This is a genomic window from Mycobacterium shunyiense (assembly GCF_058270075.1).
This window is the reverse complement of record NZ_JBZDPU010000018.1, coordinates 113,438-171,108: the sequence shown is the minus strand read 5'-3', so window position 1 is coordinate 171,108 and position 57,671 is coordinate 113,438. Positions and strand designations below refer to the sequence as shown.

At 67.5% G+C, this 57,671-nt stretch carries 42 protein-coding genes and 3 pseudogenes (2 of these 45 running past the window's edge); 15 read left to right on the top strand and 30 right to left on the bottom strand.

Annotation, left to right across the window (positions count from 1 at the left end):
- The 3 genes in view from AC4ELH_RS23760 to AC4ELH_RS23750 are tightly spaced (at most 4 nt apart) and all read left to right on the top strand, a layout consistent with a single transcriptional unit that may run on beyond the window.
- Positions 1 to 590 carry the 3' portion of an alcohol dehydrogenase catalytic domain-containing protein gene (locus AC4ELH_RS23760; RefSeq protein ID WP_055115391.1) on the top strand. Its footprint begins 427 nt before the window's first position, so only the last 590 of its 1,017 coding nucleotides appear in the window; the start codon falls outside the window, past its left edge; its stop codon occupies positions 588 to 590.
- Positions 587 to 1,087, top strand: a complete 501-nt coding sequence (locus AC4ELH_RS23755; protein ID WP_081286226.1) for a DUF302 domain-containing protein — start codon at positions 587 to 589, stop codon at positions 1,085 to 1,087. The genes AC4ELH_RS23760 and AC4ELH_RS23755 overlap by 4 nt, the downstream gene beginning before the upstream one ends.
- A 4-nt stretch (positions 1,088 to 1,091) precedes the next feature.
- Complete coding sequence (locus tag AC4ELH_RS23750; RefSeq protein ID WP_055115393.1) at positions 1,092 to 2,093, top strand: zinc-binding alcohol dehydrogenase family protein; 1,002 nt, start codon at positions 1,092 to 1,094, stop codon at positions 2,091 to 2,093.
- Here the strand turns inward: AC4ELH_RS23750 and AC4ELH_RS23745 are convergent.
- Positions 2,080 to 2,661: a TIGR03086 family metal-binding protein gene (locus tag AC4ELH_RS23745; protein WP_498887043.1), complete on the bottom strand. Its 582-nt coding sequence runs from the start codon at positions 2,659 to 2,661 to the stop codon at positions 2,080 to 2,082. The genes AC4ELH_RS23750 and AC4ELH_RS23745 overlap by 14 nt on opposite strands.
- 212 nt (positions 2,662 to 2,873) lie before the next feature.
- Between AC4ELH_RS23745 and AC4ELH_RS23740 the strand changes: the two genes are divergently transcribed.
- Positions 2,874 to 3,911 (top strand): alcohol dehydrogenase, encoded by a 1,038-nt coding sequence (locus AC4ELH_RS23740; protein WP_055115397.1) that lies wholly within the window; start codon positions 2,874 to 2,876, stop codon positions 3,909 to 3,911.
- Here the strand turns inward: AC4ELH_RS23740 and AC4ELH_RS23735 are convergent.
- Positions 3,904 to 5,307 carry an FAD-dependent oxidoreductase gene (locus tag AC4ELH_RS23735; RefSeq protein ID WP_055115399.1) on the bottom strand — a complete coding sequence of 468 codons (1,404 nt, stop codon included), beginning with the start codon at positions 5,305 to 5,307 and terminating at the stop codon, positions 3,904 to 3,906. The two genes, AC4ELH_RS23740 and AC4ELH_RS23735, sit on opposite strands and share 8 nt — an antisense overlap.
- A gap of 120 nt (positions 5,308 to 5,427) precedes the next feature.
- Complete coding sequence (locus AC4ELH_RS23730; RefSeq protein WP_498887040.1) at positions 5,428 to 6,813, bottom strand: glycine--tRNA ligase; 1,386 nt, start codon at positions 6,811 to 6,813, stop codon at positions 5,428 to 5,430.
- A 97-nt stretch (positions 6,814 to 6,910) separates the two neighbouring features.
- Between AC4ELH_RS23730 and AC4ELH_RS23725 the strand changes: the two genes are divergently transcribed.
- Together AC4ELH_RS23725 and AC4ELH_RS23720 are read left to right on the top strand one after the other, a co-directional pair.
- The gene (locus AC4ELH_RS23725) at positions 6,911 to 7,279 is read left to right on the top strand and encodes an ArsR/SmtB family transcription factor (RefSeq protein WP_064877901.1); all 369 of its coding nucleotides are present in this window, start codon (positions 6,911 to 6,913) and stop codon (positions 7,277 to 7,279) included.
- Positions 7,276 to 7,674 carry a Fur family transcriptional regulator gene (locus AC4ELH_RS23720; RefSeq protein WP_064877899.1) on the top strand — a complete coding sequence of 133 codons (399 nt, stop codon included), beginning with the start codon at positions 7,276 to 7,278 and terminating at the stop codon, positions 7,672 to 7,674. The genes AC4ELH_RS23725 and AC4ELH_RS23720 overlap by 4 nt, the downstream gene beginning before the upstream one ends.
- A 34-nt stretch (positions 7,675 to 7,708) precedes the next feature.
- Here the strand turns inward: AC4ELH_RS23720 and AC4ELH_RS23715 are convergent, their stop codons facing one another.
- From AC4ELH_RS23715 to recO, 4 genes are read right to left on the bottom strand one after another with little or no spacing between them, the layout of a single operon-like run.
- Positions 7,709 to 8,113, bottom strand: a complete 405-nt coding sequence (locus AC4ELH_RS23715; protein ID WP_498887038.1) for an NUDIX hydrolase — start codon at positions 8,111 to 8,113, stop codon at positions 7,709 to 7,711.
- Entirely contained in the window at positions 8,110 to 8,556 is a 447-nt protein-coding gene (locus AC4ELH_RS23710; protein ID WP_491841337.1) for a hypothetical protein, read from the bottom strand. Before AC4ELH_RS23710 ends, AC4ELH_RS23715 begins: the two co-directional genes overlap by 4 nt.
- Position 8,557: 1 nt before the next feature.
- Positions 8,558 to 9,448, bottom strand: coding sequence for a decaprenyl diphosphate synthase (locus AC4ELH_RS23705; protein WP_491841336.1), 891 nt, complete (start codon positions 9,446 to 9,448; stop codon positions 8,558 to 8,560).
- Complete coding sequence (gene recO / locus AC4ELH_RS23700) at positions 9,387 to 10,238, bottom strand: DNA repair protein RecO (protein ID WP_491841335.1); 852 nt, start codon at positions 10,236 to 10,238, stop codon at positions 9,387 to 9,389. The genes AC4ELH_RS23705 and recO overlap by 62 nt, the downstream gene beginning before the upstream one ends.
- Positions 10,239 to 10,301: 63 nt before the next feature.
- On the opposite strand from recO, the gene AC4ELH_RS23695 reads away from it, so the two are divergent.
- On the top strand, positions 10,302 to 11,801 hold the full coding sequence (locus AC4ELH_RS23695) for an amidase (protein ID WP_491841334.1): 1,500 nt from the start codon (positions 10,302 to 10,304) through the stop codon (positions 11,799 to 11,801).
- 16 nt (positions 11,802 to 11,817) lie between these two features.
- Here AC4ELH_RS23695 and era read toward each other — a convergent pair whose 3' ends face one another.
- The 11 genes and pseudogenes from era to hrcA all read right to left on the bottom strand — a co-directional run bounded on the left by era (position 11,818) and on the right by hrcA (position 20,881).
- Positions 11,818 to 12,717 (bottom strand): GTPase Era, encoded by a 900-nt coding sequence (gene era, locus AC4ELH_RS23690; RefSeq protein WP_491841333.1) that lies wholly within the window; start codon positions 12,715 to 12,717, stop codon positions 11,818 to 11,820.
- Entirely contained in the window at positions 12,714 to 13,031 is a 318-nt protein-coding gene (locus AC4ELH_RS23685; RefSeq protein WP_491841332.1) for a cytidine deaminase-like protein, read from the bottom strand. The genes era and AC4ELH_RS23685 overlap by 4 nt, the downstream gene beginning before the upstream one ends.
- Positions 13,024 to 14,316 carry a hemolysin family protein gene (locus AC4ELH_RS23680; protein ID WP_491841331.1) on the bottom strand — a complete coding sequence of 431 codons (1,293 nt, stop codon included), beginning with the start codon at positions 14,314 to 14,316 and terminating at the stop codon, positions 13,024 to 13,026. The genes AC4ELH_RS23685 and AC4ELH_RS23680 overlap by 8 nt, the downstream gene beginning before the upstream one ends.
- A complete protein-coding gene (gene ybeY, locus AC4ELH_RS23675; RefSeq protein WP_055115434.1) occupies positions 14,313 to 14,849 on the bottom strand; it encodes an rRNA maturation RNase YbeY in 537 nt (178 codons plus the stop codon). Before ybeY ends, AC4ELH_RS23680 begins: the two co-directional genes overlap by 4 nt.
- Positions 14,846 to 15,187: pseudogene (locus AC4ELH_RS23670) on the bottom strand (PhoH family protein); the annotation flags it as partial. The pseudogene AC4ELH_RS23670 and the gene ybeY, both read right to left, overlap by 4 nt.
- Before the next feature lie 255 nt (positions 15,188 to 15,442).
- Positions 15,443 to 15,910: pseudogene (locus tag AC4ELH_RS23665) on the bottom strand (LAGLIDADG family homing endonuclease); the annotation flags it as partial.
- Positions 15,911 to 16,261: 351 nt separating this feature from the next.
- Positions 16,262 to 16,972 (bottom strand): annotated as a pseudogene (locus AC4ELH_RS23660) (PhoH family protein); the annotation flags it as partial.
- 164 nt (positions 16,973 to 17,136) lie between these two features.
- Entirely contained in the window at positions 17,137 to 17,859 is a 723-nt protein-coding gene (locus AC4ELH_RS23655; RefSeq protein WP_498887033.1) for a hypothetical protein, read from the bottom strand.
- A gap of 38 nt (positions 17,860 to 17,897) precedes the next feature.
- On the bottom strand, positions 17,898 to 18,647 hold the full coding sequence (locus tag AC4ELH_RS23650; protein ID WP_498887031.1) for a 16S rRNA (uracil(1498)-N(3))-methyltransferase: 750 nt from the start codon (positions 18,645 to 18,647) through the stop codon (positions 17,898 to 17,900).
- 16 nt (positions 18,648 to 18,663) lie between these two features.
- Positions 18,664 to 19,806, bottom strand: a complete 1,143-nt coding sequence (dnaJ, locus tag AC4ELH_RS23645) for a molecular chaperone DnaJ (RefSeq protein WP_498887029.1) — start codon at positions 19,804 to 19,806, stop codon at positions 18,664 to 18,666.
- A 43-nt stretch (positions 19,807 to 19,849) separates the two neighbouring features.
- Positions 19,850 to 20,881: a heat-inducible transcriptional repressor HrcA gene (hrcA, locus tag AC4ELH_RS23640; protein ID WP_491841326.1), complete on the bottom strand. Its 1,032-nt coding sequence runs from the start codon at positions 20,879 to 20,881 to the stop codon at positions 19,850 to 19,852.
- A 206-nt stretch (positions 20,882 to 21,087) separates the two neighbouring features.
- On the opposite strand from hrcA, the gene AC4ELH_RS23635 reads away from it, so the two are divergent.
- Complete coding sequence (locus AC4ELH_RS23635) at positions 21,088 to 21,402, top strand: type II toxin-antitoxin system VapB family antitoxin (RefSeq protein WP_003879636.1); 315 nt, start codon at positions 21,088 to 21,090, stop codon at positions 21,400 to 21,402.
- Positions 21,403 to 21,415: 13 nt separating this feature from the next.
- On the opposite strand, the gene AC4ELH_RS23630 is transcribed toward AC4ELH_RS23635, so the two are convergent.
- From AC4ELH_RS23630 to AC4ELH_RS23590, 9 genes are all read right to left on the bottom strand, one after another.
- Positions 21,416 to 21,628 (bottom strand): MbtH family protein, encoded by a 213-nt coding sequence (locus tag AC4ELH_RS23630; protein WP_498887027.1) that lies wholly within the window; start codon positions 21,626 to 21,628, stop codon positions 21,416 to 21,418.
- Complete coding sequence (gene mbtG, locus AC4ELH_RS23625; protein WP_498887025.1) at positions 21,606 to 22,961, bottom strand: NADPH-dependent L-lysine N(6)-monooxygenase MbtG; 1,356 nt, start codon at positions 22,959 to 22,961, stop codon at positions 21,606 to 21,608. The genes AC4ELH_RS23630 and mbtG overlap by 23 nt, the downstream gene beginning before the upstream one ends.
- Positions 22,958 to 27,382, bottom strand: coding sequence for an amino acid adenylation domain-containing protein (locus tag AC4ELH_RS23620; protein ID WP_498887023.1), 4,425 nt, complete (start codon positions 27,380 to 27,382; stop codon positions 22,958 to 22,960). Before AC4ELH_RS23620 ends, mbtG begins: the two co-directional genes overlap by 4 nt.
- Positions 27,379 to 32,832, bottom strand: coding sequence for an amino acid adenylation domain-containing protein (locus AC4ELH_RS23615; RefSeq protein ID WP_498887064.1), 5,454 nt, complete (start codon positions 32,830 to 32,832; stop codon positions 27,379 to 27,381). Before AC4ELH_RS23615 ends, AC4ELH_RS23620 begins: the two co-directional genes overlap by 4 nt.
- A gap of 1 nt (position 32,833) precedes the next feature.
- On the bottom strand, positions 32,834 to 35,839 hold the full coding sequence (mbtD, locus tag AC4ELH_RS23610) for a mycobactin polyketide synthase MbtD (protein WP_498887022.1): 3,006 nt from the start codon (positions 35,837 to 35,839) through the stop codon (positions 32,834 to 32,836).
- Complete coding sequence (locus tag AC4ELH_RS23605; RefSeq protein WP_463791394.1) at positions 35,836 to 37,173, bottom strand: beta-ketoacyl [acyl carrier protein] synthase domain-containing protein; 1,338 nt, start codon at positions 37,171 to 37,173, stop codon at positions 35,836 to 35,838. Before AC4ELH_RS23605 ends, mbtD begins: the two co-directional genes overlap by 4 nt.
- Complete coding sequence (locus tag AC4ELH_RS23600; protein WP_498887019.1) at positions 37,163 to 37,909, bottom strand: thioesterase II family protein; 747 nt, start codon at positions 37,907 to 37,909, stop codon at positions 37,163 to 37,165. The genes AC4ELH_RS23605 and AC4ELH_RS23600 overlap by 11 nt, the downstream gene beginning before the upstream one ends.
- Positions 37,906 to 38,631 carry an AMP-binding protein gene (locus AC4ELH_RS23595; protein ID WP_498887017.1) on the bottom strand — a complete coding sequence of 242 codons (726 nt, stop codon included), beginning with the start codon at positions 38,629 to 38,631 and terminating at the stop codon, positions 37,906 to 37,908. Before AC4ELH_RS23595 ends, AC4ELH_RS23600 begins: the two co-directional genes overlap by 4 nt.
- Positions 38,632 to 38,725: 94 nt before the next feature.
- Positions 38,726 to 42,247 (bottom strand): non-ribosomal peptide synthetase, encoded by a 3,522-nt coding sequence (locus AC4ELH_RS23590; RefSeq protein WP_498887015.1) that lies wholly within the window; start codon positions 42,245 to 42,247, stop codon positions 38,726 to 38,728.
- Between the two features lie 94 nt (positions 42,248 to 42,341).
- Between AC4ELH_RS23590 and AC4ELH_RS23585 the strand changes: the two genes are divergently transcribed.
- From AC4ELH_RS23585 to AC4ELH_RS23575, 3 genes are all read left to right on the top strand, one after another.
- A complete protein-coding gene (locus AC4ELH_RS23585) occupies positions 42,342 to 43,991 on the top strand; it encodes a (2,3-dihydroxybenzoyl)adenylate synthase (RefSeq protein ID WP_498887013.1) in 1,650 nt (549 codons plus the stop codon).
- Between the two features lie 134 nt (positions 43,992 to 44,125).
- Positions 44,126 to 45,526 (top strand): NAD(P)/FAD-dependent oxidoreductase, encoded by a 1,401-nt coding sequence (locus tag AC4ELH_RS23580; protein ID WP_498887011.1) that lies wholly within the window; start codon positions 44,126 to 44,128, stop codon positions 45,524 to 45,526.
- Complete coding sequence (locus tag AC4ELH_RS23575) at positions 45,519 to 46,208, top strand: maleylpyruvate isomerase family mycothiol-dependent enzyme (RefSeq protein ID WP_064960319.1); 690 nt, start codon at positions 45,519 to 45,521, stop codon at positions 46,206 to 46,208. The genes AC4ELH_RS23580 and AC4ELH_RS23575 overlap by 8 nt, the downstream gene beginning before the upstream one ends.
- Here AC4ELH_RS23575 and AC4ELH_RS23570 read toward each other — a convergent pair.
- The 3 genes from AC4ELH_RS23570 to hemW all read right to left on the bottom strand — a co-directional run bounded on the left by AC4ELH_RS23570 (position 46,205) and on the right by hemW (position 54,368).
- Complete coding sequence (locus tag AC4ELH_RS23570) at positions 46,205 to 51,397, bottom strand: type I polyketide synthase (protein ID WP_448443488.1); 5,193 nt, start codon at positions 51,395 to 51,397, stop codon at positions 46,205 to 46,207. The two genes, AC4ELH_RS23575 and AC4ELH_RS23570, sit on opposite strands and share 4 nt — an antisense overlap.
- A 240-nt stretch (positions 51,398 to 51,637) precedes the next feature.
- Entirely contained in the window at positions 51,638 to 53,026 is a 1,389-nt protein-coding gene (locus AC4ELH_RS23565; protein WP_498887008.1) for a salicylate synthase, read from the bottom strand.
- Positions 53,027 to 53,165: 139 nt separating this feature from the next.
- On the bottom strand, positions 53,166 to 54,368 hold the full coding sequence (gene hemW / locus AC4ELH_RS23560; RefSeq protein WP_498887006.1) for a radical SAM family heme chaperone HemW: 1,203 nt from the start codon (positions 54,366 to 54,368) through the stop codon (positions 53,166 to 53,168).
- A gap of 93 nt (positions 54,369 to 54,461) precedes the next feature.
- On the opposite strand from hemW, the gene AC4ELH_RS23555 reads away from it, so the two are divergent.
- From AC4ELH_RS23555 to AC4ELH_RS23540, 4 genes are all read left to right on the top strand, one after another.
- Entirely contained in the window at positions 54,462 to 54,566 is a 105-nt protein-coding gene (locus tag AC4ELH_RS23555; RefSeq protein WP_350222970.1) for an Ms4527A family Cys-rich leader peptide, read from the top strand.
- Between the two features lie 122 nt (positions 54,567 to 54,688).
- Entirely contained in the window at positions 54,689 to 56,377 is a 1,689-nt protein-coding gene (locus tag AC4ELH_RS23550; protein ID WP_064877851.1) for a nitrite/sulfite reductase, read from the top strand.
- 8 nt (positions 56,378 to 56,385) lie between these two features.
- Positions 56,386 to 57,111: a phosphoadenylyl-sulfate reductase gene (locus AC4ELH_RS23545; protein ID WP_498887004.1), complete on the top strand. Its 726-nt coding sequence runs from the start codon at positions 56,386 to 56,388 to the stop codon at positions 57,109 to 57,111.
- A 7-nt stretch (positions 57,112 to 57,118) separates the two neighbouring features.
- Positions 57,119 to 57,671, top strand: the 5' portion of a protein-coding gene (locus AC4ELH_RS23540; protein WP_498887002.1) for a sirohydrochlorin chelatase. Its footprint extends 161 nt past the window's final position; only the first 553 of its 714 coding nucleotides appear in the window; the start codon lies at positions 57,119 to 57,121; its stop codon lies off the right edge, out of view.

Here is a 57,671-nt window from a genome sequence, read left to right as displayed (position 1 = left end):
TGGCCGCTCCCCTGCTGTGCGCAGGAATCACCACGTTCAACGCGCTGCGTCACGTTCCGGCTGCGCCGGGTGCATTGGTCGGTGTCCAGGGCCTGGGCGGACTGGGCCACCTCGGCGTGCAATACGCTCATGCACTGGGGTTCCGGGTCGTGGCGATCGCGCGCGGACCCGAAAAAGCTCAACTGGCAACCGATCTCGGCGCGGACATCTACATCGACAGCGCTGCCGAAGACCCGGGCGCTGCGCTAACCGCGCTCGGCGGAGCCGCCGCTGTAGTAGCTACCGCAGCCAGCGGGGCCTCGATGAGCCCGTTGGTAGCCGGGCTGGCTCCCCGCGGGCAGCTCGTCGTGGTCGGCGCCGCACCGGATCCGATCGAAGTGAGCACCTCGGAGCTGATCTTCGGGGGACGGAGCATCGTCGGCAGCCTCACCGGATCGGCTGCCGAGAACGAGGACAATCTGGCGTTCAGCGTTGCCAACGGCATTGCGCCGATGATCGAGCCGGTCCCATTCGAGGATGCCCCGAAAGCATACGACCGCATGATGAGCGGCAAGGCCCGGTTCCGGGTGGTCCTGGAGATCGCAAGGTGAGCACCTTCGTCGAACATCTGAGCCGTCGACTGCTGATCAGCCTTCCCGACAGTTATGAGGATGCGCGTGATCGCTACGAAACACTGGTTCCCACAGTAAATCTCGCGGCGTTCACCAAGGCGACCAACTGGGACGACGTTCTTTCCGAGGCAAAACGGCAAGCACCACATGGCTTTCTGCGGTACTTCAGCACCGAAGTCGCACCGGCGATGAGCGGCTCAGCATCGGCATGGACGTGCAGCGAGTACCTGATGGGTAATCACACCATCGCCGAACGTATGTACCGGTACGACCCTGGCGTCATGTTGCATGCTCCGCTGCGCACGCTGTTGTACGACGCCGGGCACGGCACTGTCTTCGCAGTCGACCAGCCCAGCCTGTTGTTCGGCAGTTACGGCCAACCCGAGATCGCAGCTGTCGGAATAGAACTCGACGGTCTACTGGCGAATCTGATCGAACTGCTAGGCGGCAAGCTGCCTCGTACCGAAAGCAGGTGACGATATGAACACCATGTCCGCGGTCGGCTCCTTCGCGGGACTGTCGATCGACGACCCACAATCATTGCAGGACATCACCGTCGAACTACCCACCCTGCGGCCGCACGACATCCTGGTTCGGGTGCTTGCCGTTTCGGTGAACCCGGTCGACATCAAACGACGAGCTGCGCTGCAGGTCTCGGATGTCCCGACAATCCTCGGCTACGACGCCGCAGGCATCGTCGAGGCGATCGGGCCGGCAGTTACCACACTCGCCGTCGGCGACGAGGTCTGGTACGCGGGCGATGTCAGCCGTGCGGGCACCAATGCGGAGTTCCACGCGGTCGATGAACGCATCGCGGCGCGCAAACCGGCATCGCTGTCGTTCGCCGATGCGGCGGCGCTGCCGCTGACGACCATCACAGCCTGGGAGGCGCTGTTTGAGCGGTTCGCTCTGACCGCCGACTCCACCGGCGACCTGTTGGTGCTCGGCGCGGCCGGCGGCGTGGGTTCGATCATGGTCCAGCTCGCCAAGGCATTGACCGGTGTGCGGGTCATCGCCACCGCCAGCCGGGACGAATCCCGGTCCTGGGCAACCACTCTGGGCGCGGACGTGGTGATCAACCACCACCGCCTACGCGACGAGGCACTGGCCGTCGCCCCCGACGGAATCGACTATCTCTTCTCACCGCATTCAGCGGGCAACGTCGACACCTATGCCGAGATCACGCGTCCGTTCGGACACATCACCGCCATCGACGATCCCGTTGGCCTCGACCTCGGGGCACTGAAAGCCAAGAGCATCGCCTGGCACTGGGAGCTGATGTTCACCCGGCCCCTGTTCGAGTACGACATGACCTATCAGCAGCAGTTGCTCATTCGCACAGCACAATTGGTCGACGAGGGCACCATTCGCAGCACAGTGACCAAGACAATCGACGGCTTCGACGCGGCTGGGCTGCGAGAAGCCCACCGTGATGTCGAGTCGGGCCGTATGGTGGGCAAGGTCGTGGTCACCCGTTCTTGACTCTGTGATCCGACGCGGGGCGGCACTCGCATTGCGGGCGCCGTCCGGTGTACGCGACAAGCCTGTCCAGTGCTGCCGCATCGGTGGTGACGGGCACGGGTTCGTCGAACCCGGCGGTGCGGCGACTGTCGGGAGTGATGATCTGACGGGCCAGGCCGAGCACGAAGTCGGCATGCGCGGCGGTGATGGGCAGTGGGCGGTGCAATGCCTGAGCGAAGTCCCATCCGTGCACCACGAGTTCGATCGACAGTACACCCAGCGCCAGGCGGGCGGCGGTGACATGGCCGGCGAAGACTACGTCACCATCGGTACCCCGACGCCGCCAGGCTTCGATCGTGGTTTCGGCCGCGTCTGCGACGCGAACGTCGATCGGCCGACCATCCGTCACCGAAACGTCCTCGCCCGCCGAATCACCCACCATCGTCACGGTTCCGACCAGATGATCAGCGAGACCGGCCACATCGAAACCCTCACACGGAGTGGGTAGGTGCAGCATGTCGACGGTGATCGTGCCGAGTACCGGCACCAGTGCCGCCAACGCCACCTCGGCGCTCGATAGTTCGTCCATGCCAAGGAATTCTTGTCGGTCCGTGTCCTTCCCGGCATACGACACCTGACTGCAATTCGCAGGCTCAAACCCGCCTCTGTCAGCCGGGATCGGTGACGGCCGCACGGAAGTCGACGTCCGCCGAACAACCGTCAATGTGCTCATACCGCGTCCGTCAGAGATCTGGTGACGTGGTGGCTTAGACGCTCAATCAACCGAGAGGCACTGAAACGATGTCTGCTACCTACCGTTCTGTTGAGGTCGTGGAACCCGGCGGCGCACTGCACCTCGTGGATCGGCCGGTGCCGGAGCCGGCCACCGGTGAGGTCCGGGTACGGGTCGAGGCCTGCGGGGTGTGCCATTCGGACTCGCAGATCGCCGCAGGGTATCTGCCCGGCACCGTGTTCCCGGTGACACCGGGGCATGAAGTTGCCGGTCACATCGAGGCGATCGGTCCAGGCGTCATCGACTGGCACCTCGGCGATCGGGTCGCCATCGGTTGGTTCGGTTTCTACTGCGGAACCTGCTACCGCTGCCGGCGCGGCGACTTCGTACACTGCCAGCGGTCCAAGATCACCGGGGCTGCTTTCCCCGGCGGCTATGCCGAGACGCTCATTGTGCACCAGTCGGGCCTGGCGCGAATTCCCGATGTTCTCAGCGCTATTGAGGCCGCACCGTTGGCGTGCGCCGGCGTGACGATGTTCAACTCGCTGCGGCACACGGGTGCGCGGCCCGGCGACCTGGTCGCGATCCTGGGCATCGGGGGGCTGGGACACCTCGGTGTGCAGTTCGCGGCCCGGATGGGATTCGAAACTGTCGCCATCGCCCGCGGTGCCGAAAAGGAGGTCATGGCACGCCAACTCGGTGCACATCACTACATCGACGCCACCGAAGCCGATGTAGCAGCGGAACTGCGCAAGCTCGGCGGCGCCCGGGTCGTCGCCGCCACCGCCACGAATCGGGCGGCGATCAACGCCACAGTCGACGGTCTGGCCCCGCATGGGGAACTGCTGACGCTGGCCGTGCTGGACGAGGCGCTCGATGTCACACCACTGCAACTGATCAACAGTTCAGGGACCGTGCACGGACATCCCGCGGGCGTCGCGGCCGACACCGAAGACACCCTCGAATTCGCTGCCCTACACGGGATCCGGCCATGGGTTGAGCCGATGCCACTGAGCGACGCCGCCGCCGGATACGACCGGATGATGCAAAACAAGGCGCGTTTCCGGGTCGTGCTCACGATGGCGGACTCTGCGAATGCTAGGTGAGCATCCCCAGGAGTTGGTTGAAGCACTCCGCCATCGAAGGGTGCGTGTAGATCTCGTCACGCAGAGCGGCGGCCGTGATCCCATGCCGCATCGCCAGCGCGACCAGATTGATGATCTCCTGGGCATCGTGGCACAGCAGAGCGGCACCCAGGATCTGGTCGGTGGCAGCATCGACCACCACCTTCATCATCCCGGCGGTCTGGCCGACGATGCGGGCCCGGGCCACGGTGGCCAGCTCGACCACGGGGCTCGCAGCGACGCGGATGTCGTAACCTGCGGCGCGGGCCTGGGATTCGGTCAGACCGACCCGGCCCAGCGGTGGCGTGAGGAATAGGCAGTTGGGTACCGCAACCCGCTGTGAGGCGCTCCGGGGCGCGGCGGCACCGGTGAGCTGATCGAGAACAATGCGATAGTCGTCGAGAGAAATGTAAGTGAACTGCGGCCCACCATTGACGTCGCCGACGGCGAAAATGTGCGGTGCACTGGTGCGGCGGTGATCGTCGACCACGATCGCGCCGGCGTCGGTAATCTCCACCCCGGCCAGGTCGAGCCCCAAATCGGCAGTCTTGGGTTTGCGGCCGAGCGCAACGAGTACATTGTCCGCGTCGACAGTGGCGGAACCGCCGTGGATCAGATACTCCACTCGCGCCGCCGGCGGACCGCCAGGACGCATGATCGTCTGTACCCCAACCACACTCGCCTCCGTGATGATGTCAACCCCACGATCGCCCAACAGTGAACGGGCTGCGCCGGCGACATCGGAGTCCTCGTTCGCCAGCACCGCTGGACGTTGTTCCAGCACAGTGACAGCGCTACCGAACCCGGCGTACATCGATGCGAACTCCAGACCGATGTAGCCGCCGCCCAGCACCACCAACCGGTCCGGCCGCGCGGCCAGCCGCAGCAGTTCCGCGCTGGTGACCGCCACCGGACAGTCGTGCAGCCCCGGCAGGTCCGGAATCACTGGCGTCGACCCGGTACCAATGACGATCCTCTGAGCGGTAACCACTACGGGTCCGGTGTCGGTGCTGACGACCACGCTGTGGGCGTCGACGAAGCGCGCCCTTCCGGTCAGCACCGTCGCCGTGCGCACGAGGGAGGCCAGGTTTACGGCGCGCAAGCCCGCGGTAAGGCGCTCCACCGACGCGACCCCGTCGGCATACGCTGAGGCGCCGGACACGCCGGGCACACGCTGCTCGCCGTGATAGACCATCGACTTGGTCGGGATGCACCCCGTGTTGATGCATGTGCCGCCGTACATCGCGGCCGACTCCTCGACCAGGACCACGTGCTGGCCGAATTTGCCCATATCGGCGGCCAGGGTTTTACCGCCTTTGCCGAAGCCGATGACCAGAAGGTCGGCGTCGATACGTTTCTGTGCTGGACTCGGTTCCATGCCGAAGATGTTGGCCCAGGTGCAGTGCGATCAGGTATCCGTACGATGACTTATTCCAGCGATGTGGTGATCGGCCGAATCCCGGTGTGTCACTGCCAGACACGCACGCTGGCGACAGACTCAAGCGCCCTTGAGCCGCACCGCCAGGTAGTCCGACACCTTGTCCAGCGCGATGCGCTCCTGGGTCATGGCATCACGCTCACGAATGGTGACCGCGTTGTCCTCCAGGGTGTCGAAATCGACCGTCACGCAATACGGCGTGCCGATCTCGTCCTGACGGCGGTAGCGGCGGCCGATCGCACCGGCGTCGTCGAATTCCACGTTCCAGTTCTTGCGCAGTTCGGCGGCCAGGTCGCGGGCCTTGGGCGACAGGTCGGCGTTACGTGACAGCGGCAGCACCGCGGCCTTGACCGGAGCCAGGCGCGGATCCAGCTTCAGCACGGTGCGCTTGTCGACACCGCCCTTGGCGTTCGGCGCCTCGTCCTCGGTGTAGGAATCGACCAGGAACGCCATCAGCGAGCGGGTCAGGCCCGCTGCCGGCTCGATCACGTACGGCACGTAACGGGTGTCGGTCCCCTGATCGTAGAACGACAGGTCGACACCGGAATGCTTTGCGTGCGTGGACAAGTCGAAGTTGGTGCGGTTGGCGATGCCTTCCAGCTCACCCCACGGGTTGCCGGCGAAACCGAACTTGTACTCGATGTCGACGGTGCCGTCGGAGTAGTGCGAAAGCTTCTCCTTGGGGTGGTCGTACAGGCGCAGGTTGTCCCGATTGATACCGAGGTCCACGTACCACTGCAGCCGCGTCTCGATCCAGTACTTGTGCCATTCCGGAGCGGTCGAGGGCTCGACGAAGAACTCCATCTCCATCTGCTCGAACTCGCGGGTGCGGAAGATGAAGTTGCCCGGGGTGATCTCGTTGCGGAAGCTCTTGCCGATCTGGCCGATGCCGAACGGCGGCTTCTTGCGCGCCGTGGTCACCACGTTCGCAAAGTTGACGAAGATGCCCTGGGCGGTTTCCGGGCGCAGGTAGTGCAGACCTTCCTCCGACTCGATCGGGCCGAGGTAGGTCTTGAGCATCATGTTGAAGTCGCGCGGCTCGGTCCACTGCCCCTTGGTGCCGCAGTCGGGGCAGACGATCTCGTCCATGGAGACAGAGTCGGGGTCGTCCAGCCCCTTCTTGGCGGCGTACGCCTCCTGCATGTGATCCTGGCGATGACGCTTGTGGCAGTTCAGGCACTCCACCAGCGGGTCGTTGAAGACCTCGACGTGACCGGAGGCCACCCACACCTGGCGCGGCAGGATGATCGCGCTGTCCAGGCCGACGACGTCGTCGCGGCCGGTGACCATCGACTTCCACCACTGGCGCTTGATGTTCTCCTTGAGCTCGACACCGAGTGGGCCGTAATCCCACGCGGACTTGGTGCCGCCGTAGATTTCTCCGGACTGGAAGACCAGGCCGCGGCGTTTCGCCAGGTTCGCAACGGTGTCGATGATGGATGCCACGGTGCATCAGAGTAGCGACCAGCGTGCCGGCAGCGATAATCCACCGCGCCCGGCGGAGCGGTTGACATGCAATATCACGCATGTATCCTGACCCGTAATGGAAACGATTTCCAATTTCACGGCGAATCAACACGACGACGCACGCGGACACAGCACCGCGCCGGCGCCGGAGTTGCCCCCGCGCGAGGTCCTCGACACCGCGGGCGAGCTGTTGCGCGCGCTCGCCGCCCCGTTGCGGATCGCGATCGTGCTCCAGCTGCAGCAGTCGGCGCGCTGTGTGCACGAACTGGTCGACTCGCTCGACGTGCCGCAGCCACTGGTGAGCCAGCATCTGCGGATCCTCAAGCAGGCCGGAGTGGTGTCCAGCGAGCGCGCGGGACGTGAAGTGCTTTACCAGCTGGTCGACCACCACCTGGCCCACATCGTCGCCGACGCCGTCGCCCACGCCGGCGAGGACCACCGGTGACGGGCGCGGTCCGGTCCACCCGGCAGCGTGCGGCCATCGCCGACCTGCTCAACGAGACCGACGGATTCCGCTCAGCCCAAGAGCTGCACGACGAGCTGCGCCGCCGCGGCCAGGGCATCGGACTGACCACGGTGTACCGCACCCTGCAGTCGATGGCCAACACCGGCAACGTCGACACGTTGCGCACCGACACGGGAGAGTCGGTCTACCGGCGTTGCTCCGAGGACCACCACCACCATCTGGTGTGCCGGGCCTGCGGCGCGACCGTCGAGATCTCCGGCGGCCAGGTCGAGGCCTGGGCCGCCGACGTGGCACGCGAGCACGGTTTCTCCGACGTCAGCCACACGATCGAGATCTTCGGCATGTGCCGCGGCTGCGGCGACGGGGTCAACTGACCGACTTTCCGCCATGGCGCTTCACGCAGGGACGCTAAGCCCGATCGCGGACCAGCGCGAACACGGCATCGCGGGTGAGTGGCGCCAACTCGACGTCACCGGGCGCGTGGGGGTCGATCCACGTCATCTCGTCGATCTCGGCCTGCGGCCGCGGCTCGCCGTCCAGGCTCACCCGGTAGAGCCACGCATCGACTGCGTGGCCGGGTTCATTGGCGGCGGGTGCGGTGAAGTGGCCGAGTTCTTCGGCCGCCGGAACATCAAAACCGACCCCGAGCTCCTCGCGAACCTCCCGGGCCAACGCCTCGATCGGCTGCTCCCCCGGCTCGATCTTTCCGCCGGGCTGCATGAACGCCGTCGTACCGCGTTTGCGGACCACGAGTAGCCGGTTGTCCTCACCGAGCACCACGGCCGCGACGATGCGGATGACCGGCCGGCTCACGACATCAGGTCCCGACGCACGTCGGCGCCGGTGGCCAGGACCATGAGGATCAGGGTGCGCAGTGCGTCGTCGGTGAGCCCGGCCGCCGGGAAGTTGTAGCGCAGCATCACGTCGGCCACCTTCTTGGCCGGCCGCTTACGTGCCGCACCTTTGGGCGTCGCGCCGTTGGTGGGAGTGTCGACCAGCTTCTCCACCAACACCACGGTGCCCAGCATGGTCTTACTGGCATGGTCGGACACGCGTTCGCGAATCTTGTTGTCAAGCGGCAGATCCCATGCCAACGGCTGAGTCAGCGAGACCATCTCCAGGTCCTCGGCGATGGCCACGACCCGCACCGAGGCCACCGAACCGTCGACCGTCACGGTCAGCGCGTCGTCGTCTTCCTCGACGACCGACATCACCTCGCCGAGCGCCGAGGACAACTGCTGCAGGAGGCCGGGCATGTCAGGCCCTGCCGAAGCGACGGTTGCGGTTCACGTACTCCTCGCAGGCCGCCCACAGGTCGCGTCGGTCGTAGTCCGGCCACAGCTTGTCCTGGAACACGAACTCGGCGTACGCCGACTGCCACAGCAGGAAGTTGCTGGCCCGCTGCTCCCCCGACGTCCGGATGAACAGATCCACGTCTGGGATGTCGGGGCGGTGCAGATGCTTGGCGAAGGCCGCCTCGGTGATCCGGCTCGGGTTGATCTTGCCCTCGGCAGCTTCGGTGGCCAGCGCCTGCGCGGCCTCGACGAGTTCGGTGCGACCGCCGTAGTTGACGCAGTAGTTGACCGTGATGACGTCATTACCGACGGTCATCTGCTCGGCGATGTCGAACTCTTTGATGACGCTGCGCCACATCTTGGGCCGCGACCCCACCCAGCGCATGTTCACGCCCATGGCGTTGAGATTCTCCCGGCGGCGACGCACCACTTCCCGGTTGAACCCCATCAGGAACCGGACCTCTTCGGCGCTGCGCTTCCAGTTCTCGGTGGAGAAGGCGTAGACGCTCAAGTGTTTGATGCCCAGTTCGATGGCACCGCAGGTGATGTCGATCAGCACGGCCTCGCCCATCTTGTGGCCCTCGGTGCGGCCGAGACCACGCTGGGTGGCCCATCGACCGTTGCCGTCCATCACCACGGCGACGTGGTTGGGTACCTGATCCGCCGGGATGCGAGGCGCGACGGCCTTGGACGTGTGTTGGGGCGGGCGGGCGAAGCGGCCGTTGGTGCCGGCCGGAATCTCGGGGAAGACGACGGGCCAGGTCGAGGTGTCCGGAAAGACCGGATAGTCCTCAGGCGCCGGGGGCAGCTGTGGGTAGGTTGTTTTGCCCTGCTTGTCCCGCTTCAAAGCCATGGGTCATATCCTGCCTGACCAGCGTGGCGCGCTGCTCGGCGACTGTCCGATCGATCCGGTACACCCGCTCGACCAGAGGCAATGTCCGCAGCTGGCGCTCCAGGTGCCACTGCAGGTGCGCGGCGATCAGCCCGCTGGCCTGGCTGCGATGCGTCGATGAGGACGCCTCGGCGTACTCCCAGTCACCCTCGTGCAGCGCCGACATCAGTTCCAGCACGGGTTGGGGCGGAGTACTGGATCCGCTGGGCCGGCAGTGCACGCACACACTGCCGCCGGCGGCGACGTGAAATGCCCGGTGCGGGCCCGGCGTGGCGCAGCGGGCGCACTCGGTCAGCGCCGGCGCCCACCCGGCGATCGTCATCGCCCGCAGCAGATAGGAGTCGAGCACCAACTCGCGGGCCCGGCGACCGTCGGCGACGGCCCTCAGTGCGGCCACCGTGAGCCGGTGCAGGTCGGGCATCGGTGCCCGCTCCTCCCCGGCCAGCCGCTCGGCGGTCTCCAGCATCGCGCACGCACTCGTGTAGCGGCCGTAGTCACTGACGATGTCGGCGGCGAACGCGTCGATGGCCTGCACCTGGGTGACGATGTCGAGGTTGCGCCCCGGATGCAGCTGCACGTCGATATGGGCAAACGGCTCCAGCCGCGCGCCGAACTTGCTGCGGGTACGCCGAACGCCCTTGGCCACCGCGCGCACCAAACCATGGTCGCGGGTGAGCAGGGTGACAATCCGGTCGGCCTCGCCGAGCTTGTGCTGGCGCAGCACCACCGCCCGGTCCCGGTACAGCCGCATCGTGACAGTGTCGCACCATGGCCGGACAGGTTCCGTTACGCATCGCCGATATCCTCGAAAGTGATGGCCAAATCTGCGACTTCTGCTCCTTTTTCCCGCAAGCCCCCCGCCCGGTTCCCCACCCTGACCAATCAGCTCTATCAACTCGCCAGCGGCGCAGTCACTTCTGAGCAACTGGTACAGGAGTCGCTGCACGCCATCACCGCGAGCCAGTCCACCCTCAACGCATTCCGCGTCGTGCTGACCGAGCAGGCGCTGGCCGACGCCGCCAAGGCCGACACGGCTCGCGCAGCCGGCAAACAACTCCCACTGCTGGGAATCCCCATCGCGGTCAAGGATGACGTCGACGTCGCCGGGGTGCCCACCCGGTTCGGCACCGACGGCTCTACCCGCGTCGCCACCGACGACGCCGAGGTGGTGCGCCGGCTGAAGGCTGCCGGCGCGGTGATCGTCGGGAAGACCAATACCTGCGAGCTCGGACAGTGGCCGTTCACCGGCGGGCCGGGGTTCGGCCATACCCGCAACCCGTGGTCGCGCAAGCACAGCCCGGGCGGATCCTCCGGCGGCAGTGCCGCGGCCGTCGCCGCGGGCCTGGTGGCCGCGGCCATCGGATCCGACGGCGCGGGCAGTGTCCGCATCCCCGCCGCGTGGACGCATCTGGTCGGCATCAAGCCGCAGCGCGGACGCATCTCCACCTGGCCTCTGCCCGAGGCGTTCAACGGCATCACCGTCAACGGGGTGCTGGCTCGCACCGTCACCGATGCGGCCCTCGTGCTCGACGCCGCATCCGGTAACGCCGACGGTGATCTGCACAAGCCCGCGCCGATACAGGCCGCGGAACACGTCGGCCGCGCCCCCGGGCCCCTGCGGATCGCGATGTCGACGAAGTTCCCGTTCACCGGCTTCCGGGCCACACTGCACCCAGAGATTCGCAAGGCGCTGCAGACCACCGCCGACCACCTCGGTCAGCTCGGTCACACCGTGGAGGAAAAAGACCCCAACTACAGCCTGCGGATGTCCTGGGACTTCCTGGCCCGCTCCACCTCCGGCCTGCTGGACTGGGCCGACCGCCTGGGCGACGTGGTCTACGACGAGCGCACCGCCACCAACATGAGGATCGGCCGGCTGCTGTCACAGGACATTCTGCGCAAGGCCCGGGCACACGAGGTCGCCGCGCAGCGCCGCATCTCCTGGATCTTCAACCTCGTCGACGTCATCATCGCGCCGACCACGGCCCAACCACCACCGCTCACACACGAATTCGACCGCCGCGGTTGGTCTGCCACCGAACGCGCCTCGATCGCCGCCTGCCCGGTGACCTGGCCGTGGAACCTGCTGGGCTGGCCCTCGATCAACGTGCCCGCCGGCTTCACCTCCGACGGGCTGCCGATCGGCGTCCAACTGATGGGGCCGGCCGACAGTGAGCCGTTGCTGATCTCGCTGGCCGCCGAACTGGAGGCGATCACCGGCTGGGCCGCCGAGCAACCCGACATCTGGTGGACCGCCCCGTCGCAGACCGATGCGTCCCAGGCTGCCGCCGCGATCAACGCGCTCGACGGGTAGTTCGAAGGGCGAGGGCTCAGAAGCCCAGCCGGCCCAGCTGCTTCGGATCGCGCTGCCAGTTCTTGGCGATCTTGACCCGCAGGTCGAGGTAAACCTTTGTGCCGAGCAGCTTTTCGATCTGGGTGCGGGCGGCCGTGCCGACCTCGCGAAGGCGCGCCCCGCCCTTGCCGATCACGATGCCCTTCTGGCTGTCACGCTCGACGTAGAGGATCGCGTGGACGTCGATCAGATCGTCACGGCCTTCTCTCTCTTCGACTTCCTCGATGACAACAGCCAGCGAGTGCGGCAGCTCGTCACGCACACCTTCCAGTGCGGCCTCGCGGATGAGCTCGGCCATCAACACTTCCTCGGGCTCGTCGGTGAGCTCGCCGTCCGGGTAATAGGCAGGCCCCGGCGGCAGTTTGGAGACGAGGACATCGGTGAGCACATCGAGTTGTTCGCCCGCGGTGGCCGAGACCGGCACGATGTCGGCATCCGGCCCCAGGAGTTCGCTTACGGCCATCAGCTGTTCGGCGACACGATCCTTGGGCACCTTGTCGATCTTGGTGACGACGGCAATCAGGGTGGTCCTCGGCGCCACAGCGCGGATCTGCTGATAGATCCAGCGGTCCCCTGGGCCGATGCGCTCATCGGCCGGAATGCACAGACCGATCACGTCGACCTCGGAGTAGGTGTCCTTGACCAGGTCGTTGAGCCGTTGCCCGAGCAGGGTGCGCGGACGGTGCAGGCCGGGGGTGTCGACCAGGATGATCTGGAAGTCGTCGCGGTGCACGATGCCGCGGATGGTGTGCCGGGTGGTCTGCGGGCGGTTCGAGGTGATCGCGACCTTCTGGCCCACCAACGCATTCGTCAGGGTCGACTTGCCGGTGTTGGGCCTGCCGACGAAACAGACGAAGCCGGAACGGAATTCGGTCATGATGGGTTTCCCGCCCGATCGGTGACGATCACCGCGGCGTCCGAGGACAGCTCCCGCACCGCGGCGACACCTGCGTCGTCGGCGGAGCCGCCGACCAGCACCGCGGCCTCGATTCCGGTGGCACCGCTGGACACCGCAGCGGCCACTGCCGCCTGCAGGGCGGTCAATTGCAGCGCCGCGAGGGTCACCGGGGCGCCGGCGTAGGTGCGACCGTCCTGGTCGCGTACCGCCGCACCGGCGGGGGCCTCGGCGCGGCCCATCGCGCCGCGGGCCAGCACGACGAGCTTGCTGTCTTCCGCGTCGAGCTCAGTCATCGCTCTCCTTGTTCGTCGGTTCGGCCGGGGCGACCAGAACTGTGCCGATCCGCACCCGACCACGGTGGTCGGAACCGCCCTCGGCGCGTAACCGTAGACCGTCCCAGGTGACTTCGGCGCCGGGCAGCGGCACCCGACCCAGTTCGAAGGCGACCAGGCCACCGACGGTGTCGACGTCGAGATCCTCGTGGGGCTCCATTTCGTAGAGCTCGCAGAGGTCTTCGAGCGGCAGCCGCGCCGACACGCGGTACCGGCGCTCACCCAGGTCCTCCACCGGAACGACCTCGCCGGCGTCGTACTCGTCGACGATCTCGCCCACGATCTCTTCGAGCACGTCCTCGATGGTGACCAGGCCGGCGATCGCGCCGTACTCGTCGACCAGCAGCGCCATGTGGTTGCGGTCGAGCTGCATCTCCTTGAGCAATTCGTCCAGCGGCTTGGAATCCGGGACGAACACCGCCGGGCGCATCACTTGCGCCACGTTGGTGTCACGACCTCCGTTGGTCGAGTAATAGGTCTGCTGGACAAGGTCTTTCAGGTAGACGACGCCGACGATGTCGTCGACGTTCTCACCGATCACCGGGATGCGGGAATGCCCGCTGCGGACCGCCAATGACGTCGCCTGGCCTGCCGACTTGTCGCTCTCGATCCACACCATCTCGGTACGCGGCACCATGACCTCACGGGCCGGCGTGTCGCCGAGTTCGAACACCGACTGGATCATCCGGCGCTCCTCGTCGGCGACGACGCCGCGCTGCTGGGCCAGGTCGACGACCTCCCGCAACTCGATCTCGGACGCGAACGGGCCGTTGCGAAAACCGCGGCCGGGAGTCAAGGCGTTACCGATCAACACCAGAAGGCGGCTGATCGGAGTGAGCAGCACCGAGATCGCCTGCAGCGGCAACGCCGACATCAGCGCGATGGAATAGGCGTTCTGCCTGCCGACCGTGCGCGGGCCGACACCGATGGCCACGAAACTCGTCACCACCATGATCGCGGCAGAAGCCACCAGACCCCATCCGACACCGAGATGCCCGTCCAGGAAGGACGCCAACAGCACGGTCGCGGTGATCTCGCACGTGATCCGAAGCAGTACAACAAGATTGATGTAGCGAGGCCGTTCAGCGACCACCCGGCTGAGCCGGGCCGCACCCGGACGTTCCTCGCGGACCAGTTCTTCGATGCGCGCGATCGACACGGTCGAGAGCGCGGCGTCGATGGCGGCGAACAGGCCACCGAACGCGACCAGCACCACGGCACCTAGCAGCGGAAGTAAGCCCGTCACGGTTCGTCGAAATATCGGGACTTGTCGAGCAGCCGCTGGTCCTTCTCGCTCTGCCGGTCGGCGTGGTACGCCTCGACCTGATCAGCTACCCACTCCTCGAGAAGCTGACGCTGCAGCGCGAACATCTCTTTTTCCTCGTCCGGCTCGGCGTGGTCGTAGCCGAGCAGATGCAGCACACCGTGAACGGTCAGCAGGGCCAACTCCTGACCGAGCGAGTGCCCCGCCTTGGCCGCCTGCTGCTCGGCGAACTCCGGGCACAACACGATGTCACCGAGCATGGCCGGTCCCGGCTCGGGCGCATCCGGCCGACCCCCGGGCTCCAGCTCATCCATCGGGAAACTCATCACATCGGTCGGACCGGGCAGGTCCATCCACCGCATGTGCAGGTCGGCCATCGCCGCGCTGTCCAGCAGCACCATGGACAGCTCAGCCGCCGGGTTCACATCCATCTTGGCGATGACGAAGCGTGCGACGCTGATCAGCTCGTCCTCGGACACATCGATGCCCGACTCGTTGGATACCTCGATGCTCATGATCGACGGGGCCGTCCGTTCGACGAACGGCGTTGGGCACGGTTGAGCAATGCCGGCTCCTCATGTCGGGCATAGGCGTCCACGATCTCGGACACCAGGCGGTGTCGGACCACGTCGGCACTGGTGAGTTCGGCGAAGTGGATGTCGTCGATACCGTCGAGGATGTTCATCGCCGCCCGCAGGCCGGAGGTGTTGCCGCCGGGCAGATCCACCTGCGTGATGTCGCCGGTGACAACGACTTTGGATCCGAACCCGAGACGGGTCAGGAACATCTTCATCTGTTCAGCGGTGGTGTTCTGCGCCTCGTCGAGGATGATGAACGCGTCATTCAGGGTGTTGTGGGTGAGAAGGAAATCCTCGGTGATGTAGAGCGAGTCCGCCGCCGCCACGCTGATGCAGACGGCTTCTTCGGTACCCTCCGGCTCGATCCGATCGATGAATCGCATTGGCCGACCACCACCGGTCTCGTCGTACTTCGCCGCCTTACGGGTCAGTCGGAACGGTGCCACACCTTCGGGCAGGCGAATATCGAGAATATGGGCATCACAACGATGATGAACCTCGCGCCCCCGGGCTAACCCGGGTTTACGCCCCGCAGCTTTCCGCGTCCGCACATAGACCACACCGCCCAGCGACTCGACGAGAAAGACGACGTCGTCACGCAACTGGTCGGACGCGGTCGTGTATTGGACACGACACGTCCGGCCGCCCTGTGTGACCGGACCTCCATCGGTATCGAGCAGACCCTGCAACACAGCCAAGCGGACTTCCGCCGTATTGAACAGGTAGTCCACCGGAACGAACTTGGTGTCCGATTTCTTGCCGGACAAGCCGAGCTGCCGCACGACACCGGTCACCGGGTTCTCGATCGTGACGACCTCGCCGGGCGTGGTGATCCGGTTCAGCACATAGTCGATGTCGGTCTTACGTCGCACCGTGATGCCCGGTATCAGGCGTTCCAACGCGTCCGCCAACTCCGGATCTTTGGTCGCAAAGGTGGGCGTCGCTCGGCACGAGAAACATCCGTCACCCAGCAGCAGCCCAAGGGCATAGGGATCCATCGGCACGGACCGTCGCTCAAACTCCACCGGCGAGCTCAACAACGGAAGCTCGTATCGGTGGGCATGAGCCGCACGAAGATTCCCGATCATCTCTTTTGTCTCGAGCACGCGGGCCGGCTTGTTCCGGCGCCGGTCCGAAGCCGTGTACACCGCCCACAGGTGATCGCCGGATGCAAGGGTAGATGCACCGTCCTGGGTGAAGACCCGGTAGATCTCCTTGAAACCCTGAGGGTAGACACCCGTTACCTCTGTCGGTGACCCGTCAGAGCCGATCACGAAGTCGCCGACTTTCAGCTCGCCTATCGGACGGAATCCATTGGGCGTCAACACATTTGCGAACAACGGCTGCGCTCGTCCCCGCATATATGCCAGCGGCGCGACCTCGATTACCCCGGCGCTCATCAGCTTCGGAATGAGCTCGGGATCCATCATGTCGTGCAGTGCGTCGTACAGCGGCCGCAGGTACGGGTCGATCTTCTCGCTCAACGTGCCCGGCAGGAAGCCGAGGCGCTCACCTGCCTCCACCGCGGGGCGAGTCAGGATGATCCGGTTGACCTGCTTGGTCTGCAAGGCGCTAACCGCCTTGGCCATCGCCAGGTAGGTCTTGCCGGTACCGGCCGGGCCAATGCCGAACACGATGGTGTGCGCATCGATTGCGTCGACGTAGCGCTTCTGGTTCAGCGTCTTGGGCCGGATGGTCTTGCCGCGGCGGCTCAGGATGTCGAGCGTGAGCACCTCGGCCGGGGACTCGTCCTCGGCGCCGGTGAGGATGGCGACGCTGTGTCGCACCGCCTCGGGGGTCACCGCCTGGCCGCTGGAGGCTACGGCGATCAACTCGGCGACCACGCGCTCGGCTAGTGCCACGTCGGCTGGTTCGCCGGTGAAGGTGATCTCATTGCCGCGCGCGTGGATATCGGCAGTCAGAAGTCTTTCGAGTGCCCGCAGATTCTCATCAGCCGAGCCGAGCAGGCCCACGATGATGTCGGGCGGAACAGTGATGCTGCTGCGGACCGATTCCGATGCGGTGGCCGACGAGTCAGCGGTCGTGTCGCGGGGCGTCACGTGGAGTTTGTGCCTGCTTTCCGTGTTTTCCTGACGGCCGGCTGCCGTCGTACTGTGGCCAGTTTACCGCTGGTCAACGACACGCCCCAATGGTTAAGCGGGCTGACGCCGATCAGAGCTGCGCGGTTAGCGGCCCCGGCTGGCCGGCCGGGTGAACGCACAGGTCAACCGGCGAATTCCGTCATCTTTGCCTCCACCTCGGTGCCATCCGGCTCTCCGTAGAGCTTGTCGGGAACCCAGTCGAAGAAACTGACCGACGGGCACTCACCGGCCGGGCCGTCCACCGTGCCCAGGCTTTTGATGAACCTACCGGTCCTGGCTTCACGGACCTCGATCTCGTACTGGACGGAGTAATGGTCGATGGTGACCGGCTTGTCCCACGCACTCGACTCGCACTGCCCCGATTTCACCTCGGTGTCGGTTTTGCGTGACAGGCAGGCGACAATGTTGATCTCCGACAGCTCCTCACCACGCTGGTCGGCAACCTCGTACCACGAACCATCCTGCATGCCCTGGAAAAACCCGATGTATTTGTACGGCTGGGCATAGGACGCGGCGTTGCTGACCGAGCCGTCCTTACACACGATCTTGAAATCGCTCGGCCATTCGGCCGTCGTCGGGTTCGCCGCGCGTTGTTCATCGCTCACTGCACCGTTTCCGCTCTTTGACATCTTCACGATGAGCAGCAAGGCACCGAACGCAGCGATGACGGCAACCACCACGACGCCGACGATGAGTCCCGAACGACTCGACGGAGGCGGAGGCGGAGGAACTTGCCATGGCTGCCCCTGATAGGGCGCCCAGTGCGGCTGCTGTTGCCCGTATGGGGGCTGCTGCCCGAAGGGGGGCTGACCGTACGGCGGCGGGCCTTGCGGCGGAAAACTCACCAGTGGAGCGTAATGCCTGGCCAGGCCGACCGTCGGCGCTAAATCGCCCAGCGTCCGGTCAGCGCACCGATCGCGCCCAGCGCGACGGCTGCGGCCGTCGAGGTCCGCAGGACGGTCGGGCCCAACCGGACGGCTTTCGCTCCGGCTGCGGCGAACGCGGCGATCTCTTCGTCGGCGATGCCCCCTTCCGGCCCGACGATGAGCATCACTGAATCCGCCTGGGCCAGCGGCAGTTCGGCCAGCGGCTCGGTGGCAGATTCGTGCAATGCGAGCACCACTGCACCGGCGGCCACGGCGTCGGCGACGCGCTGGGTGAGCGCAGCCGTGGACAGCAGGCCCTCGACTGACGGGATGTGGGGACGGCGGGACTGCCGGGCCGCGGAGCGAACCACCGCCTCCCAGCGGCGCAGGCCCTTCTCCACCTTCGGGCCTTCCCAGCGGGCCACACACCGAGTTGCCTGCCAGGCGACGAACCCGTCGGCGCCGGCCTCGGTCGCCAGCTCGACGGCCAGCTCGGAACGATCGGACTTGGGCAGCGCCTGCACCACGGTGACACTCGGGCGTGCGGCCGCGATGTCGACCTGCTCGATCACCCGCGCCGACAACCAGCCCTTGGCGGTGTCCTCGACGACACAGTGGGCCAGTGTTCCGGCACCGTCGCTCAGGTCTATCGGTTCGCCGACCCGGATGCGTCGGACGTTGGACGCGTGAAAGCCCTCGTCGCCGTCGACGACGGCGAGCTCCCCCGCGCCCGGTAGCGCGTCGACGTAGAAAAGCGCTGAGCTCACGTGGCAGCCCGCGGCGTCAGCGGCCGGTGAACGTCTCGCGCAAGCGGCTGAACAAACCGCCGGAACTCGCGGAGGCCTGCGTCGAGCGCACCTCCGCGACGTCGCGGGCCCGGTTCTCCTTCAGCTTGCGCAGCAGGTCGGTATCGGTGCTGTCCAGTCTCGACGGCACCACCACATCGATGTGGGCATGCAGGTCACCGCGGACCCCGGACCGCAGATGCGGCATACCGTGCCCGCGCAGTGTCGTCACCGCACCGGGCTGGGTACCGGCCGGAACGGTCAGTTCGGTCGGCCCGTCGAGGATCGCGTCGACGGTCACCGTGGTGCCGAGGGCGGCGTCCACCATCGGCACCGAGATCGTGCAGTGCAGGTCGTCGCCGTCGCGGACGAATGTCTCGTGCTGCTTCTCGTGGACCTCGACGTACAGATCGCCTGCCGGCCCGCCGCCGGGTCCGACCTCACCCTGCGCGGCGAGTCGCACCCGCATGCCGTCGCCGACCCCGGCCGGGATCTTGACGCTGATCTCACGGCGGGCACGCACCCGGCCGTCGCCGCCGCAGCGGTTGCACGGATCGGGGATGACCTCACCGATTCCCCCACATACGGGGCACGGACGGGTCGTCATCACCTGTCCCAGCAGCGAGCGCTGCACGGTCTGGATCTCGCCACGGCCGTCGCAGGTGTCGCAGGCGACCGGCTTGGAATTGCCGTTGGTGCCCTTGCCCTGACACAGGTCGCACAGCACCGCGGTGTCCACGGCCACCTGCTTGGTCACGCCGGTGGCGCACTCCGAGAGGTCCAACCGCATGCGCAGGAGTGAATCGGCGCCGGGCCGCACCCGGCCGATCGGTCCGCGCGACGAGGTTCCGCCACCGAAGAACGCCTCGAACACGTCGCCTAGCCCGCCGAACCCGCTGAACCCACCGGGCGCGCCGCCGACCGACTCCATCGGGTCGCCGCCCATGTCCACGATGCGGCGCTTCTCCGGATCCGACAGCACCTCATAGGCGACCTGGATCTCGGTGAACCGGCTCTGGGCTTCCTCGTCGGGATTGACGTCGGGATGCAGCTCACGCGCCAATCGCCGATAGGCACGTTTGATCTCTGAATCGCTCGCGCCCTTGCTCACTCCGAGCAAGCCGTAATAATCGCGTGCCACGCTGACCTTGCCTGACCTTTCTGTGCCGGATCGACCGGCTGCCTTACCGAGTACCTAGGACTTCGCCGATATAGAGAGCAACCGCCGCGACATTGGCGATCGTTCCCGGGTAGTCCATTCGGGTGGGACCGACCACACCCATTCCGCCGTACACCTTGCCCGAGCTGCCGTACGTGGTGCTCACCACCGACGTTCCCAACATCTGCTCGGCCTCGGTCTCATGACCGATCCGCACAGTTACCTTGCCCGCTTCCTGCTGGGCCGCCAACAGCCGCAGGACCACCACCTGCTCTTCGAGCGCCTCCAGCACCGACCGCAGCGATCCACCGAAATCGGCGGTGTTGCGGGTCAGGTTGGCGGTACCGCCCAGCAGCAATCGCTCTTCGGTGTGCTCGACGAGCGTCTCGACCAGAACTGTCGCCGAGCGGCCGACGGCGTCCGCCAGTGCCCCGTGACCGTTGAGGTGAGTGGCCAGATCGCTCACTGCGACCGACGCCGCTGTCAGTGGCTTGCCCTCCAGCGCCTGCCCCAGCATCTCGCGCAGTTTCGACAACTCATGCTCGTCGATGGCATCACCGAGCTCCACGATACGTTGATCCACCCGGCCCGAATCGGTGATGACCACCAGCAGCAACCGCGCCGGCGTCAGTGCCACCACCTCGAGGTGACGCACAGACGACGTGGAAAGCGTCGGGTACTGCACGATCGCGACCTGACGGGTCAGCTGCGCCAGCAGCCGCACCGCGCGCCGCAGCACGTCGTCCAGGTCAACCCCGGACTCCAGGAAGGACAGAATCGCCCGGCGCTCCGATGAGGACAACGGCTTGACGTTGTCGATCCGGTCGACGAACTCGCGGTAGCCCTTCTCGGTGGGCACCCGCCCCGAGCTCGTATGCGGCTGGGTGATGTAGCCCTCGGCTTCGAGCACCGCCATGTCGTTGCGGACCGTGGCGCTCGATACGCCGAGGTTGTGACGGTCCACCAGAGTCTTGGAACCGATCGGCTCCTTGGTGGCCACGAAGTCGGCGACGATGGCGCGCAGCACCTCGAAACGACGCTCGTCGGCACTCCCCACCTGTTCACCTACCCTTCGCAGCAGCGACGTGTGCATTTAGCTCGGTTCATTTTACTGACCAGCAGCAGGTTTACCGATTCTGCGGTGACAGGTCCGCACCAGCACGCCGAGCGACACCGGCGCCTGCGCTTACCCACAAGCGTATTAACCTAGGCAACTATGCCGATGGCAACACCGCGCGCTACTGCGACGGAGGCGGGCCGGCGATGATCTTCAAGGGCGTCCAAGAGGGCAAACCCTACCCGGAGCACGGGCTCTCCCACCGGGACTGGTCCCGCATCCCGCCGAGGCAGCTGCGCCTCGATGAGCTGGTCACGACCACCACGGTGCTCGCCCTCGACCGGCTGCTCTCCGAAGACTCGACCTTCTACGGCGACCTGTTTCCGCACGCGGTGAAGTGGCGCGGCGACATCTATCTGGAGGACGGGCTGCACCGGGCGGTGCGTTCGGCGCTGCGGAACCGCACCATCCTGCATGCCCGGTTGTTCGACATGGACGCGCTCGCCCCCAACCCGGTGTGAGTCCGGTTACCCGCTAGCGGGCCAGCGCCTCACGCAGGCTGCGGGGCCGAATGTCGAGCCAGTTCTGCTCGACGTAACTCAGGCACTCGGCCCGGCCGGCCGGACCGAATACCACCCGCCAGCCCGCGGGCACCTCGGCGAATGCCGGCCAGAGGCTGTGCTGATCCTCATCGTTGACCAGTACGCAGAACGCGCCGTTCTCGTCATCGAACGGATTGGAACTCATCGAGTCTCCTCATCGAGGGGTGTACCAGGTTCGCACCCAGTACCCGGTCGGACAGCAGGCCGAGACAACTCAGGTTCGGGAACCCGGGGCCCTGGGTGAGCCCGGCCAGCCCCGGCAGGAACAACTTGGGGAACACATCGGTCAGAGCCAGGTCATGGCCGATGTGCTCCTGCAGCGAATCACTGCTCAGCGGACCGCCGAGGCCGAGCTCGAGCAGGTCGAGCGCATCCTGGCTGAACAACGGGGCGAACCACAACGCGTCGGCGCCGGACCCGTCGATCACCAGGTCGAAGCCGTGGACCGTCTCGACCGCTTCGCCGCCGGTGTTGGTCGACAGTGTCAGGCGGATCCGCTCGTCGCGGGCCACTGCATGGGCGACCCGGCCCCGCAGGTGACGGATGCGGTCATCGGCCAGCAGGGCATCCTGCACCCGCGCCGAGAACACCCCACGATCGGTGCGGGCCAAGGCATCCCGGCGCTCGGCCAGGGTCAGCCCGGTCCACCCGGTCGGATCGGAGAACAGCGTGTTCTCGAAGAATCCCTCGCCGCGGGTGAACAGGGTGACCGTCGGTGAGATCACGGTGATCGTCGAAACTCGGTGGCGGAACAGCTCGTTGAGCATCGAAGCGGCCGTCTCGCCGCCGCCGATCACGGCGACCCGCTCCGCGGTGATCATCTCGTGCTTGCCGGCCTGATGCCAGAACTGGGCAATCGACATCACCCGGGGGTTGCCCGGCAGCACCGAACGCTCGGCCTGACCGGGCCCCGTGATCATCAGGCCGTCGGCGCACACGGTGTCCTCGGCGGTGCGCAGCACCCAGCGGTGCGCACCTGTCGAACTACCGGCACCGCCGGCGTCGGTTGAATTGCCGGCACCGCCGGCGTCACCATCGACCGAGATCTGTTCCACCTCACCGAGAACCACGTTCATCCCGACGTCCTCGGCCACCCAGCCCAGATACTGGCTCCAGCGCCGGTGGGTCGGTGCGGGCCGGCCGCGGTCGACCCATTCGGCGAATCCGCCTGTGGCGATCAGGTAGGCCTGCCAACTGTGCCGGGTCATCCGTTCGTCGAGTTCGGCGTTACGCCGCGACACCAGAGATGACCGGTAGGGGAAACCGACGTCCTTCTCGGGACCGGTGCCGAGGCGATGGTTGCCATCGGTCCAACCACCGACGGCCTGCCAGTTGGCGGCCACCCCGGCACGTTCGACGACGACGACCTCGGGGGCCGGCGCGCCCATCGCGCGCAGTTCGGCGGCCTTGGCCGCCACCGCGATGGCCTTGGGACCGGCACCGATGACGGCCAGGGTGGGGGCCGATGGGGTACTCATGGGGTCACCTCTCGCAACACCTCTCGTAACGCGTCCAACCACATCTCCTGCAGGGTGGCGATGTCCTCGGCGGACAGAATGTCGGGCACGGTCCGCCACTGGGTGCCGAGCACGGCCGACCCGTCGCGGTCGATCACCGCGGCCATGATCGTCAGCTCATGGCGCACAGCGACATTCGGTTCCGGAATCGGGGTTACGCCGGTCACCAACGACCGGTCCTGCAGCAGGGCGTGATCGGATGCATCCAGTTCGATCCGGCCCAGATAGTTGAGCAGTACCTGCGGATCCCGATGAGAACCCAGTCGTTCGGCGGTGTCGTCGCGCAGGTAACGCAGCAGCCCGTAGTCGATGGCATCGCCAGGGATCGCCGCCACCTGCGCGGCCACCCCGTGGGCGTCATCGGCACTCAGACGCAAAGGGTAGATCATGCTGAGCAGCCCGGCGGTATCGCCGGTGTCCACCTCGTCGTGGTCCGACACCACCACATCCGACCTGCCGTGGGTCTCCATCGCCAACAGTGGCGCCGAGGTCGGCTGGCCGCGGTGGCGGCGCCAATCGGTCAGCGCCCGAGCGGTTGCCGCGGCCAGCACCTCGGTCACCGGCACTGCGCCGGTGAGCAGTCGGGCCGTCACGTCGGGTTCGGCGAAGGCCATCTTGACGGTCACACCGGCCATCCGGTCGGAGGCCGGATCGACCCGGCGCGCCCCGATGTCCGGGTCGTCACCATCGAACTGCCGCTCCCAGAAGCCGCAGGTGTCGAGCGTGGCAGCGCGCTCGGACAGCAGCCGGGACCACTGCCGCAGCGAGGTATGTTCCCTCACCGGCAGCGGTTCCCTCCCGGAAGCCAGTGCATGCCAGGCATTTTCGAGCTCACCGACCAGGATCCGCCACGATGCGGGGTCCAGTGCCAGCACATGGGCGGTGAGGATCAGCAGCCCACCCTGCGTCTGCGGGTGATGCAGCCACACCGCATCGAGCATCGACCCGTTCTCAGGATCGAGGCGTTGCACCGAGAGGTCGGCCTGTTCGGCCACCGCGGCATCGAGCTCACCCGAGCCGGTCGCCTCCGAGAGCACCTCACCGCGCTCATGAGGGACGAGCGTCAGGGTCTCCAGGTCCAAACGGGTGCGCAGCACCTCATGTCCGTCGATCACATTGCGCAGCAGGGTTTCCAGCTGAGCCCGGGTGATCCCGCCGGGCAGCCGGAACACCTCGGTCTGGGCCAGCCGACGAGGGTCGCCGTACTGGTACAGCCAGCGCCCATTGGGCAGCAGCGGGATCGGGGTGGTTTCGGGTACGGCGTGGTCGGCCGCATCTCGGTCCTGCGCGACGGCGTCGGCATCGGCATCGATCGCGGCCGCGAGCTCGCGGACCGTTGCACAATCCAGCATCAGGCGGGCACGCAAGGCCACGCCACGGCGCCGCACAGCCTGCACCACCGACAGGGCCACGATGCTGTCCAGCCCGAGATCGAGGAAGTCGGCGGTCACGTCCACGCCCGCGCCGTCAGTGGTCCCCAGCACCTCGGACAGCACCTGAGCCAGCAGCCGCTCGGTGTCGGTGGCGGGGTGCTCGGCCCCTTCCGAGCGGCCGCCGGTACCCAGCGCCGCCAGCGCAGCGTCGTCGACCTTGCCGTTGGTGGTCAGTGGAATCTCGTCGACGGCCACGATGTGGTGCGGCACCAGATGCCTTGGCAGAGTGTCGGTCAGCATCCCCCGCAACTCGGTGACCGGGGTGTCGGTGACCACATACGCGATCAGGCGCGGCCCGCTGCGGTGCTGCCGTACCGCCACATGGGCATGCCGCACCCCGGGATGGGCGTGCAGCGTCGCGGCCACCTCCCCGGGCTCCACCCGAAAACCACGGATCTTGACCTGATCGTCGCTGCGGCCGAGAAACTCGAGGGCATTCGAGTCGACCCGTCGGCGCACCACGTCACCGGTGCGGTACATCCGGGCACCCGGCGTGAACGGATCGGCGACGAACCGTCCGGACGTCTCCCCTGGCCTGCCGAGGTAGCCGCGGGTCAATTGGCCACCGGCCAAATACAGTTCGCCGCACACGCCGTCAGGGACCGGGCGGAGCCAGCCGTCGAGGACGTAAGCCGCGGTCGACTCTGTGGGACGTCCGATACCGGGCTGCGGATATTCGGCAATCGACGCGACGACGGCTTCCACCGTGGTCTCGGTCGGGCCGTAACAGTTGTGGGCCGACATCCAGGTGCGCTCGCATTCGGCCTGGATCCCCTGCCAGGTGACGGTGTCGATGGCCTCGCCGCCGAGCGCCAGCACCGCCAACGGCACCTGGGTGAGCAGGCCGGCGGCCCGCAGGGATGCGAACATCGACGGCGTGGTGTCGATCATGTCGATGGCGAAGCGCCCGATGGTCTCCACCAGAGCCTCGGCGTCGCGCTGCACCTCGTCGGAGACGATGTGCACGGTGTGCCCGTCGAGCAGGGCTGCCAGCGGCTGCCAAGCCGCATCGAACGTGAACGACCACGCGTGGGCGACGCGCAGCGGACGACCGAGGCGCTCGGCCGCCGGCCGCAGCACCTGACGGGCATGGTCGGCGCAATAGGCCAGCAGCGCCTGATGGGTTCCGATGACGCCCTTGGGTTTTCCGGTCGTCCCCGAGGTGAACACGATGTAGGCGCCCTGCTCGGGATACACCGGTGCGGGCCGGTAGTCGGTGTCCGCTCCGGAATCGACAGATGCCAGCAGGGTTTCGTCGACGACCAGCGCGTGTCGGCCTGAGCCGATCTGGCGGAGGATCTCGGCAACCCGCTCGTCGGGCATGGCCGGATCCAGTGGCACGATCAGCGCGCCCGCCTTGAGCACCGCGAGCATCGCCACCACGTAGTCGGGCCCACGACGCAACCGGATCGGGACCGGAATCTCGACGGACACGCCACGGCGGACCAGCTCGGCAGCCAGGCGGTCGGCCGCCTCGTCGAGTTCGCGATAGCTGAGCTCTCCCCCGTCCCAGCTCAGTGCCACCGAACCGAGGCGCTCGGCGGCGGTCTCGCTGAAACTGGTGTGGAAACCACCGTCGCGCTGGGTGATCGGTGGCGCACCGACGGGCCGAGGCTCGTCATCGAGGGTGACCGCGACTTCGCGCAGCGGACGCTCCCAGCTGTCCAACAGCCGCTGGACCACGGTCAGCACCCGCAGTCCCAGAGCCCGCGGATCGAGCTGTCCCAGTGCCCCGTCGAGGGTTTCGACGAGCACCGTGAGCCGGCCATGGGTGGGATGCGCGGCGATGGTGACCGGGAAGTGGGACAGGCTCTCCAACGCCGCGGGCCGCAACACGGCCTCACCGAGAGCGAACTCGTCGCTGCCGACCAACCCGCCGGGCGGGAAGTTCTCGTAGACCAGCAGAGTGTCGTACAGCTCGCCGATCCCACCGAGTGAACGCAACTCGGTGTGGCTCAGGTAGCTGTGCTCGCGCAGCTCGGCGGCCTCCCGCTGCAGCGCCAGGCACTGACCGCCGACCGGAAGGCCGGGGTCGACCCGGACCCGCAGCGGCACAGTGTTGATGAACAGGCCGACCATCGACTCGACACCGGCCAGCTCGTCCGGGCGGCCCGACACCGTGACGCCGTACACCACGTCGGTGCGGTCGGTGAAGACCGAAAGAATTGTCGCCCAAGCCATCTGGAACAGCGTGTTGACTGTGACGCCGCGTTTCCGGGCGGCCTCGAAGATCGCGGCGGACTGTTGCTCGTCGAGGGTCACCTCGGTGCGGGCCGGCAGACCCGGCTCGGCCGCCCGTCCGGACAACGCCGGCGACAACAAGGTAGGGGCGTCCATGCCGTACAGATGTGCCTGCCACCGCGCCCGGCTGTCCGCCTGATCGCGCCCGGCCAGCCAGCCGATGTAGTCGCGATACGGGCGCACCGCCGAGGGCAGCGCGGTCGCGTCTCCCTTCGCCCCGTAGAGCGCGATCAGCTCACCGACGAACACCGGCAGCGACCAGCCGTCGATCGCGATGTGATGGGCGACGATCACCAGTCGCCAGCGTTGCCCGGGCTTTTCGATGAGTAGGAATCGGATCAGCGGCCCTCGACCCAGGTCGAAGCGCCGGGCACGTTCCTCGGATTCCAGGGCGAGCGCCTGCGCGTCATCGGCCTGCACGTGCCGCCACGGCAGTTCGACGGCCGACGGGACCACTGCGACGGGGCGGCTCAGGTTTCCCTGGAAGAAGCTGGCCCGCAGGTTCGGATGGCGCACCAGCATGGCTTCGGCACTGGCCCGCAGCAATCCGGCGTCCACTGCCCCGTCGATGTCGGCGGCCATCGCGATGAGGTAGGGGTCCGCCCCCTCGTCTCCTTCGGTCAGCCCGGCCAGCGAGTACAGCCCCTGTTGCAGCGGGCTGAGTGCCAGGACGTCCTCGACGCCGGGCGGCGTTCCCGTGGTCGTCATGTCGAGATCCCCTGGTCCTGTCCCCATCCCGCGGTCAACGCGGCAAGCTCGTCGGGCGACAGGCCCGAGGCGGACATCGGCTCATGGTGCACGTCGGCGGTTGCGGTGCCGTCGTCGTCACCCGCGCGGTCGATCGCGGCGGCCAGATCCGCGAGCCCGGGATGTTCGAACACCATGCGGGCCGTCATCGCCACACCGGCATCCCTGGCCCGCGCCGCGAGTTGCACGGCCAGGATGCTGTCGCCGCCGAGGGTGAAGAAGTCGTCGTAGCGGCCCACGTCGGTGGCACCGAGGAGGGTCACGAGCATCGCCGCCAGCGTCACCTCGGTCGGGGTGGCCGGCGGCTCGGCGGGCGCCGTCGTGGTGAGGCGCGGACGGGTCAGCCCGGCAGGCTCGATGCTGTCGACGACCGTCAGCACCGCACCGACGAATTCCTCTGGCAGCGCAGCTCGCACGGTCTCCAGGACGGTCTCGGTGTCCACGGTTCCGGGCTCGAGGACCAAGTAGCCGGCCACGGTGATGGCACCGCGAGTCTCCCAATGCCGGGTCGCCGCGGCGGCCACCCCGTCGACCCCTTCCAGGACAGCGTGCAGACGCGGTTCACCGGTGGTGATGGGCTCCAGCCGGCCGTCGACGGTCCAGCGGGCCCGGTCCCCGGTGCGATACAACCGCCCGTCCCCGAAGGGGTTGGGCGCGAAGCGATCGGCACCGACGCCGGTGGCCGCGCCGGCTGCCTCGTCCACCGCACCGCCGGCGTAGTAGACATCACCCACGACACCGATGGCCACCGGTTGCCGCCATTCGTCCAGCAGGTAGACGCGATCTGCGCCCTCGGTCTGCGGCAGCCCGGCCGGCGGCACCGCCTTGCGGCTCCAGTCATCGACCAGCAGGTCGCGTTCTGCCGTATCGAGCACCGCGATGTCGCGCACCGTCTGGTCGGCATCACCGGCGAATGCCCCGACGATGCGGTGCAGCCAGTCCACGAGGCGCGCTGCGGTGGCCGCCTCGTAGAGCTCGGTGCGGTAGATGACGGTGGCCCGATATCCGGCACCGGCTTCGGCGAAGAAATTGAGCGACAGGTCCGCATGGGCCACGTCGAACGTGGGTTCCAGTGCGGTGAAAAGGGTTTCACCGTCGGCGCCGGTATCGATGACCTGACTTGCCGGCAGGTCCTCACGCACGTGCACCACCACACCGAAAAGCGGATTGCGTGCCAGCGAGCGCACCGGGCTGACTGCGTCGACCACCCGGTCGAACGGCAGGTCCTGGTGCTTGTAGGCCGCCAGCGCCATGTCACGGGAACGCCGCAGCACCTCCCGCAGAGTCGGGTTGCCGGACAGGTCGTTGCGCAGCACCACGATGTTGATGAAGAACCCGATCAGCGCGTCGAGCTCAGGTGCGGTGCGTCCGGCCACCGGTGTGCCCAGCGCGATGTCGGTGCCCTGCCCGGCTTTGTGCAGGGCGATCGCAACGGCGGCCTGCAGCACCATGAACTCGGTGACGCCGAGTTCACGGGCGAGTTCGACGAGCTTGTCCCGGACGCCCACGTCGATGGTGAAATCGAGCGCCTTACCCTCTCCGGTCGGCACCGGCGGGCGTGGAAAGTCCGGTTGCAGGCCGTTCTCGATGTCATGGTCCGCCGACAGACCGGCCAGTTGCCTTGTCCAGTAGTCGCGTTGCTCGGCGATCCGCTCGTCCGCGCCCGAAAGCACTTCGGCCTGCCAGTCCGCGAAGTCGGCGTACTGGACCGGTAGCGGTGCCCAGTCGGGTGCCGTACCGGCCCGGCGGGCGTGGTAGGCGGTCATCAGATCGGTGAACAACACTGCGCCCGACCAGTGGTCGGCAGCGATGTGGTGCACGATCAAAGACAGCACGTGCGCACCCGGAAAGGACAGCACCGCCGCCCGGATCGGCCACTCGTTCTCCAGGTCGAAGCAGTAGCGCCGCTCGGTATCGAGTTCGCCCTGCAACCAGTCCTCACCGGAGCCGTCGGCGCGGCGAACCGTCACCGGGGCCGCGGGATGGATGACCTGGTAAGGGACACCGTCGATTTCGCGGTAGGTGGTGCGCAGGATCTCGTGTCGGGCAACCACATCGCCGACCGCCGCTGCCAGTGCCTCGACGTCGCAGGGTCCGGTCAGCCGGGCCGCGAAGGGCACGTTGTTGACCGGGTTGGGTCCGTCGATGCGGAACTGGAACCACTGCCGGTGCTGGGCCGCCGACATCTGCGACGGTCCGTTGTGTTGTGCAGCCACGATCGGGGGCAGACCAACGCCGGTGCCCGAGGCCTGCCCTTCGTCGACCCGAGCGGCCAGACCCGCCACCGTGGCGTTCTCGAACACGTCGGCCACCCCGAGGTCGACCCCGAACCGGGCCCGTACCGCGGCAACCAGTTTGGTGGCCAGCAGGGAGTGACCGCCCAGATCGAAGAACGAATCGTCGGCGCCGACACCGTCCCGCTCGAGCAGTTCGCCGAACAGAGCGACGATCTCGTGTTCGGTTTCGGTCTCCGGCGCGCGGAATTCGGTGGCCGAACGGATCTCCGGTTCGGGCAGTGCCCGACGATCGATCTTGCCGTGCGCGGTGATCGGGATCTCGGCCAGCTCGACGAACGCGGCCGGGATCATGTACTCGGGCAGCGCGGCGGTCACCCTGGCCCGGATACGGTCGATCTCGACCCGCTCGGCACCGGCGGCCGGCGTGATGTAGGCGACCAGGCTCTTGCCCAGCGACGGCAGATCGCTGACGACCACGACGGCCTGCCCGACCGACGGGTCGACGGAAATGGCCGAGGAGACCTCACCCAGCTCGATTCGGAAGCCACGGACCTTTACCTGCTCGTCGGCGCGGCCGACGAACTCGATGTCACCGTCGGCGTTCCGCCGAGCCAGGTCACCGGACCGGTACATCCGTCCGCCGGGATTGAACGGGTCGGCGACGAACCGTTGGGCGGTGAGTCGCGGGCGGTCGTGATACCCGTGCGCGACATGTGTTCCGCCGATGTAGATCTCGCCGATCACGCCGACCGGAACGGGCTGCAGCGCGTCGTCGAGCAGATGGATCGTGGTGTTGATCTTCGGTGTGCCGATCGGCACGATCCGGGAGCCCTGCTTGCCCTCCACCTTGTAACGGGTGCAGTTGAGCACCGTTTCGGTGGGTCCGTAGAAGTTGTGCAGCAGGGAATCGAAGGTGGCGAGGAACTTGTCGGCGATCTCGCCGGGCAACGCCTCGCCACCGATCGGCACGCGCTGCAGCGTGCGCCACTCGTTGACACCGGGCAGCGACAGGAACAGTCCGAGCAATGACGGGACGAAGTGCATCGAGGTGATGCCCTCGTTGCGCAGCAGATCGGTGAGGTAGCCGATGTCGCCCAGGCCGCCCGGCTTCGGGATCACCAGGCGCGCACCGGCGGCCAGCATGCCGAAGATCTCGCCGATCGACACGTCGAAGCTCTGCGAAGCCACCTGCAGCAGGCGTTCGTCCTCGGTGACCTCGTAATCGCCGCCGAACCAGACGAAGTACTCCGCGATCGGCCGGTGCGGCACCGGCACGCCCTTGGGCAGGCCGGTGGACCCCGAGGTGTAGATCAGGTACGCGGTGTTGTCGGGGCCCAGCGGGCGGATCCGCTCGGTGTCGGTGGGATCGGTGGCCGGATAGTTCTCCAGGCCGCCGACCGGCTCTCGCAGAATGGTTTTCGGGTCGGAGTCGGAGAGAATGTAGGTGAGTCGGTCTTCGGGGTAGGTCGGGTCGACCGGCAGGTACACCGCACCGGCCTTGACGATGCCCAGTGCCGTGATGACCAGCTCGGGCGACTTCTCCAGCAGCACCGCCACCCGGTCCTCGGTGCCGATGCCCTGCTCGATCAGCCAGTGCGCCAACCGGTTCGCCGACTCGTTGATCTCGCGATAGGTGTAGTGGCGACCCTCGTAGACCACCGCGACGGCATCGGGGGTACGGGCAGCCTGCTCTGTGACCAGCGCGCCCAATGTGGTTGCCGGCGTGTCGAACTGCTTACCGGTTGACACCGAACGCATCCACTCGGCGTCCTCGGCGGTGAACAGGTCCAGCGCGGCCAGCGGCCGGTCGGGCTCGGCGAGCGCACAGTCGAGCAGCACGGCAAAGTGCCGCAGCATCTGGGCGGCGAGGTCGGCATCCAGCACCTCGGTGAGATGTTCGGCCTCCACCACCGCACCCTCGGCGTCGAGTTCGACCATGAAACCCAAGGGCAGCTGGGTGTGTTGGCCGCGCAGCTCGGCGCGTTCGCACGTCACGCCGTCCGGGCGGAAGCCGCCGCCGTCGGGCTCGCGGAACCCGAAGCTCACCCGTGTCATCCGCTCGGCACCGTGGCGCCGGTCCGGGTTGAGTTCGGCCACCACCCGGTCGAGGTTGACCCGCTGATGTGTGAAGGCACCGATCGCGGTGTCGCGCGTGGCCTCGACCAGGTCCCGGAATCCGAGCGTGGCCTGTGGTCGCAGTCGCATCGCCACCGTGTTGCCGTAGTAGCCGATGGTTTCGTCGGTGTCGCGGTTCAAAACCGGGGTGGCGACCAGGAAATCGTCGGTGTGGGTGTAGCGGTGGATGAGTGCACCGAACGCCGCGAGCAACACCATGTAGGGGGTGGCCCCGGTGTCGCGGGCCAGTGCCGCCACCTGCCGGACGGTCTCGGCCGACAACCTGACCGTGCTGCGCTGGGAACGAAAACCGCTGGGCACCACCGAACCCGCGGGGCCCGGCAGCTCCAGCGGCTCCGGCGGAGCGGCCAGCACCTCGCGCCAGTACGCCAGATCCGCATCACCGTCCGGAGCCTCGGATACCGGGACCCGCGGAGTCTCGCCGAGCTGCGCCCCGCTGTACGCCCGGGTCAGGTCGGTGAAGAACACCCGCCACGAGCCGTCGTCCCAGGCGATGTGATGCGCCACAAGCAACATCACGTGTTCGCTCGGGCCGGTCTTGATCAATGTGATCCGCACCGGCGAGTCGCTGCTCAGGTCGAAGGCCGTGCCGAATTCACGCTGAGCCAGCACCTCGAGGCGCAGCTTTCGCGCCCGCTCGGACTTGTCGGACAGGTCGTGCACCGTCCACCCCGGGGCCAGGTCATCGTGTACCGTCGCCGTCGGCTCGCCGTTCTCGTCGGCCCGGTAGGTGGTGCGCAGGATCGGATGCCGCCCCGCCACCGCAATCAGCGCTTCGTGCAGCCGCTCGGCGTCGACCACGCCGTCGAGCCGGTAGGACAGGCAGATGTTGAGCAGGACCCCGCTCGGATCGAAACCCTGCACGAACCACATCCGCCGCTGCCCGTCCGACAGCACGGTGGGATCGACCGGCACGCCCGCGTCCGCCTGTCCGGGCTCCCCCGATGCTGACGCGAGGCCCCGCTCGGCAAGCCTGCGCCGCATCAGCTCCAGACGCGCGTCGGAGGTGCGGGGGGCAGCCGAATCGGCACTAACCATGTCAGTCACGCGAAAATGCTTCCTTTTCAGGTCTTTCCAAATGCTCGATCACTTCGGCAGCGGTGGCGCCACCGAGGATGGTGGCCAGCGGCACGGCACGGCCGGTGGCCTTCTTGAGCTTCTTACGTAGGTCGATCGCCAGCAGCGAGTCGACACCGAGATCCAGCAGCGACGCGCCGAGATCCAGTCCGGTGGTGTCGTCGAGCTTCAACACCGCACCGAGCGCGATCCGCATCGCGCCTGTGGCGTCGGCCGCCTCGGCGGCGTCGTCGAGCGGAGCCTCGGCAGTCCCGACAACCGGTTCGGGTTGGGCCGCCGCACCGAGGAAGGTCCGCAGTCGTTCCGCGTCGGCGGTGAACACCAGTGGATCGGCCGGGTAATCCCGCAGCCCGGCCTCCACTGCACGGTCGGGCGCCATGGCTCGCAGGCCCGACCGCTCGACCCGGCTGATCTCACCGGAATCGATGATGCCGTCTCCCGGCCACAGTCCCCATCGCACCGAGGTGCAGCGCCGACCGTGTTCGCGCAGCTGCGCACCGAGGGCGTCGAGCAGCCGGTTGGCCGCAGAGTAGGCGGCATGGCCGTACCCGCCCCACAGGCCGGACACCGAGGAGCACAACACGATCCGGGCATCCGGTTGCATCGGCCAGGCCGCGGCCAGGTTGGCCAGCCCGCTCACTTTGGCCGCAAAGGTATCCCGCACCGTTGCACCGGTCAGCTCGTCGCCGGCGGCGATCGTGGCGGACGCGGCCGCGTGGATCACCAGTGATGCCGGGCCGACCGCCAGTTCTGCAACCGTCGCGGCGATCTGCGCCGGGTCGGTCAGATCGCAACGAGGAGCGACGATCTCGGTGCCGGGGGCGGAAAGCGCGGCCAGTTGCGTGTCATCGAGGCCGCTGCGGCTGAGCAGCACGATGCGCCGGGCCCCCTGCCCGGCCAGGTGACGGGCATAGTGCAGGCCCACCGCGCCGGCTCCACCGGTGATGACCACCTCGTCGAACACCCCCGATTCGGCGGTCCAGGTCCGGGCGTCGGAGGTGTCATCGCGCATCCCACGGTGCCAGACCTCGAGTGCGGAACCGTTGCCCCGCAGGGCGATGTCCTCGGCATCGGTCAGCATTGCGGTGATCGCTGTCACCGCGGCGGCGGGGTCGATCGCCGATTCGGCCAGATCCAGGTGGCGGAAAGTCTGGTCCGGATGTTCGTAGCTCAGGCTACGGTGCATCGCCGCCAATGCGGCGGCCTCGGGCCGTGGGCGCTGCGATCCGTCGCCGGTGGATTCACCACCGACGGTGACCAGCCATACATCGCGGGTCTCCGGCGTGATCGCCCCGACATAACCCAGTAGCCCGTCGTCGACGCGGCGGCTCAGGGATTCTGCCGCCGCCACCGCATCGTCGTGCTCAGATACCGGCGCGACCACGACCAGCAGGTCGGCGTCGGCGGGGGCGACAACGGTGGTTGCGTCCATCTCCTCGGCTGCACGTTGCAGCGTGGCGGCGGGCCCCTGTCCGGCTGCCAGATCGAGCACCGCGATCCGGCGCTGTCCGGCAGGCGTGGCGGGGAGGCCGTGGTTCTGCCAGTGCTCGACGCCGACCGTCAAGCCTGCGACCGGCGGTAGCGGTTGTGTTGTGGCCCAGAGGTGTTCGGCGCGCATCGGCGCGAACGGGAAGTCGCGCAGCGACTCGGCGGCATGGTTCGGGAGATCGCTCCAGCGGTAGCCGGCATCGGCCATCGCCACGGAGACGATGTTGGCGCTGAGCCGGTCGGTGACCGGTTCGTCGCGCCGGCCCGATCCCACCATCACCACCGGCCCGCCGGTGAGTTCGGCCGCGTCGTCGAGCAGATCGCCCATGGCGAACAACAGCGCCGGATGTGCGGAGAGTTCGACGAAGATCCGGGCGCCGCGCCGCGCGGCCATCTCGATGGCACGGTCGAAGCGCACCGTGCTGCGCAGGTTGGTGTACCAGTAGTCGGTGAATCCGGTTCCGGCCGCCACCACGTCGGCGGTGGCCGAGCCGATGAACTGCACCGGTGACTCAGTGAATCCTGCAGAGGGAAGCAGTGATTCGAGCTCGCCCCGCGACCCGTCCAGCGCAGTGGTGTGCGCCGGGAACCACATCTCGATCTCTTTGGCGAATGCTCCGCGCCCGGCCACGGTCGCCACCGCTGCGGCCACCGCGTCGGTCTCCCCCGACACCGCCACCGATGAGCGGGAGTTCACCACCGACAGTTCCAGCCAACCCGGGGTTTCGGCGATCACCTTCGAGGCTTCCTCGGGTGTGATTCCGAGGACCGCGACGCGGTAGGGCCCGGTCAAGCGGTCCAACACGGTCGCGCGGGCGATCACCACGGCCACTGCGTCGGGCAGGGTGATGGTGCCGGCCACGTAGGCCGCGCCGATCTCGCCGAGACTGTGACCGACGGTGATATCGGGCAGCACACCGCAGGACCGCCACACCCGGGCCAACGCCACGCCGTGGACGAACTGAGCGCCCTGGATCTGCACCTGGGAGAAATCATTGGTGACCGCAGCCGAATCCGGCTCGGCCAGAAGATAATCCAGCGGTGACGCAGCGCCGGCAGCCTGGAACTGCGCGGCACATCTGTCGACCTCGGCCCGATAAACAGGAAGCCGCTCGTAGGCCTGCACGCCCATTGACGGCCACTGACTGCCCTGGCCGGGGAACACGAAGGCGATGCGGGCGCCCGAACCCGATCCCGGTGACCCCGCTTGCGCGCGGGTGACCAGCGGGTGGTCCGCGCCATCGGCCAACGCACGCAGACCCGCGGCGAGTTCATCGCGGTCGACGGCCCGGACCACAGCGCGGTGGCGGCGCAGCCGCCGGGTGGACCGCAGGGTGGCGGCGACGTCGTCCGCACTCACCTCGGGACGGGTGTCGAGATAGCGCAGGATGGCCGCGGCGTCGGTTCCGATCAGTTCGTCGGCGTGTGCACTGAGCAGGACAGCTGTGCGCCCGTCGGGAAGAGAGTGGCCTTCGGTCATGCTGCGGCCCCTGGGACCTCGGGAACCGCGACGATCGCATGCGCGTTGGTGCCGCTCATGCCGAAGGCCGAGACCGCGCCGATGCGCTGGCCGTTGACCGCGGGCCATTGGGTGAGCTTGGTCGCCAGCCGCAGACCTTGGCTGTCCCAGTCGATCTCGCGGCTGACCTCATCCACGTGCAGAGTCGCCGGGATGGCCGCACGCTCGGCCGCCAGGATCACCTTCGCCAGACCGAGCCCGCCCGCCGCCGCCTGGGAGTGCCCGACGTTGGATTTCACCGAGCCCAACAACGCGCCGGATCCGGGCTCCGTGGCTCCGTAAGTCTGTGCCAACGAACGCAATTCGGTCCGGTCACCGAGTCGGGTTCCGGTGCCGTGGCCCTCGATCATGCCGACGTCCTCCGGGCGCACGGCGGCCTGCTCGATCGCCTTGGCGAACAACCGCTGCTGTGCGGCGCCGCTGGGCGCGGTCAGACCGGTGGTCCGACCGTCCTGGTTCACCGCGGTGGCGCGCACCTCGGCCAGGATTCGCCGACTGTCGCGTACGGCCGCCGATTTGCGTTGCAGGACGAACATCGCCGCCCCTTCGGCCCAGACCGTGCCACTGGCGTGTGCGCTGTACGGCCGGCAGTGTCCGTCGTCGGACAATGCGTGCTGCTTGGAGAACTCCACGAAGTAGCCGGGGGTACCCATCACGCAGACCCCGCCGGTCAGCGCCATGTCGCAGTCGCCGGCGCGGACCGCGGCCACGGCGGTGTGGAACGCCGTCAACGCCGACGAGCACGAGGTGTCGATGGTGAGTGCCGGACCGCACAGATCCAGCGTGTAGGCGATCCGGCCGGAGATGACACCCAGCGAGGTACCGGTGATCAGATGTCCGCTGTGATGGGAGAACTCCGACAGCGCCGGCCCGTACTCCAGACCCGATGCACCGACGTAGCAACCCACGTCGTGCCCGGCGAGATCATCGGGGTTGATGCCGCTGTTCTCCAGCGCACGCCACGCGATCCGCAGCCCGATGCGTTGCTGCGGATCCATCGCCACCGCCTCACGCGGCGAGATCCCGAAGAAGGCGGGGTCGAATGTCGCTGCGCTGGAGAGGAATCCGCCCAGGTCATGGATACGCTTGAACCCGTCACGGCGCGAGCCGTCGAACAGTTCGCGAACTGACCAACCGCGGTCGGCGGGAAATCGGCCGAGGGCTTCGCGCTGCTCGGTCAGCAGCGACCAGTAGTCGTCAGCAGTTTCGATCCCGCCCGGCGCCTCGAGGGCCATACCCACGATCACCACCGGATCACTGCTGTCAGGCCCCGGAAGCTGGCGGCTAGAGCTCATTCACCAGCTCCGCCACGTCCTCGAGCTGGGTGTTGAGGTAGAAATGCCCGCCGTCGAACATCGAGCAGGTGTAGGCACCGGTGGTGTGGGTTTCCCAGCGCCGCAACATGTCTTCACCGATGCGGTGGTCGCTCTCTCCGCCCAGTGCGTATATGTCCGCGGCGATAGTCACGTCGGCGTCGCACGCGTAGCGGTTGAAGGCGCTGTAGTCGGCCCGCACCGCCATCAGCAATAGTTCGACGAAGTCGTCGTCAGCGAGCAGCGCCTCGTCGGTACCGCCGAGATCGACCATCTCAGCGATGATCTCGGATTCGGCCATCGGCAGCGCGGGCGCGGCGGCCACGGCCGACGGCGCCTCGCTGGCCGACACCCACAGGGCGTCGATCGCCACGCCGTTGCGTTCGGCGATCCGGGCGAATTCGAAGGCCACCACGGCGCCCATGCAGTGTCCGAACAACCGGAGCGACCCGATTCCGGCCCAGTCGCCGGCATCGAAGAGATCCTTGGCGAGATCTTCTACCGTGGGCGCCGCCGGATGCGACAGGCGGTCGCCGCGCTGCGGGTATTGCATGACATAGGCATCGGAGCCGGCCGCAGCCAGTGCCGTTCCGAATCCCCGGTAGGCCACGGCCGCTCCCCCGGCATGCGGGAAAACCAGTGTGGCTGTTGAACTTTGGGACCCTGAATAACGCTTGACCCAGGGCTTGACGGTGATCTGGGTATCCGGCCCGCTCACGACGGCACAGCGGTGTCGAGAGCGGCCACCGCATCCCGATGCCGCACAGCGAGGGCGAAGCCGTTCATCCCCCGCTCGGGGTTGCGGCGCGGTGCATCGTCGGCAACGACGATGCCTGCGCCTGCGGTCAGTGCCACCAGCATCATCAGGATCGGAGCCGCGGCGCCGGCAGCCGAGAACACACCGATGCGGTCATCGCCGTGAACACCGAGCCGGGCGGTGAGCTCCACCACGGCGTCGTGAGCAGCAGCGTGGGTCACGACCGCATACCCCGACTCGTCGACCGAGCCCAGGAACGCGGGGTCACCGGGCGCGGAACGCACCGGGGTGACGCCGCTCGCGCGGGCCCCGATCCGCAGCGCCTCGGCGACGGTGAGCGCCGGCAGCCAGTTGGGCGGTCCGTCCCCGGTGAACAGAGCCATCCGCACGCCCGTGTGCTCCAGCACCGGCTCGGCCGGGTCAGCAGTGTCGATCGGGACACAGACGCCGCCGGCCGCCAGGATTCCCAGTGAGGCGATCACCGTGTCCAGGCCGGTGGGCCCCACGACCGCGACCCGGTCGCCGACGCGTACGCCGGCCACCGCGAGCGCTCCGGACACCGAAAGCGCCTGCTCACGCAGCTGCCCGTAGGTCCAGCGGGTGGTCGGGCCGACCACCGCGATGTCGTAGGGGGCACCCTGCGCATGCGTGAAGAACCCCTGGTGCAGCGGTTCTGTCGCCACTGCGTGCATGGTCTGCGTAGTCGTGCGACTCACCGCGTCCACAACGACCTCCTGACGATAAGCAAAGCCTGCCCTAACTGAAGTAACTCTAACCTTAGTTGCCGAACGCGAGTTCTGGGGACGTGCGTGCCAACTCGGAGGCCACATCGGCGCTGTCCATGCCCGTGACCTCGAGATACAGCTCGGACACCAGCTGCAGTCGGTCCGAGCCGGATTCCCGGCCCACCAGCATGGCGGCCATCTTCGCCACAGTTCGGGCGGCGAAGACGTCGGCGACCATCACCGTCGAGGTATCCAGCCAGTCCCTGATCCGCGCCACCAGCTGCGTACCCAGCACCGAGTCCCCGCCGAGGGCGAAGAAATCGTCGTCGACACCGACGCCGGACTGCCCGAGAACCTCGCCGACGATCGCGCACAGGGCCGTTTCCAGCGGGCCCGACGGCGCCCGGTAGCCCCGGCTCTCCGGAGCGCCGAGTGCGGCGAGCATCCGAACCGCTGCGGCGCGGTCGGTCTTGCCGCGGGCATAGGGAATCTCATCGGCGACCAGCAGCACCTGCGGGATCATGTGCGCGGGCACCAGCTCTGCCATCGCTGTGGAGATGGCCTGAGCGGCCGCTTCCGCATCGCCACCCGGCTGGTCCGCCCGCACCACCGCGCCCAGCAGGTCGTGACCGCCCTCGACCGGGACCAGCACCGCCACCGCCGCGTCCACCCCCGGAACGCGGCACAGTGCGCCCTCGACCTCGCCCAGTTCGATCCGGAATCCGCTGACCTTGATCCGGTGGTCGGCCCGGCCGACGAACTCCAGCGTGCCGTCGGGCCACGACCGCACCAGGTCCCCGGTGCGGTACCAGCGGCGCCCGTCGTGCTCGACGAAACGTTCGGCGGTCAAGTCGGGCCGACCGCGGTAGCCACGGGCGATACCGCGCCCACCGACCCACAGTTCGCCCGGGACCCAGTCGGGGCAGTCCTCACCCCGCGCGTCGACCACACGGCAGCAGTTGTTCGTCAGCGGCACACCGAACGGCACCGAGGTCCAGTGCGACGGCAGGGCGTCGTCGTCGAATCCGACTTCGAAGATCGTGTTGTGCGTCGCGGTCTCGGTGGCCCCGCCGAGTCCGGCGAAGCGCACCCGCGGCGCCGCGGCACGCAGCGCCCGCACCAGTTCCGGACGCACCCAGTCGCCACCGGTGGGCACCACCCGCAATGAGGACAAGGATGCCCCGTCAGTGTTCGTTTCACGGGCGGCTACCAGCATCTCGAGCCAACCTGTCAGGAAGTGCAGCACCGTCACCTGGTGCTCGTCGATCAGCCTGACCCAGACGTCTGGATCGCGGCGCTGTTCCTCGTCGACGACCACCAACGAGCCACCCGAACGCAGCGTTCCGTAGACGTCGATCACCGACAGGTCGCACTCCAGGTGCGACAGCGCCAGGCACCGGTCGGCTGGACCGATGTCGAAGTGGTCGTTGATGAACTCGATGGTGTTCATCGCCGCGTCGTGAGTGATCTCGACGCCCTTGGGCTCACCGGTGGAGCCCGATGTGAACAACACGTACGCCAAGTCGTCCGGAGTCGTCGCCACCGGCTCGAAATGCTCTGGGTCACCGATGATCTCGGCGTCAGTAACCGTCAGGTGCGGCAAGTCCGGATGGTCGGGCCCCGAGCCGCAGACCAGGGCGAAGTCGACCCCACCGGTGAGCAGGATGCGCGCGGCCCGATCAGCGGGCTGATCCACTCCGACCGGTAGGTATGCGGCGCCGACCATCGAGATGGCCAGCAGCGCGACGACCTGTTCGACGCTCTTGGGCCCCAGCACCGCGACCACCTCACGGCGGCACACCCCGCGGGACTGCAGGGCGGCCGCCACGGCCAGCGCCCTGTCGTGCAGCTCGTCGTAACTGAGATTGCCGGCACTGCAGAACACCGCGGGCGCGTTCGGGGTCGCCGCAGCATTGGCCAGAAACCCGGAGTGCAGCACATCCCCACTGGGAGTCGACGTCGACGCGTTCAGCTCAGCCCGCACCCGGCGTTGGGACTCGGAGGCCGCGGGCGGATCGGCCGCATCCCAGGCGGCATCGTCGGCGGCCAGGCGGCGTAGTTCGGCCAGGTGATAGGCGAACATGGCCTCGGCAACGCCAGGCCGGAAGGCCTCGGTGCGGACGTCCCAGTTGATCATCAGACCTTCGGCGAGCGGGGTCGCCTGAGCATCGATGAGTACCTGGGGTCCCTGCGAGATGGTCCACACCGGTACCCCGAAGTGGTCGGTGACGTCACCGGCGAAAAGATCGCCCAGGCCGAGCGCGCTCGTGTAGACGATGGTGGCCAGGGTCTGGCTGCCGCGGTGGCGGCTCACGTCACGCAGCACATCGAGCCCGGACACCGAGGAATGTGCGGCGGTGGCGTGCAGCGTCTCCTGCACCACCCTGGCCCGGGCCGCCGCGGTATCCGCCCCGGTCAGGTCGATGTCGAGCAACAGCGAGGACGTGAAGTCACCGACCAGCTTGTCCACGTCGGGGTGATACGGCTCCCTGCCGAACATCGGCAGGTTGAGCAGGAACCTGGACTGCGTCGACCAGCGTGCCAGCGCGTTGGCGTACGACGCCCCGACCGCCATCGCGGGGGTGATGCCGCGCCGCTGCGCCGCCGCGAACAGTGCGTCGCGGGTCGGCACGTCGAGGGTTTCCCAGAGCCGGATGCTGCGGTGCGGGTTGCGCTGATCGGACAGCGGAACCAGTGGCAGCGCAGGCGGATCCGGCAGATCGGGTACCCGATCGGCCCACCACTGCCGGTCCTGCTCCGACGGCGGCGGAACCGTGGCGGTCAAGCGTGCGCGGTATTCGCGGTAGGTATAGCCCAACTCCGGCAGTTCGGCGCCGCGATAGAACGCGGCCAGATCAGCCATGAAGTTGCGATAGCTCACCGCATCGGCGGCCTGCATGTCCATGTCCACGTGCAGCCGGGTACGCCCACCTGGCAGCAGCGACAGACTCAGCTGGAGCACCTCGTCGTGCAGCATCTGGTGGGACTTGGATTCCCTGATGAGCTCCAATTGTGCTTGCGCTGCAGCCTCATCCAGATCCTGCAGTTCGTAGACGGTGACCGGCAGCGGGCGATCACCGATCCGCTGGGTACCGTCGGGCAGGATCTCGACCCGCAGCATCGGATGCCGCGCGACCAGTTTCTCCGCGGCGACCCGAAGTCGCAGCGGATCGACTCCGGCTCCGTCGAACTCGACGTACAGATGCGCGCCGACACCACCCAGTTGCTGGTCCTGGTTGCGGCCCACCCAGAAGGCGTGCTGGATCGGGGCGAGTGGGAAGGTGTCGCCCTCGGCATCGGCGATGTCCGGGACAGGCGCTTCGGCGGGCGTGTCAGGAGTGTGCTCGGCGACCAGTTCGATCCAGGCGGCGACGGTGGGATTGGCTGCCAGAGCCGCGAATCCGACGTTGATGCCCTGCTTACGCCAGCGACCGGACAACGACATCATCCGGATCGAATCGAGCCCGGAGGCAATCAGGTCGGCGTCGGGATCGACGGCGTCGGGGCTGACCCCCAGGAGTTCAGCGACCTCGTCGCGGACCGTCTGGGAACTCGTCGCCACCACGCTCACCATCCTCCGAACAATTAGTAAAGGCTGCCCTAACTTAGTGGAGGTTACCCTATATTCGATCTGCCGACACACTCACCCGACGGGAGCCAGAACACCCATGACCACCGGTTTTGACCGTGAACAGGACGAACTGGCAAACGGATTCACGCGATTCCCCGAGAACCGTGCCGAGGTGTACCGCCGGGCCGGCTACTGGCAGGGCAAAGCACTGGACAGCATCCTGCGCGAGGCCGCGCAGCGCTGGCCAGACAAGCCGGCCGTGGTCGACGCCTCGGGCACCTACACCTTTGCCGAACTGGACGCTCTCGCCGACCGTGTCGGTGCCGCGCTCGCGGCCCAGGGCATCAAAGCGGGCGACCGCATCCTGGTGCAGCTGCCGAACTCTCGCGAATTCGCGGTCGCCGCTTTCGGTTTGCTTCGCGCCGGGACGGTCCCGGTGCTGTGTCTGCCCGGCCACCGGTCGGCCGAGCTGGGCCACTTCGCCGACGTCAGCGGCGCCGTCGGACTCGTGATTCCCGACGTCATCGCGGGATTCGACTACCGCGAACTGGCCACCCAACTCGTTTCCGAACACCCCCGGCTGCGCCACGTCCTCGTCGACGGGGACCCTGGCTCCTTCCAATCCTGGTCCGCACTCAAGGATTTCGATGCCCCAGGACCACCGAGCATCACCGTCGACACCAGTTGCCCTGCGGTCCTGCTGGTGTCCGGCGGAACCACCGGGCTGCCGAAGCTCATCCCCCGCACCCATGACGACTATCTCTACAACGCCGCGGCCTGCGCCCAGGCCTGCGAAATGGTCCATGACGACGTCTATCTGGCGGTCTTGCCCGCCGGCCACAACTTCCCGTTCGCCTGTCCGGGTCTGCTCGGCTCGATGACGGTCGGCGCGACGACGGTCTACACCGACGACCCCAGCCCCGAATCGGCCTTCGCCCTGATCAACGCCCACGGCGTCACGGTGACCGGCCTCGTCAACGCCCTGGCCAAGCTGTGGACCCAGGCCTGCGACTGGGAACCGGTACTACCCACCTCGTTGCGCGTGGTCCAGGTGGGTGGCTCGCGGATGTCCCCGGAGGAAGCCCGTTTCATCCACGAAGGCCTGAGCCCGGGACTGCAGCAGATCTTCGGAATGGCCGAAGGCATGCTGAATTTCACCCGCCCCGGCGATCCGGCGGACGTGGTGGAGAACACCCAGGGCCGGCCGATGTCGCCGCACGACGAGATGCGGGTGGTCGACGAGGACGGCCATGAGGTTCCCCCCGGTCAGGAGGGCGAACTTCTGGTTCGCGGACCGTACACACTCAACGGCTACTACCGGGCCGAGGAAGCCAATGCCCGGTCCTTCAGCCCCGACGGTTTCTTTCGAACCGGCGATCGCGTCCGGATCTTCACCGATGGCCCTCGGGCGGGCTACGTCGAGGTGACCGGCCGGATCAAGGATGTCATCCACCGTGGCGGCGAGACGGTGTCGGCCACTGATCTCGAGGATCACCTGCTGACCCACCCCGCGGTGTATGCGGCGGCGGCAGTGGCATTGCCCGATGACTACCTGGGCGAGAAAATCTGTGCCGCTGTGGTTTTCAAGGGCGCACCGATCAACCTGGTTGAGCTGAACGAGTTCCTCGACCAGCGTGGCGCGTCCGCCCATGCCCGGCCCGATGTACTGGTCCCCATGCCGACCCTGCCCACCACCGCCGTCGGCAAGGTCGACAAGAAGAAACTCATCGCCGCGATCACCGAGTGAGGCCTGGCCACACTCGGCACACTTCATCTTAATGTTTTCATAACTTTCCCTTACTTTTCTTAGAGTTGAGGTAGGCTCGGTTCTCGTACCAGGGGGCCGATGTCGCATCTGCGCTCGGAACGGAGGGGACCGTCATGGCCGAATCGCGTTCACATGCCGTGGTTCTGGGGGCAGGCATCGCCGGCCTGCTGACCGCTCGGGCGCTGGCAGAGTTCTACGCCTCGGTGACACTGATCGAGCGGGACACGCTGCCTGATCACCCAGAACTGCGCAAAGGTGTGCCACAGGGGCGCCATCTGCACAACTTTCTCAGTCGCGGTACCCAGGTACTCGGGGAGCTCTTTCCCGGACTCTTGGCGGAACTTGCCGCCGCCGGGGCCGTTGTCGACGACGGCGATGACCTGTCGCGGATCTACGTGCACGCGGCGGGCTATGACGTCAGGCCGGCAGGACGGCTGAGTGATCCGAGAGCACTGGCCGCCTATCAGGCCAGCCGCCCCTTCATGGAGTTTCACATTCGCCGACGCGTTGCCGCGCTCAACAGTGTCACCATCCTCGACAACCACGAGGTGGTCGAACCGGTTATCACGGACGACACCGTCACCGGTGCACGAATCATCAACCACAACAACGGTATCGCCACCTCGTTAGCTGCAGACCTGGTGATCGACGCGACGGGACGTGCCGCACGTACTACGCGTTTCCTGGAGAGTCACGGATTCGGCTCGACACACGAAGTTCACGTGCCTTCGGTCGGCGGCTACTCCAGCCAGTTGATCCACGTCCCGCCCGGACGCATCGGCGATCGGATGGCGTTCGTCAACCGAGGCAGCAGGTCACCTGGATTGTTGCTGGTGGCCTACGAAGACGACGCCTGGATGCTTGCGATCACCTGCCCGGACGGGTGCGGCACCCCCGCAACCGATTTCACCGCGATGTTGGAAGCGGCCGAGCAGATGTTGCCCGAGACGATCATGGCCGGACTACGCGACGCCACGCCCGTCGGGCAGGTCTCGATTTCCCGCAGCACCGCCGCCGCCTGGCGACGCTATGACCGGATGCCGCGCCTGCCCGCCGGCCTGGTGGTAGTCGGTGACGCCTTGTGCAACCTCAATCCGCTGTACGGACAAGGCATGACGATGGCCGCTCTGCAGGCGCTGGCGCTCCGTGACTGCCTGCGTGCCGGCCATGCCGATCTGCCTCGCCGGTTCTACCGGCTGGCCGCCGAACAGATCGAGCCGGTGTGGACGGAGAACCGGGCAAACGATCAGCCGACGTCCACGAGCACAAAGCGGACCACTGGGAAGAGGTTGCGCAGCTGGGCCCAACACGCAGCGTTGAAAGCCGCGACCAACGACATCGTCGTGGCCGAACGGATCTTTCGCGTCCGCGGCCTGATCGATCCACCTACGAGCCTTCAGGACCCGGCCCTGTTCGTGCGGATCCTGCTGTCCAACCTGCGCCATCCGCACCGGAAGCGGCCGGGCGGCCCGACGAAGTGCTCACCGATGAGACAGGACGCCGGCAATGCTTGAGCAGACCTATCGCGCGGTCCGCGGCCGGCTGAGCGAGCTTGCCGTCACGCTGAACGACGAACAACGTCTGATGCTCGTACCCGCCACGCCACGCTGGACAGTGCACGAGTTGTTGGCACATCTGGTCGGAGGTGCTGCCGACGCGGCCAGCGGACGGTTGGACGGGGTGACAAGCGACCAATGGACGGCGCGCCACGTCGAGGAACGCCGGCACAAGCCGATCGACGAACTTCTCGCCGAATGGGATCGCGTCGGTCCGGCAGCTGACGCTCTCCTGACAGACGACCAGATCTTCGGACCCAACCTGGCCGCGGACGCGATCTGTCACGAGGCAGACCTACATGAAGCGCTGGGGCTTCCTCGGGTGGACCGTGAACATTGGCAGCCGTTCCTGGAGGCATTGATGCTGTACCTCGGAAGACGGCTCCGGCACTCCACAACTGTGCTCATTCACGACGAGCGAGGCCGGCAATGGAATTGCGGTTCAGGGCAGCCGGCCACGCGGTTGCACACCGACGGCTACGAATTGCTTCGAGCCTCCTTCAGCCGCCGCTCCCAGCGCCAGATCGCCGCGTGGGAATGGACACCTGAGCCCTCCGAGCAGATGATCGAGAGCTTCGGATTCTTCGGCCCACGCCACGACGACCAGCCGATTCCACCGGCCGAGACGCCCGCTGACTAGCCCCCGGCCCGAACTTCGCATTCCACCGCCGGGGCCATCAGCTCGATGATCCTGGCGGTGACTGCCGCTGCGGTGGGGTGCTCCCACAGCAGGGTCGGCGGTAGCGACAGCCCGGTCTGCTTCTCCAGCTGGCGGCGTAGCCGCACCGTCATGATCGAGTCGACGCCCAGCTCCACCAACGGCAGGTCGACGTTCACGTCGTTCTCCGACAGTCCCAATTGGCCTGCCACCGCGGTCAATACGTGGGCGGCGAGCTGTTCGGGGTCGTACTCCCCCGCGGTGGACGGCGACGAGTCATCGTCGGGTTCCTCCTCAGGCGCCACGTCCACCAGAATCGGTACCGCGGCGGCAGCCGGTAGGACCGGCAGCACCACAACGTTGGCGGTGTCCTCACACATCGCCAGATCGAGGGCACGGATCGCGTCGTCCGCGCCGACCATCCCCATGCCGAGCGCATCGAGCTGGGTGGCCACGAATTCCGAGGCCGAGCCCATGCCCAGCCCGCGCCACGCGGTCCAGGCAACCGCAGTGGTGCGGTCCCCGAGTCCACGCCGGTGCCGGGCCATCCCGTCGAGGAACGAGTTGGCACAGCCGTAGGCACCCTGGCCGGGGAAGCCTGCCAGATAACCGCAGGAGGAGAACAGCACCATCCAGTCGAGTTGTTCCGGCGGGAAAACCTCGTGCAGGACCAGCGTGCCGTGCACCTTGGGATGCATGGCCGTGGCGAACTCATCGGAAGTCGTATTCATCAGCAGCGCACCGGCTTCCACACCCGCGGCATGGATCACCCCGCGCACCGCCGGCAGCGGACGCAGCAGGTCCCGCAGGGCATCGGCCGAACCGGGTGCGCCGATGTCGACGGCGGCGACGGTGACCGATACGCCGCGCTCCTCCAACGCGGTGACCGCCCGGACCGCGGCTGACTGCTGGTCGCCCGCCCAGGCCGAACGCTCCCCCAGGCCAGACCGCGACAGCAGCACGAGGCGGCGGGCACCGAGGTCGGCGAGCCGCTGGGCCATCCGCAGGCCGAGCACGCCGGTGCCACCGGTGATCAGGTAGGTGCCGCCCGGCGTGCACTGCATCGGGTTGGCCTGCGCGGCGACGACCGAACTCGACGCCGCGAGGCGGGCGGCCTGGGCCACCCCGTCGCGGACCACCAGGACGCCATGTCCGGCCAACGATCCCAGCGCCGTCAACGGCAGGCGTCCGTCGGCCACATCCAGCACGCCACCCCACAGCTGCGGATGCTCGGCGGCAGCGACCCGACCCAGTCCCCACAGCGGCGCGTGCGTCACGTTGGCGCCTTCGTGGACGCCGACGGTGAGCGCCCACAGCCGGGCGGACAGGCCGAGTTGCTGCTGCAGCGTGAGTGTCCTGGTCACCAGTTCGACGGCACCCTCAGGCGAGTCATCGTCGCGGGGCAACACCAGCACCACCGCGGAATCCCCGAGTTCTGCCGGCAACGAGCCGAATTCGACGATCGAGTCCAGCTCGGCAGGGTCTTCAACCGCACGGTACGGCACCCCGGCACCGGCCAGATCGTCGACCGCGGCTTCCAGCCGGTCGACGTCGCCGCCGACCAACACCACTCCGCTGGGCGCCTTCTCGTCGCGGGCCGACACCGAATGCCAGGCCATCCGGTGCACGATCCGGCGCGTGTCCGCGGCCGACATTTCGCGCCCCGGATTCTCCAGTTCCTCGAAGGTCATCCCACCGATCGACAGCAGAACAGACCCGGATTCGTCGGCGATCACCACATCGGTGGTGGTGGTCCCGGGCCGGCGCCGGACCGACAGCATCGCGGTGGCCGGCGGCGCGGCATGGACCTGGACCCGCTCGATGCGGGCGGGCATCCTCAGCCGCGGCGGTCCGTCGAAAATCGTCGAGGCGGCCGAGGTCGCCGCGTCCACCAGCGACGCCCAGGTGGCGGGCTGCGCGCCGTCCGAGTCGGAGCTCACCCGGGCCAGCAGTTCGCCGTCACCGCGGTGCAGATCCTTGATATCCCAATCGAATCCCATCGCAGCGACCCCGAGTTCGGCGAGGGTGTCGATCACGTGGCGCGGTGCCAACTGCTCTGCGCAACGTGCCCGGGCCGCGGCCAGATCGATGGACAGCTCGACGTTCTCGCCGGCGACGGCATGCACGACCACCGCACTGCTGTGCGTCAACCATCCGCCGTCCTGCTCCTCGGCGGCATCGGCCAATCGCGAGGCCAGGGTCAGCTCGCGGTCGGCCAGCACCACCTGTAGATCGCGGGCGCGGGCCGGGGCCACCGGCGTGCGCAACCGCACCTCGGTGAGTGCGGCGCCCGCGCCTGAACCCGATGCGGCGCCCGCGCCGGCCGCCGTGAGGAAGGTGTTCAACAACACTGCGGCAGGAACGATTTCGGTGCCTTGCACCGGGTGGTCCCCGGGGTAGGGCCGGGTGTCGAAGTCCAGCCGGGTCTGCCACATCCGGGTGGCGACGGTACCGGCCACCTCGGTGCGTCCACCCAACAGTGTGTGACTGCTGGTGTCGTGCACCGCGCTCCCGCCGGACGCCGCCGTGGGTACCCGCCAGAAGCGGCGGTGCCGCCACTGGGTGACCGGCAGGTCGGCATCCCACGGATCATCCTGGGCGACATCATGTTCGACGTCCGACCCGTGGCAGTACAAGGACGCGACGGCAGTCGTGACAGCGGCAGGTTCGGGCGTATTACGACGCAGCAGTGGGATGACGGCGTGCTCATCCATACCCAGATGCAGCAGGGTTTCGACGACGGAGTGCGACACCACCGGGTGTGCGGACACTTCGAGAAACAGCCGGTGCCCGTCCTCGGCGGCCGCCGTGACGGCCTCGGCGAACCGGACCTGCCCGCGAAGGTTGCGCACCCAGTAGTCGGCGTCGCGCGGCGCAGTGGAACGCGGATCGGCCAGCGCGGTGGTGTACAGCGGGATCGCCGCCTCGCGCGGCGGACGAAGTCCGGCGACATTCGCGGCCAGGGCGCCGGTCAGGTCGTCCATGGCGGGGCTGTGGAACGCCACGTCGGTGTTGACCCGACGCACCACCACACCCTGCTCGGCCCAGCTTTCGCACACCTCCTCGACAGCTGCCGTGACACCCGAGATGACACAGGATTCCGCCGACGCACTTATGGCCGCCACCACATCGGTGCGGCCGGCCAGCCGCTGCTCAGCCTGGTCGAACGGCAGCCGTACCAAAGCCATCGCGCCGCAACCCATCACGGCGCGGAAGCCGCGCGCCCGGTAGCAGGCCACGGCTGCGCCCTGGCGTAGGTCGAAAACCCCGGAGATCACGCACGCCGCGACCTCGCCGACCGAGTGCCCGATCACCGCCGCCGGCCGCACACCGCGCTCGCGCAACACTGCCGCCAACCCGACCTGCATCGCGAAGGTCAAAGCCTGGATCCGGTCCGTGCCACCGAGGTCTGCGCTGCTCAGCGCAGCCCGGGCAGAGAACCCGAGTTCAGGCCCGAACACCTCGTCGACCTCGTCGATCACTCGGGCGAAAGTGGGTTCCGCGGTGAGCAATTCACGGCCCATGCCGACCCAGTGCGAACCGTGCCCGGAGAACACCCAGACCGCATCCCGAGGCTGACCGCCCGGCACGGCGCCGGTGACCAGGTTGTCAAGGGATTCGTCGCGGGCCAACGCGTCGAGGCCGGCGATCAACTCATGCCGGTGCTCGGCGACGACCGCGGCCCGGACCGGTTCGTGACTGCGCCGGGCCCACAAGGTGGCGGCCACCGGCGCCACGTCCTGGTGTCCGGCGCGCAGGTGGTCGGCCAGCGCTTCGGCCTGGCGAGCCAGTCGCGGGCCGGAGCGTGCGGAGATCGGGACGATCAGCGCACCAGAACTACTGCGCTCCGCAGGATCCGAAGCCGCCGGGCCCTCTTCGAGCAGGATGTGCGCGATCGTGCCGCCGTAGCCGTAGCTGCACACGGCAGCCTGGCGTGGGGTGTCGGTGCGGGTCCACGGCTCGACTTCGGTGGGCACCCGCAGGCCGCTGTTGGCCCAGTCGACCGCACCGGTGAGTTGCCGTAGTCCGGCGGTGGGCGGGATCGCCTCATGGTGCAGCGCCAGGACCGCTTTGATCAGGCCCATCACACCCGCGCCGCCTTCGAGGTGGCCGATGTTGGGTTTGACCGACCCGATACGGCACCGGTTCGTCTCGGTCCGCCCGACGCCGTACACCTCGGCAAGCGCGCCCACCTCGGTGGGATCACCTGTGGGAGTTCCGGTTCCGTGTGCCTCGATATACCCGACGCCGGCCGGGTCGACGCCCGACATCCGGCAGGCGAGCCGGAACATGTCCGCCTGGGCAGCGCCATTGGGCGACATAATGCCCACGGTGCGGCCATCCTGGGCCGTGGCACCGCCGCGCACCACCGCCAGCACACGGTCACCGTCACGCTGGGCATCCGCGAGGCGCTTGAGCACGACGACGCCTGCGCCTTCGCCGCGGCCGTACCCGTCGGCGGAGGCGTCGAAGGTCTTGCAACGACCGTCGGGGGCGGTGGCGCCGGCCTCATCCAGCACCCGGGTGAGGCCCGGGCCGATCAGCGCGCTGACGCCACCGGCCAGTGCCAGCGATGTCTCACCCGCCCGCAGCATCTGACATGCCTGGTGCACCGCGACCAACGAGGCCGCACACGCCGCGTCCAGCGCCACGCTCGGTCCGCGGAGATCGAGCAGATGCGACACCCGGTTGGCGATACCGCACAGCGAGGTTCCGATGCCTGTCCAGGCATCGATGCCGGGCAGGTCTTCCATGATCAACTTGCCGTAGTCGTCGGAGTTGACGCCCATCAGCACCGCGGTGTCACTGCCGGCCAGCGCCCTCGGCGACACCCCGGCGTGTTCGAGCGCCTCCCAGCTGACCTCCAGTGCCAGCCGCTGCTGGGGATCCATGACCTCGGCCTCGCGCGGTGCGACGCCGAAGAACTCGGCGTCGAATCCGGGCAGGTCATCGAGGAAAGTTCCCAGCCGCGTGACTTCGCGCAGCACCGCGGCGTTTCGCGGGTCACGCCGCAGGTACGGCTCCCATCGCTCATCGGGCACCTCGGTGACGTTGCTGCGCCCTTCCAGCAGAAAGTTCCAGAAGTCTGACGGGGTCGCGACGTTGCCGGCGACGCGGCAGCCCAGCCCGATGACAGCGATGGGTTCCGGAGTCGAAGCCTCGGTTGCCATGTCAGCAGGATTCCGACTGGGTCGAAGTCTGGATAGCCTTGCCTAAATAGGGTGCCGACATGCGGACAATAGTGGCACATCGCCCGACGAATCAGGGGTTGTACCCCGAACCAATCCTGTGAATCCACTGGGAGGCTCCCCAGTGGCGATGACGTGCACGTTTACCGTTCGGCGGGGCCGGAATGCCTACCGTCGTCGACATCGCCCGAGACCGCGGCCAGGTGTTAGCTCACTCACATGTCAGCGGGTCTCCTCTGCTGGGACGAGGTAGGGCGACAACGTGCCAAGCTTCTCGCAGGTCTCCTCGAACTCCCGGTCAGGCGTGGACTCGGCGATGATGCCGGCCCCGGCCCGCAGCCAGGTGTGCCCGTCGGCTTCATAGGCCGCCCGCAGCGCCAGCGCGGCATCGAGGGAGCCGTCGGCCGAGAAGATCGCCACCGCCCCCGAGTACAGGCCCCGGGGCAGTTCGTCGTGCCGGAGGATCGCGTCGACGCCTTCGGCCTTGGGGATGCCAGAGGCCGTCACCGCGGGGAACAGCGCTTCCAGCGCGTCCATGCGGTCCATCGACGGGTCGAGACGGGCGCCCACCGTGGAACCCAGGTGTTGCACACTTCCGCGCTCACGGATCGTCATGAAGTCGGTGACGGTCGCCGTGCCCGGCTCGGCCACCTCGGCGATCTCCTTGAGGGAGCTCCGCACCGAAATCGCGTGCTCGACAATTTCCTTGGAGTTGGACTCGAGGTCGTCGCGGGCCGCCTGATCATTGGCGGCGCCGCGACCGAAAGCCCGGGTGCCCGCCAACGGTTCGGTCACCACAAGGCCATCCCCGTGCACGGCGGCGACGAGTTCGGGACTGTAGCCGAGCGCGCGAAGTGACCCGAGCCGCAAGAGGAATGACCGGGCCGGGTTGTTGTGCCTGCGGCCCAGCCGGTAGGTCGACGGGAAGTCGAGCCGGAACGGCACGTCGAAACGCCGCGACAGGATGACCTTCTGGTACCGGCCACCGGTGATCTCGTCGATCGCGGCCGCCACCCGGTCGCGATAGGCGCTGCCGTCCTGCCGGATGTCGACGGCGCGCGGAGCGCCCGCGGGCGACAGCCCCTCGGCGATCAGCTGCCGCACCACCTCGCGATGGCGACCGTCGCCGCCGCGCACGGTGACCTGCTCGGCGGTGACCTCGATCTGGGTGATCGGAACAAACACCCGGGCCAGTGGCGTCTTCGGCGCCAAGCGGTCCTGGAGGCCGAACTTGAACGCACCGAATTCGAATGCGACCCAACCGAACGCGGCGTCAATTCCGGTTTCGGCATCGGCGAGCAGCCGGCCCACCACCTCGCCGAGTGCGACGCCGGGCCGGCCGGCCCACGACCGGCTTTCCACGACGACGCCGTCCCTGGTGAGTCGCAGCTCGTCACTGTCCAACTCGATCCCGCATCGCGCTCCGGATGCCAGCAGCCACCGGTTACCGCGTTCGTAGACCAGGTAGTCGCTACCGTCGGCATCGGTGAGCGCACGGGCGATCTCGGCGACCCAGTCGGCCGGGCCGGTCACGCTGTCACCCGAGGGCAGCTCGAACGAGGCGGGCACAACCGAGTCATTGCAGTCGGCTTGGGCATTCGTTGTGAGCATTCGCCGAAGCGTAGCCTCACCTAACCCAATGCGCAGACCTACGTATCTACTACGAAGTTCACATCATTCGCATGGACTTCAGGCACCCGAACACAGTTGGCTCACAGATTGTTCACAGCACACCTGGCAGGGAGGCCCTCTACCCCAGCAGGTCGCGGACGACTCCATCCGCGAGCAACCGGCCACGGTCCGTCAGCACGAGGGCACCCTGACGCGACAGGAGAAGCCCTTCACCACAGAGAGTTTCGGCCCGAGTCAGTTCGTCGGCATCGAGCAGCGACGTCGGCAGGCCGTCACGCACCCGGACCCGCAACATCACTTCCTCCACATGCCGGTCACGGTCGTCGAGCTCCTCGAAATCCGCTATCGGCAAGCGGTTTTCAGCGAGAGCCTGCGCATAGGTATTGGGATGCTTGATATTCCACCACCGGGTATCGCCCAGGAAGCCGTGGGCTCCCGGCCCGGCGCCCCACCACTCGCCACCGTCCCAGTAGCCGAGGTTGTGCCGGCACTCCCCGCCCTCAGTGCTCCAGTTCGACACCTCGTACCAATGCAGGCCCGCCGCCGAAAGGCGGCTGTCGAGCAGTTCGTAGCGCCGAGCGAGTACGTCGTCGTCGGGCCGCGCGATCTCGCCGCGGCGCACCCGGCGTGCCAGGGCGGTGCCGTCCTCGACGATCAGCGAGTACGCGGACACGTGGTCGACGCCGGCGCCCAACGCGACGTCGATCGATCGCCGCAGATCGTCGTCGGTCTCCCCCGGCGTCCCGTAGATCAGGTCGATGTTGACGTGCTCGAACCCAGCGGCCCGGGCTTCCAACGCCGCCGCGGGCGGGCGCCCCGGGGAGTGCGTGCGGTCCAGGACGGCCAGCACCTGCGGCGCCGCCGACTGCATGCCGAGTGAGATTCGGGTAAAGCCGGCCTCGCGCAGCGTCGCGAACATCTCCGGCGAGGTGGATTCCGGGTTGGCCTCTGTGGTCACCTCGGCGTCGGCGGCCAGGTCGAAATTGTCCCGGACCGCACCCAGCACCGCAGCCAGGCCCGGGCCGCCGAGCAGCGAAGGCGTGCCGCCTCCGACGAACACCGTCTGCACCGGCACAGCCCCGACTGTGGCGGCAGCCAGGGCCAGTTCGACACGCAGCGCGGCCAGCCAGCCGTCGGGGCTGGCACCCCCCAACTCGGCGGCCGTATAGGTGTTGAAGTCGCAATATCCGCACCGGGTGGCGCAGAACGGCACGTGGATATAGATGCCGAACGCGCGGTCTTCCGATGAGCGCTCGCGCGAAGAGCATGATCCAGCGCGCTCCAACCGGGGTCGACCGACGGGCGCGGTACGCGTGCTCATGGTTTGATTTTCCCAGACTGTCCAGCGCGGACTTTTGCTCACCCTGAGCGCAAATATGGCCCGGTTAGGGCAGGTGGCGACAATCGTGGCAGAATGTCGGGCGTGACTGCCGCCCACAACAGCACCACCCGCATTGCGCTGGTGGCTCGTCGGCATGTCGATTTCAAGCGCGTATGTAGCTGTTGCTGTCTGCCTTAATCATGCGTTGATTTCGGACCCCGCCCGCCCCATAGTTTCAGCTGGCACCGGATCTGCGCCGCCGGACAGCCACCGGTGATCTGCGCATTCTAGTGCCAGCTCCTTTGCGAAGGAGCTCAACAGTGACAACCCCCGAGGCCCCAGCCAAGGCCGACCGGCCCGCCAAGAAACCCCGCGACGAGGGTCAATGGGCGCTCGGTAGCCGCGACCCGCTCAACCACAACGAGCAGTTCAAGCAGGAAGACGACGCACTCAACGTGCGGGACCGCATCCTCAACGTCTACTCGCGTGACGGCTTTGCCAGCATCGCCAAGGACGACCTGCGCGGCCGGTTCCGGTGGATGGGCCTGTACACCCAGCGCACCGAAGGTTACGACGGCACCTTCACCGGTGACGACAACGCCGACCTGCTCGAGGCCGAGTACTTCATGATGCGGGTGCGCACTGACGGCAAGGCCCTGTCGGCCCAGGCCGTGCGCACCCTCGGACAGATCTCGGTGGACTTCGCCCGCGACAGCGCCGACATCACCGACCGGGAGAACCTGCAGTACCACTGGCTGCGCATCGAGGACATCCCCGAGGTCTGGCGCCGGCTCGACGAGGTCGGCCTGCAGACCATGGAGGCCTGTGGCGACTGCCCGCGCGGCATGCTGGGCTCGCCGCTGGCCGGCGATTCGCTGGTCGAGGTGCTGGATCCGACGCCCGCGCTCAAGGAGATCGAAGAGCGCTACATCGGCAGCCCAGAGTTCTCCAACCTGCCCCGCAAGTTCAAGACCGCCGTCTCGGGTCTGCAGGACGTCGCCCACGAGATCAACGACGTGTCGTTCATCGGGGTCAACCACCCCGAGCACGGGCCCGGCCTGGACCTGTGGGTCGGCGGTGGCCTCTCGACCAACCCGATGCTGGCGCAACGCGTCGGCGTGTGGGTGCCACTGGACGAGGTCGCCGAGGTGTGGGCCGGAGTCGTCGGGATCTTCCGTGACTACGGGTACCGCCGGCTGCGGTCGAAGGCTCGGCTGAAGTTCCTGATCAAGGACTGGGGCGTAGAGAAGTTTCGCGAAGTTCTCGAAACCGAGTACCTGAAGCGGCCCCTCCACGACGGACCCGCGCCCGAGCAGGTGCCGCACACCGTGGACCACGTGGGCGTGCAGAAGATTCGCAACGGCCTGAACGCCGTCGGCGTCTCGGCCATCGCCGGACGTGTGTCGGGCACCATCCTGACCAAGGTCGCCGATCTGATGGAAGAGGCCGGCGCGGACCGCGCCCGCCTGACCGCGTATCAGAAGCTGATCATCCTCGACGTGCCCGACGAGAAGCTCGATGCCCTGCGCGCCGGCCTGGACGCGCTCGGCCTGCAGTCGCAGCCGTCGCACTGGCGGCAGAACCTGATGGCCTGCACGGGCATCGAGTACTGCAAGCTCAGCTTCGCCGACACCCGCGGACGGGCCCAGACGCTGGTGCCCGAGCTGGAGGCACGGCTGGGCGACCTCAACGCCGAGCTCGACGTGCCGGTCACCGTGAACATCAACGGCTGCCCCAACTCGTGCGCCCGGATCCAGGTCGCCGACATCGGCTTCAAGGGCCAGATGGTGGACGACGGCGACGGCCCGGAGGAGGGCTTCCAGGTCCACCTCGGCGGCAGCCTGGGCCTGGACAGCGGTTTCGGACGCAAGTTGCGACAGCACAAGGTGCTGGCCACCGAGCTCGGTGACTACATCGAGCGGATCGTCCGCAATTTCGTGAAACAACGTGACGCCGGTGAGCGTTTCGCCCAGTGGGCCGTTCGGGCCGACGAAGCGGACTTGAGGTAGATCGCGAGATGAGCACATTGACTGAAGCGGAATTGATCGAGCTGGTCGAGCAGGGCACGGCCGAATTGGGCGACGCCAGTGCCGAGGAGCTCCTGCGCTGGACGGACAAGCACTTCGGGGGCGCCGGCGGGCCGGCCAGTAGATCCGGTTACGTCGTGGCCTCCAACATGCAGGACGCCGTACTGGTCGAGATGGCGGCGAAGGTCCGCCCCGGCGTCGACGTCCTGTTCCTCGACACCGGCTATCACTTCGCCGAGACCATCGGCACCCGGGACGCCGTCGAGCAGGTCTACGGCGTCAACGTGGTGAACGTGCGCCCGGAGAACACGGTCGCCCAGCAGGACGAACTGCACGGCAAGGACCTGTTCGCCCGGGACGCCGCGGCCTGCTGCCGCATGCGGAAGGTCGAACCGCTGGGCAAGGCACTCGCGGGCTACACGGCGTGGGTGACCGGCATCCGCCGGGTGGAGGCCCCGACGCGCGCCAACGCCCCGCTGATCAGCTGGGACGCCGCCTTCGGCCTGGTGAAGATCAACCCGATCGCCGCCTGGTCCGACGAGGAGATTCAGGCCTACATCGAGGCCAACGACATCCTCGTCAATCCCCTTGTCTACGACGGCTATCCGTCCATCGGATGCGCCCCGTGCACCAGCAAGCCTGCCGAGGGCGCCGATCCGCGCAGCGGCCGGTGGGCCGGCCAGGCCAAGACGGAGTGCGGGCTGCACGCCTCGTGAGGTACCTGTGACGCTCGTTCTCACCGCACACGGCAGCGCTGACCCGCGCTCGTCGGCGAACGCGCACGCCATCGGCGGGCATCTGCGCCGCCTGCTGCCCGACACCGATGTGCGGGTTGCGTTCTGTGAACAGAACGCGCCCAACCTCACCGAGGTGCTCCCGGATGTCGAGCCGGGCGCCGTCGTGGTGCCGCTGCTGTTGGGTAGCGCCTATCACGCGCGAATCGACATTCCCGAGCTGATCGCCGGCGCCGGCGCCGAGGTGATCCAGGCGGATGTGCTCGGTGAAGATCCCCGCCTGCTGCAGGTGGTGCGGGAGCGGCTGACCGCGGTGGGAGTTTCCCGGTTCGACGCCGATCTTGGCGTGATCCTGGTCGGGGTGGGCTCGTCCCATCCCGCCGCCAATGCACGTACGGCCGCGCTGGCCGGTGTGCTGGCCGAAGGCACCCGCTGGGCCGGCACCGAGGTGGCGTTCGCCACAGGTCAGACCCCGTCCCTGCCCGAGGCCGTCGAGCGCCTACATCGGCGCGGCGCTCGCCGCCTGGTGATCGCTCCCTGGT

Bases quoted from the DNA above. Each gene is read 5' to 3' on its own strand.
- AC4ELH_RS23750 (WP_055115393.1), top strand. From the start codon at position 1,092: ATGAACACCATGTCCGCGGTCGGCTCCTTCGCGGGACTGTCGATCGAC.
- AC4ELH_RS23745 (WP_498887043.1), bottom strand. From the start codon at position 2,661: ATGGACGAACTATCGAGCGCCGAGGTGGCGTTGGCGGCACTGGTGCCG.
- AC4ELH_RS23740 (WP_055115397.1), top strand. From the start codon at position 2,874: ATGTCTGCTACCTACCGTTCTGTTGAGGTCGTGGAACCCGGCGGCGCA.
- AC4ELH_RS23735 (WP_055115399.1), bottom strand. From the start codon at position 5,307: ATGGAACCGAGTCCAGCACAGAAACGTATCGACGCCGACCTTCTGGTC.
- AC4ELH_RS23725 (WP_064877901.1), top strand. From the start codon at position 6,911: ATGGAAACGATTTCCAATTTCACGGCGAATCAACACGACGACGCACGC.
- AC4ELH_RS23710 (WP_491841337.1), bottom strand. From the start codon at position 8,556: ATGCCCGGCCTCCTGCAGCAGTTGTCCTCGGCGCTCGGCGAGGTGATG.
- AC4ELH_RS23705 (WP_491841336.1), bottom strand. From the start codon at position 9,448: ATGGCTTTGAAGCGGGACAAGCAGGGCAAAACAACCTACCCACAGCTG.
- recO (WP_491841335.1), bottom strand. From the start codon at position 10,238: ATGCGGCTGTACCGGGACCGGGCGGTGGTGCTGCGCCAGCACAAGCTC.
- AC4ELH_RS23695 (WP_491841334.1), top strand. From the start codon at position 10,302: ATGGCCAAATCTGCGACTTCTGCTCCTTTTTCCCGCAAGCCCCCCGCC.
- era (WP_491841333.1), bottom strand. From the start codon at position 12,717: ATGACCGAATTCCGTTCCGGCTTCGTCTGTTTCGTCGGCAGGCCCAAC.
- AC4ELH_RS23685 (WP_491841332.1), bottom strand. From the start codon at position 13,031: ATGACTGAGCTCGACGCGGAAGACAGCAAGCTCGTCGTGCTGGCCCGC.
- ybeY (WP_055115434.1), bottom strand. From the start codon at position 14,849: ATGAGCATCGAGGTATCCAACGAGTCGGGCATCGATGTGTCCGAGGAC.
- AC4ELH_RS23635 (WP_003879636.1), top strand. From the start codon at position 21,088: ATGATCTTCAAGGGCGTCCAAGAGGGCAAACCCTACCCGGAGCACGGG.
- AC4ELH_RS23630 (WP_498887027.1), bottom strand. From the start codon at position 21,628: ATGAGTTCCAATCCGTTCGATGACGAGAACGGCGCGTTCTGCGTACTG.
- mbtG (WP_498887025.1), bottom strand. From the start codon at position 22,961: ATGAGTACCCCATCGGCCCCCACCCTGGCCGTCATCGGTGCCGGTCCC.
- AC4ELH_RS23620 (WP_498887023.1), bottom strand. From the start codon at position 27,382: ATGACGACCACGGGAACGCCGCCCGGCGTCGAGGACGTCCTGGCACTC.
- AC4ELH_RS23615 (WP_498887064.1), bottom strand. From the start codon at position 32,832: ATGGTTAGTGCCGATTCGGCTGCCCCCCGCACCTCCGACGCGCGTCTG.
- mbtD (WP_498887022.1), bottom strand. From the start codon at position 35,839: ATGACCGAAGGCCACTCTCTTCCCGACGGGCGCACAGCTGTCCTGCTC.
- AC4ELH_RS23605 (WP_463791394.1), bottom strand. From the start codon at position 37,173: ATGAGCTCTAGCCGCCAGCTTCCGGGGCCTGACAGCAGTGATCCGGTG.
- AC4ELH_RS23590 (WP_498887015.1), bottom strand. From the start codon at position 42,247: ATGGTGAGCGTGGTGGCGACGAGTTCCCAGACGGTCCGCGACGAGGTC.
- AC4ELH_RS23585 (WP_498887013.1), top strand. From the start codon at position 42,342: ATGACCACCGGTTTTGACCGTGAACAGGACGAACTGGCAAACGGATTC.
- AC4ELH_RS23580 (WP_498887011.1), top strand. From the start codon at position 44,126: ATGGCCGAATCGCGTTCACATGCCGTGGTTCTGGGGGCAGGCATCGCC.
- AC4ELH_RS23575 (WP_064960319.1), top strand. From the start codon at position 45,519: ATGCTTGAGCAGACCTATCGCGCGGTCCGCGGCCGGCTGAGCGAGCTT.
- AC4ELH_RS23570 (WP_448443488.1), bottom strand. From the start codon at position 51,397: ATGGCAACCGAGGCTTCGACTCCGGAACCCATCGCTGTCATCGGGCTG.
- AC4ELH_RS23565 (WP_498887008.1), bottom strand. From the start codon at position 53,026: ATGCTCACAACGAATGCCCAAGCCGACTGCAATGACTCGGTTGTGCCC.
- hemW (WP_498887006.1), bottom strand. From the start codon at position 54,368: ATGAGCACGCGTACCGCGCCCGTCGGTCGACCCCGGTTGGAGCGCGCT.
- AC4ELH_RS23555 (WP_350222970.1), top strand. From the start codon at position 54,462: ATGTCGGGCGTGACTGCCGCCCACAACAGCACCACCCGCATTGCGCTG.
- AC4ELH_RS23545 (WP_498887004.1), top strand. From the start codon at position 56,386: ATGAGCACATTGACTGAAGCGGAATTGATCGAGCTGGTCGAGCAGGGC.